The sequence below is a fragment of the Clostridium sp. HBUAS56017 genome (genome assembly GCF_007115085.1).
In the GTDB taxonomy this organism is placed as follows: Bacteria; Bacillota; Clostridia; order Clostridiales; family Clostridiaceae; genus Clostridium; species Clostridium cibarium.
Window position 1 is genome coordinate 79,333 of the sequence record NZ_SULK01000012.1, and the last position, 49,810, is coordinate 129,142.

The 49,810-nt window shown below is 29.5% G+C and carries 52 protein-coding genes and 2 pseudogenes (1 of these 54 cut by a window edge); 5 read left to right on the forward strand and 49 right to left on the reverse strand.

The window, feature by feature from the left end; translation table 11 throughout:
• The 3 genes from FAY47_RS11650 to FAY47_RS11660 form a co-directional block, all read right to left on the reverse strand.
• On the reverse strand, nt 1–157 hold the 5' portion of the coding sequence (locus FAY47_RS11650) for an AbrB/MazE/SpoVT family DNA-binding domain-containing protein (RefSeq protein ID WP_143316885.1). It extends 89 nt beyond the left edge of the window; the window shows 157 of its 246 coding nt (coding positions 1–157); its start codon is at nt 155–157; its stop codon lies beyond the left edge, outside the window.
• A 90-nt stretch (nt 158–247) separates the two neighbouring features.
• Nucleotides 248–529 carry a transcription factor gene (locus FAY47_RS11655; protein WP_143316886.1) on the reverse strand — a complete coding sequence of 94 codons (282 nt, stop codon included), beginning with the start codon at nt 527–529 and terminating at the stop codon, nt 248–250.
• On the reverse strand, nt 523–768 hold the full coding sequence (locus FAY47_RS11660; protein WP_185966813.1) for a helix-turn-helix transcriptional regulator: 246 nt from the start codon (nt 766–768) through the stop codon (nt 523–525). The genes FAY47_RS11655 and FAY47_RS11660 overlap by 7 nt, the downstream gene beginning before the upstream one ends.
• A gap of 224 nt (nt 769–992) precedes the next feature.
• Between FAY47_RS11660 and FAY47_RS11665 the strand changes: the two genes are divergently transcribed.
• Entirely contained in the window at nt 993–1,361 is a 369-nt protein-coding gene (locus FAY47_RS11665) for a helix-turn-helix transcriptional regulator (RefSeq protein WP_143316888.1), read from the forward strand.
• Nucleotides 1,362–1,372: 11 nt separating this feature from the next.
• Complete coding sequence (locus tag FAY47_RS11670; protein WP_143316889.1) at nt 1,373–2,443, forward strand: tyrosine-type recombinase/integrase; 1,071 nt, start codon at nt 1,373–1,375, stop codon at nt 2,441–2,443.
• A 66-nt stretch (nt 2,444–2,509) separates the two neighbouring features.
• On the opposite strand, the gene FAY47_RS11675 is transcribed toward FAY47_RS11670, so the two are convergent.
• From FAY47_RS11675 to FAY47_RS11795, 25 genes and pseudogenes are all read right to left on the reverse strand, one after another.
• Nucleotides 2,510–3,403: a DNA glycosylase gene (locus FAY47_RS11675; protein ID WP_143316890.1), complete on the reverse strand. Its 894-nt coding sequence runs from the start codon at nt 3,401–3,403 to the stop codon at nt 2,510–2,512.
• Nucleotides 3,404–3,531: 128 nt separating this feature from the next.
• On the reverse strand, nt 3,532–4,920 hold the full coding sequence (gltA, locus tag FAY47_RS11680) for an NADPH-dependent glutamate synthase (RefSeq protein WP_143316891.1): 1,389 nt from the start codon (nt 4,918–4,920) through the stop codon (nt 3,532–3,534).
• On the reverse strand, nt 4,921–5,811 hold the full coding sequence (locus tag FAY47_RS11685; RefSeq protein WP_143316892.1) for a sulfide/dihydroorotate dehydrogenase-like FAD/NAD-binding protein: 891 nt from the start codon (nt 5,809–5,811) through the stop codon (nt 4,921–4,923). It lies immediately after the preceding gene.
• 187 nt (nt 5,812–5,998) lie between these two features.
• Nucleotides 5,999–7,165, reverse strand: a complete 1,167-nt coding sequence (locus FAY47_RS11690; RefSeq protein WP_143316893.1) for an NADPH-dependent butanol dehydrogenase — start codon at nt 7,163–7,165, stop codon at nt 5,999–6,001.
• 179 nt (nt 7,166–7,344) lie between these two features.
• Entirely contained in the window at nt 7,345–8,193 is an 849-nt protein-coding gene (locus FAY47_RS11695; RefSeq protein WP_143316894.1) for a 3-hydroxybutyryl-CoA dehydrogenase, read from the reverse strand.
• Nucleotides 8,194–8,348: 155 nt separating this feature from the next.
• The gene (locus FAY47_RS11700; protein WP_143316895.1) at nt 8,349–9,356 is read right to left on the reverse strand and encodes an electron transfer flavoprotein subunit alpha/FixB family protein; all 1,008 of its coding nucleotides are present in this window, start codon (nt 9,354–9,356) and stop codon (nt 8,349–8,351) included.
• Between the two features lie 22 nt (nt 9,357–9,378).
• A complete protein-coding gene (locus FAY47_RS11705; RefSeq protein ID WP_143316896.1) occupies nt 9,379–10,158 on the reverse strand; it encodes an electron transfer flavoprotein subunit beta/FixA family protein in 780 nt (259 codons plus the stop codon).
• Between the two features lie 13 nt (nt 10,159–10,171).
• Nucleotides 10,172–11,311 carry an acyl-CoA dehydrogenase gene (locus FAY47_RS11710; protein ID WP_143316897.1) on the reverse strand — a complete coding sequence of 380 codons (1,140 nt, stop codon included), beginning with the start codon at nt 11,309–11,311 and terminating at the stop codon, nt 10,172–10,174.
• A gap of 34 nt (nt 11,312–11,345) precedes the next feature.
• Nucleotides 11,346–12,128, reverse strand: a complete 783-nt coding sequence (locus tag FAY47_RS11715) for a short-chain-enoyl-CoA hydratase (RefSeq protein WP_143316898.1) — start codon at nt 12,126–12,128, stop codon at nt 11,346–11,348.
• 246 nt (nt 12,129–12,374) lie between these two features.
• Nucleotides 12,375–13,019, reverse strand: coding sequence for a redox-sensing transcriptional repressor Rex (locus FAY47_RS11720; protein WP_143316899.1), 645 nt, complete (start codon nt 13,017–13,019; stop codon nt 12,375–12,377).
• A gap of 154 nt (nt 13,020–13,173) precedes the next feature.
• Entirely contained in the window at nt 13,174–13,746 is a 573-nt protein-coding gene (locus FAY47_RS11725; protein ID WP_143316900.1) for a manganese efflux pump MntP family protein, read from the reverse strand.
• A gap of 502 nt (nt 13,747–14,248) precedes the next feature.
• Nucleotides 14,249–14,821, reverse strand: a complete 573-nt coding sequence (locus FAY47_RS11730; RefSeq protein WP_143316901.1) for a zinc dependent phospholipase C family protein — start codon at nt 14,819–14,821, stop codon at nt 14,249–14,251.
• A gap of 220 nt (nt 14,822–15,041) precedes the next feature.
• Nucleotides 15,042–15,863, reverse strand: a pseudogene (locus FAY47_RS11735) (sugar phosphate nucleotidyltransferase); the annotation flags it as partial.
• Nucleotides 15,864–16,062: 199 nt separating this feature from the next.
• A complete protein-coding gene (locus tag FAY47_RS11740) occupies nt 16,063–16,416 on the reverse strand; it encodes a four helix bundle protein (protein ID WP_143316902.1) in 354 nt (117 codons plus the stop codon).
• A gap of 160 nt (nt 16,417–16,576) precedes the next feature.
• A complete protein-coding gene (locus FAY47_RS11745) occupies nt 16,577–18,127 on the reverse strand; it encodes a recombinase family protein (protein WP_143316903.1) in 1,551 nt (516 codons plus the stop codon).
• Nucleotides 18,124–18,315, reverse strand: a complete 192-nt coding sequence (locus FAY47_RS11750; RefSeq protein ID WP_143316904.1) for a hypothetical protein — start codon at nt 18,313–18,315, stop codon at nt 18,124–18,126. Before FAY47_RS11750 ends, FAY47_RS11745 begins: the two co-directional genes overlap by 4 nt.
• Nucleotides 18,316–19,180: 865 nt before the next feature.
• The gene (locus FAY47_RS11755) at nt 19,181–20,920 is read right to left on the reverse strand and encodes an ATP-dependent helicase (protein WP_143316905.1); all 1,740 of its coding nucleotides are present in this window, start codon (nt 20,918–20,920) and stop codon (nt 19,181–19,183) included.
• Complete coding sequence (locus FAY47_RS11760; protein WP_185966814.1) at nt 20,907–22,760, reverse strand: AAA family ATPase; 1,854 nt, start codon at nt 22,758–22,760, stop codon at nt 20,907–20,909. The genes FAY47_RS11755 and FAY47_RS11760 overlap by 14 nt, the downstream gene beginning before the upstream one ends.
• A gap of 21 nt (nt 22,761–22,781) precedes the next feature.
• On the reverse strand, nt 22,782–23,069 hold the full coding sequence (locus FAY47_RS11765; RefSeq protein ID WP_143316907.1) for a hypothetical protein: 288 nt from the start codon (nt 23,067–23,069) through the stop codon (nt 22,782–22,784).
• Between the two features lie 158 nt (nt 23,070–23,227).
• Nucleotides 23,228–23,962 (reverse strand): hypothetical protein, encoded by a 735-nt coding sequence (locus tag FAY47_RS11770; RefSeq protein WP_143316908.1) that lies wholly within the window; start codon nt 23,960–23,962, stop codon nt 23,228–23,230.
• Nucleotides 23,963–24,365: 403 nt separating this feature from the next.
• Nucleotides 24,366–24,581 (reverse strand): hypothetical protein, encoded by a 216-nt coding sequence (locus tag FAY47_RS20640; RefSeq protein WP_207706240.1) that lies wholly within the window; start codon nt 24,579–24,581, stop codon nt 24,366–24,368.
• A gap of 835 nt (nt 24,582–25,416) precedes the next feature.
• Nucleotides 25,417–25,677: a hypothetical protein gene (locus tag FAY47_RS11780; protein ID WP_143316910.1), complete on the reverse strand. Its 261-nt coding sequence runs from the start codon at nt 25,675–25,677 to the stop codon at nt 25,417–25,419.
• Nucleotides 25,655–26,335 carry a hypothetical protein gene (locus FAY47_RS11785; RefSeq protein ID WP_143316911.1) on the reverse strand — a complete coding sequence of 227 codons (681 nt, stop codon included), beginning with the start codon at nt 26,333–26,335 and terminating at the stop codon, nt 25,655–25,657. The genes FAY47_RS11780 and FAY47_RS11785 overlap by 23 nt, the downstream gene beginning before the upstream one ends.
• Before the next feature lie 271 nt (nt 26,336–26,606).
• Nucleotides 26,607–26,873 carry a sugar phosphate nucleotidyltransferase gene (locus FAY47_RS11790; protein ID WP_143316912.1) on the reverse strand — a complete coding sequence of 89 codons (267 nt, stop codon included), beginning with the start codon at nt 26,871–26,873 and terminating at the stop codon, nt 26,607–26,609.
• A gap of 161 nt (nt 26,874–27,034) precedes the next feature.
• Nucleotides 27,035–27,487: a MerR family transcriptional regulator gene (locus tag FAY47_RS11795; RefSeq protein WP_143316913.1), complete on the reverse strand. Its 453-nt coding sequence runs from the start codon at nt 27,485–27,487 to the stop codon at nt 27,035–27,037.
• A gap of 262 nt (nt 27,488–27,749) precedes the next feature.
• On the opposite strand from FAY47_RS11795, the gene FAY47_RS11800 reads away from it, so the two are divergent.
• Nucleotides 27,750–29,510 carry a 1-deoxy-D-xylulose-5-phosphate synthase gene (locus tag FAY47_RS11800; protein WP_143316914.1) on the forward strand — a complete coding sequence of 587 codons (1,761 nt, stop codon included), beginning with the start codon at nt 27,750–27,752 and terminating at the stop codon, nt 29,508–29,510.
• 131 nt (nt 29,511–29,641) lie between these two features.
• Here the strand turns inward: FAY47_RS11800 and FAY47_RS11805 are convergent, their stop codons facing one another.
• Nucleotides 29,642–30,535, reverse strand: a complete 894-nt coding sequence (locus FAY47_RS11805; protein ID WP_143316915.1) for an EamA family transporter — start codon at nt 30,533–30,535, stop codon at nt 29,642–29,644.
• Nucleotides 30,536–30,731: 196 nt separating this feature from the next.
• On the opposite strand from FAY47_RS11805, the gene FAY47_RS11810 reads away from it, so the two are divergent.
• On the forward strand, nt 30,732–31,706 hold the full coding sequence (locus FAY47_RS11810; protein WP_143316916.1) for an AraC family transcriptional regulator: 975 nt from the start codon (nt 30,732–30,734) through the stop codon (nt 31,704–31,706).
• 51 nt (nt 31,707–31,757) lie between these two features.
• On the opposite strand, the gene FAY47_RS11815 is transcribed toward FAY47_RS11810, so the two are convergent.
• From FAY47_RS11815 to FAY47_RS11825, 3 genes are all read right to left on the reverse strand, one after another.
• Nucleotides 31,758–33,326 carry a methyl-accepting chemotaxis protein gene (locus FAY47_RS11815; RefSeq protein ID WP_143316917.1) on the reverse strand — a complete coding sequence of 523 codons (1,569 nt, stop codon included), beginning with the start codon at nt 33,324–33,326 and terminating at the stop codon, nt 31,758–31,760.
• A gap of 21 nt (nt 33,327–33,347) precedes the next feature.
• Nucleotides 33,348–33,839, reverse strand: coding sequence for a chemotaxis protein CheW (locus FAY47_RS11820; protein ID WP_143316918.1), 492 nt, complete (start codon nt 33,837–33,839; stop codon nt 33,348–33,350).
• Nucleotides 33,840–33,920: 81 nt separating this feature from the next.
• A complete protein-coding gene (locus FAY47_RS11825) occupies nt 33,921–34,292 on the reverse strand; it encodes a response regulator (RefSeq protein ID WP_143316919.1) in 372 nt (123 codons plus the stop codon).
• A 268-nt stretch (nt 34,293–34,560) separates the two neighbouring features.
• Here FAY47_RS11825 and FAY47_RS11830 point away from each other — a divergent pair, with 268 nt between their 5' ends.
• Complete coding sequence (locus FAY47_RS11830) at nt 34,561–35,217, forward strand: response regulator transcription factor (protein WP_143316920.1); 657 nt, start codon at nt 34,561–34,563, stop codon at nt 35,215–35,217.
• A gap of 27 nt (nt 35,218–35,244) precedes the next feature.
• On the opposite strand, the gene FAY47_RS11835 is transcribed toward FAY47_RS11830, so the two are convergent.
• The 17 genes and pseudogenes from FAY47_RS11835 to FAY47_RS11905 form a co-directional block, all read right to left on the reverse strand.
• A complete protein-coding gene (locus tag FAY47_RS11835; RefSeq protein ID WP_143316921.1) occupies nt 35,245–36,267 on the reverse strand; it encodes a chemotaxis response regulator protein-glutamate methylesterase in 1,023 nt (340 codons plus the stop codon).
• A gap of 4 nt (nt 36,268–36,271) precedes the next feature.
• On the reverse strand, nt 36,272–37,087 hold the full coding sequence (locus FAY47_RS11840; RefSeq protein WP_143316922.1) for a protein-glutamate O-methyltransferase CheR: 816 nt from the start codon (nt 37,085–37,087) through the stop codon (nt 36,272–36,274).
• Nucleotides 37,088–37,101: 14 nt separating this feature from the next.
• On the reverse strand, nt 37,102–38,796 hold the full coding sequence (locus FAY47_RS11845; RefSeq protein ID WP_143316923.1) for a methyl-accepting chemotaxis protein: 1,695 nt from the start codon (nt 38,794–38,796) through the stop codon (nt 37,102–37,104).
• A 24-nt stretch (nt 38,797–38,820) separates the two neighbouring features.
• The gene (locus tag FAY47_RS11850) at nt 38,821–40,851 is read right to left on the reverse strand and encodes a chemotaxis protein CheA (RefSeq protein WP_143316924.1); all 2,031 of its coding nucleotides are present in this window, start codon (nt 40,849–40,851) and stop codon (nt 38,821–38,823) included.
• A 226-nt stretch (nt 40,852–41,077) separates the two neighbouring features.
• Complete coding sequence (locus FAY47_RS11855) at nt 41,078–41,764, reverse strand: hypothetical protein (RefSeq protein WP_143316925.1); 687 nt, start codon at nt 41,762–41,764, stop codon at nt 41,078–41,080.
• A gap of 184 nt (nt 41,765–41,948) precedes the next feature.
• On the reverse strand, nt 41,949–42,884 hold the full coding sequence (locus tag FAY47_RS11860; protein WP_143316926.1) for a DUF4097 family beta strand repeat-containing protein: 936 nt from the start codon (nt 42,882–42,884) through the stop codon (nt 41,949–41,951).
• A 4-nt stretch (nt 42,885–42,888) separates the two neighbouring features.
• On the reverse strand, nt 42,889–43,545 hold the full coding sequence (locus FAY47_RS11865; protein WP_143316927.1) for a permease prefix domain 1-containing protein: 657 nt from the start codon (nt 43,543–43,545) through the stop codon (nt 42,889–42,891).
• Nucleotides 43,546–43,547: 2 nt separating this feature from the next.
• Entirely contained in the window at nt 43,548–43,880 is a 333-nt protein-coding gene (locus FAY47_RS11870) for a PadR family transcriptional regulator (RefSeq protein ID WP_143316928.1), read from the reverse strand.
• A 189-nt stretch (nt 43,881–44,069) separates the two neighbouring features.
• Nucleotides 44,070–45,038: an aromatic acid exporter family protein gene (locus FAY47_RS11875; protein WP_143316929.1), complete on the reverse strand. Its 969-nt coding sequence runs from the start codon at nt 45,036–45,038 to the stop codon at nt 44,070–44,072.
• Nucleotides 45,039–45,139: 101 nt separating this feature from the next.
• Entirely contained in the window at nt 45,140–45,976 is an 837-nt protein-coding gene (locus FAY47_RS11880) for an alpha/beta hydrolase (RefSeq protein ID WP_143316930.1), read from the reverse strand.
• A 73-nt stretch (nt 45,977–46,049) separates the two neighbouring features.
• Complete coding sequence (locus tag FAY47_RS11885) at nt 46,050–46,529, reverse strand: hypothetical protein (protein WP_143316931.1); 480 nt, start codon at nt 46,527–46,529, stop codon at nt 46,050–46,052.
• Nucleotides 46,530–46,538: 9 nt separating this feature from the next.
• On the reverse strand, nt 46,539–47,330 hold the full coding sequence (locus tag FAY47_RS11890) for an RHS repeat-associated core domain-containing protein (RefSeq protein ID WP_143316932.1): 792 nt from the start codon (nt 47,328–47,330) through the stop codon (nt 46,539–46,541).
• A gap of 131 nt (nt 47,331–47,461) precedes the next feature.
• Entirely contained in the window at nt 47,462–47,638 is a 177-nt protein-coding gene (locus tag FAY47_RS20320) for a hypothetical protein (protein ID WP_185966815.1), read from the reverse strand.
• Nucleotides 47,639–47,770: 132 nt separating this feature from the next.
• Nucleotides 47,771–47,959, reverse strand: a complete 189-nt coding sequence (locus FAY47_RS11895) for an Imm53 family immunity protein (protein WP_143316933.1) — start codon at nt 47,957–47,959, stop codon at nt 47,771–47,773.
• 46 nt (nt 47,960–48,005) lie between these two features.
• Nucleotides 48,006–48,149 (reverse strand): hypothetical protein, encoded by a 144-nt coding sequence (locus tag FAY47_RS20325; protein ID WP_185966816.1) that lies wholly within the window; start codon nt 48,147–48,149, stop codon nt 48,006–48,008.
• A 320-nt stretch (nt 48,150–48,469) separates the two neighbouring features.
• A complete protein-coding gene (locus tag FAY47_RS11900; protein WP_143316934.1) occupies nt 48,470–49,210 on the reverse strand; it encodes a hypothetical protein in 741 nt (246 codons plus the stop codon).
• Nucleotides 49,211–49,223: 13 nt separating this feature from the next.
• Nucleotides 49,224–49,810, reverse strand: a pseudogene (locus tag FAY47_RS11905) (hypothetical protein); the annotation flags it as partial.

A 49,810-nucleotide genomic window follows, 5' to 3' on the forward strand; every position in this document is an offset into this window, starting at 1 on the left:
CACACGCTGGCTCATATTTCTTTAATATTATTGTTTCTCCTTCTGTATAAATTTCTAATGAATCTCCTTCCTTTAATTCAAAGTTTCTTCTTAGTTCTATTGGTAGAACTATCCTTCCTAATTGGTCTAAATTTCTTACTACTCCTGTACTTTTCATTTCCTTTTCCTCCTCAAATTTATTTAAACTAAAAATTACTAGTTATAATTGCTCTTAAGTTAAAAAATTATTGTCCGATTATTTGTTATGTTAAGATAACATAGTTTTTAACACATCAAATTTTTCTTTATAAAAACTTAATTCCTTTTCTAACTCTTCAATTTTTTTATCTTTTCGTATCCTTTCCATTGGTGATAAAGGATTAGTCCCATGGAGTGATTCTATTTTGATTATTTCTTCCATGTAATACATAGGACTTTCAAAATTCGGATTTCTTGTCAATGTTCCATTAGATTCATAATTGCAAATAGTGTTATAGCTTAATCCCCATCGTTCCATCAATTCTTTTCTTGTTACCAAAGTTCTTAACATACATGCCCTCCCTTTTTACTCTCTAGGAGTAATTTTCTCATAAAAATTTTATCTAGCGATAACCCTAATATATTGGCTATGTCAACAGCTGTTTGCAAACTAGGATTTTTCCTTTTTGATTCTATATCACAAATAAGGCTTGGACTCTTTGAGATCATTCTAGCTAAATCACTTTTACTTAGATTGTTCTTTTTTCTGGCTTTTATCATTTCTTCCCTGAACTTATCCATTAATTCCATGTATCTCACCTCCCATTTACTCTCCATGAGTAAATTTTATTACTCTTGTCGAGTAAATACAATTCTCATTTTTTACGCTTTAAGACAAAAAAGAAAGAATACAAGAGAATAACTCTATTATCCTTCCATATTTTCCATTTTGCTTTAAATTACGCTTATTGTGACACTTTACACCTTCGGCGTAATATTTTATACTATTATCATTAAATAAAGGAGATACATCAATGAGTATTGGAGAAAAAATTAAATCACTTAGGAAATTAAATAAATTAACATTAAGAGAACTTAATTCAAAAACAGGTCTTTCTATATCCTTTATATCCGATATAGAAAACAAACGTAGGAATCCAAGCATTGACAACTTAAAATTATTAGCAAGTGCACTAAATGTATCAGTAAGTCAATTGTTAGATGATTCAAATGACTTAAGTTTAAAAGATATGCAAACTAAAAAAGAATCTATAGATCATAAACTTAATTTGCTAGAAGGTGATATGAAAGTATTATTTCAAAAAGTTAGTAAACTTTCAGAAGAAGATCGTCAAAAAGTTATTAAAATGCTTGATATATTTATTGACGAAAATAATAAATAGGAGGAGTGAAAATGGAGTACAATATCACTTATAGAAAAAAGAATAAAGGATGGCAATACATTATTTCTAGAAAAGAAAACGGAAAATGGAAACAAGTAAAGTCAAAGCAAGGTTTTAGAACAAAAAGCGAATCAAAGCCATTTGCCGAAAAAGCTTTAAAAGAATTGAAGGATTCTGAAAATTTAAATCAAGAATTAAATGGATTAACATTTGAGAAATTTAAAGACATGTATTTAGCCCATATTAAACTTCATATGCAAGATAACACTGTAAAACTGTACAATATGGCACTAAATCATTTTAAACCTTTATATAATATGGAAATGAGCGAAATAACTACTATTCATATTCAAAATTGTATTGATAGTATGACAAAAAAAGATTTGTCCTATGGAACTATTAAAACCTATAAAAATAGAATTACAGCAATATTCAACAGTGCTCAAATCAAATACAACATTCTTTCTAAATCTCCTGCGGTCAATCTTGAAATAAAGTCTAAAAAGGAACCTAGTAAGAAAAAGGCATTAACGGAATTTGAACTTAAGGACTTAATATCTAAAACAAAAAATTTAAAATATAAAGTTATTTTCTCTTTAGCAGGTATGTGCGGGTTAAGAATCGGTGAAATTTTAGGATTGAAATGGAATAAAATAGATTTTATAAATAATACTATAACAATTGATATCCAATGGAAAAATATAGATTATAAAACTGTAGGCTTTGGTCCTCTTAAAACTCAAAATTCATATAGGACCATACCGCTACCACCTTATGTAAGAAGCTTGCTTTCAGAATGGCAAAAAAGCAATCCAATAGATATAAGTCAAAGAATTATAGTTTATAAATGCATATCCGGTTTAACCGTAATGTTAAGAAATTATACAAAAAAAATAGGATATGATTTATCTATTCATGAATTTAGGCATACTTATGCAACAAGTCTAATCGCTAGAAATATAGATTTTAAAACAGTAGCTAAATTAATGGGGCATGATGTTGAGCAAACTATGAAAACATACTCCCATGTTACTGATGAAATGTTGAATAATGCTACAAATATAATAAATAATATTTTTTAAAATTTATTTTTGACGTTTCTTTTGACGAATTGCATTTTACAACTCTAAACTCTTGATATTTCAAGCCTAATCTACCTTTATTTTGTTTTCTCTAGCATAATAAAAAAGATATTGTTGCGCAAAACCTGATACCTCACCAAATTTATTTCTTGCAAATATTCTAATTTTATTAAGAGAACCTTCTTCCGCATTGTAAAAATGCATCATAGCTCTTTTTACCCATACATCTACAGGGAAAGATGAATATTTTTTCATAGAAAATAACATAATACAGTCTGCCACCTTTGCCCCAACACCTTTGAATTTTTGCAATTCTTCATGACATTCATCTGCAGGCAAACTTGCTATGTAGTCTAAATCATAGTCTCCTAATCTTTTAGCACTATTTACATTATTTATTGTATCTAATATGTACTTACTTCTAAAAGATGCTCCTGTCTCTTGTATTTCTTCCAATGTAGCATCTTTCAATTCACCTGGAGTAGGAAATGTATAATATGTATTTCCTTTATATTCTATAGGCTTACCCCATTTTTCAGCTATCTTTTTTATTGTTTTCATTATTGATGGAATACTGTTTCTGGCAGAAATTATAAAGCTTATAAGAATTTCAAATGGTTCTTGCTTTAAAATTCTAATCCCATATCCATATTCAACACTTTTACTTAATATTTCATCATTAGCTAAAGATTCTTTTACCTTACTATAATCTCTTTCCAAATCAAAATAATCAAACCATATGTTTTTAAAATCCTCTTCGTTACTATTTAGTATTGTTACATTATCATCGCTTTGAATAACCTCTATAACTCTGCCATGAGCAACTCCTATATAATTTAACTCCTTAACTTTTTCCCATCTAAAACACTGGCCACATTCAACTACTTGCTTTATATTAAAGTTTTTAACACCTTCAAGTACTATTTTATCTTTTTCATAAATTACGTTAGTATAATCCATTTAATCACCTTTTTCTAAATTTATATGTATAATTATATCATACATTAAATATTATTTAACAATAAATATTAATTATACCATATAAAAAAAGTGGCCAAGCCACTTTTTCTATTATCAACCCAAACAAACTAAGCTCCTTTTGATAAGTAATCATGAATTCCTTTTGCTGCTTTCTTTCCTGCTCCCATAGCTAAAATTACTGTTGCAGCACCTGTTACTGCATCTCCTCCTGCAAATACTCCTTCTCTAGAAGTAATTCCAGTATCCTCGGACGCAATAATACATTGTCTCTTATTTATATCTAACCCCTTAGTAGTTGAAGATATTAACGGATTTGGAGATGTACCAAGTGACATTATTACAGTATCTACATCTAGTACAAATTCAGATCCATCAACTGCTACAGGTCTTCTTCTTCCTGATTCATCTGGTTCTCCAAGCTCCATCTTGACGCACTTCATTCCAGTAACCCATCCTTTTTCATCTTGAAGGATTTCCGTTGGATTTGTAAGAAGGTCGAATATTACCCCTTCCTCCTTAGCATGATGTACTTCCTCAATCCTTGCAGGGAGCTCTGATTCACTTCTTCTGTAAACTATATGAACCTCAGCACCTAATCTTAATGCTGTTCTTGCAGCATCCATAGCCACATTTCCTCCTCCGACTACAGCAACTTTTTTACCAACTCTAATTGGAGTTTTATATTCATCTTTAAATGCCTTCATTAAATTATTTCGAGTTAAAAATTCATTGGCCGAACAAACACCATTTGCATTCTCTCCTGGTATTCCCATAAACCTTGGAAGACCTGCTCCTGATCCTATAAACACAGCTTGAAAACCTTCATTTTCAAATAACTCGTCTATAGTTACAGTTCTACCAACTATAACGTTTGTCTCTATTTTTACTCCAAGTTTTTTAACATTTTCAACTGCACCTTTTACTACTGTTTCTTTAGGTAGTCTAAATTCCGGAATGCCATAAACTAAAACTCCTCCAACTTCGTGCAAAGCCTCAAATATCGTTACCTCATATCCTAACTTTGCTAGATCGCCAGCACAAGTAAGTCCAGCTGGTCCACTTCCTATAACTGCAACTTTTTTACCATTCTTAGGCAAAGTTTCTGATAAATCTATGTTATTTTCTCTAGCCCAATCTGCAACAAACCTTTCCAACTTCCCTATTGAAACGGCTTCGCCTTTTATTCCAAGCACACAATTTCCTTCACATTGCGATTCTTGAGGACATACTCTACCACATACAGATGGTAAAGCCGAAGATTTAGCTATAATTTTCGCTGCATCTTCAAAACTGCCTTCTTTAACCTTTGCAATAAACTTAGGAATTTCTATATTAACAGGACATTTTTTCACACAATTTGGATTTTTACAATTTAAACACCTATTAGCTTCCTCCACTGCCTCCTCTTTATTATATCCTAAGCAAACCTCTTTAAAATTTGCTGCTCTAACTTTAGGATCTTGTTCATGAACTAGAATTCTTTTCATTCTATCCATTTATCTATCACCTCCACAAACTCCACAACCACCATGATGAGTATCTCCTTCTTTTTCTTTTAAGATTGCTCGTCCTTCTTCTGTTTTATACATAGCTTGTCTTCTCATAGCTTCATCAAAATTTACTAAATGCCCATCAAATTCCGGTCCATCTACACAAGCAAATCTGATTTTTCCTCCCACAGATACTCTACAAGCTCCGCACATACCTGTTCCATCTACCATAATTGGATTTAAGCTAACTACAGTAGGTATATTTAATTCTTTAGTTAATAAAGTAACAAACTTCATCATTATCATAGGCCCAATTGCTATTACTAAGTCATATCTTTTTCCGTCTTTATTTACTAAATCTTTCAACTTGTCTGTAACTAATCCTTTGTATCCTGATGATCCATCATCAGTTGCTAAATAATAATTTCCTGCAACCTCTTTCATCTCTTTTTCTAAAATTACAATATCTTTGTTTCTTGCACCAACTATAACATCTGCCTTTATCCCTTTTGAAAATAACCATTTAACTTGAGGATAAACAGGGGCTGTACCTACTCCCCCTGCCACAAATATTATTTTTTTATTTTTAAGTTCTTCTAATTCTTTATCCATTAGTTCAGAAGGTTTTCCTAAAGGTCCAACAAAATCTTGAAAATATTCTCCAACCTCATATTCAGCCATCTCTTTAGTTGATTCTCCTATAACTTGAAATACAATAGTTACTATACCTTTCTCCTTATCATAATCGCATATAGTTAATGGAATACGTTCTCCTTCTTCATCCATCTTTACAATTATGAATTGCCCAGGTTTAGCCGATCTTGCAACCCTTGGAGCTTCAACATCCATCAAATAAGTATTTTCATTAAGCTTTTCTTTTTTAACTATCTTATACATATTTTCGCCTCCACGAATACATATTTAGTTCTTTATAGCTATTATACATTAATTTCCAACAATTATTCAACTATTTTTAACTAATTTGGTTGTTTATATATATTATGGTTTTTATTTGAATTCAATTTTTCGAAAGATAAAAGTCATAATCGCTTACACAATTATGACTTTATTCATCATTTATAATCTAAAAATCTACTTTTGTTCCATCATAGGCACATCGGAATATTTTTTTCATCTCATCTTTGTTTATTTTTCTTGGATTTGAACCAGTACATGCATCTGCTATAGCTCTCTCTGCAATCAAATCAATACTTGAATCAAATTTTTCCTTATCTATACCGTATTCTTTTAATGTTTGTGGTATTCCCATCTTCTTATTAAATTCATCTATCATATTTATTAATGAATCTACTAATTCTTCTTCAGTATTTCCAGCTAGTCCAATCTTTTTAGCTATTTCTGCATACCTACTTAAAGATTCTTTCTTGTTAAATTCAATTACATATGGCAAATAAATAGCATTTGCACATCCATGAGGAATATGGAATACCGCACCTGTCTTATGAGCCATACTATGACAAATTCCGAGTAGTGCATTAGAAAATGCCATTCCTGCCATACATTGAGCATAATGCATTTGTTCTCTGCCTACATTATCACCATCATAAGATTTAGCTAAATATTCTTTAACCATCTCAATAGCTTTTAGAGCTAATGGATCAGTAAATGGTGAATGTAATGTTGCAACATATGCTTCTATAGCATGAGTTAAAGCATCCATTCCTGTATGTGCTGTTAATCTTGGTGGCATTGTCTCAGCTAGTTCTGAGTCAACTATAGCCATATCAGGAGTTATATTAAAATCAGCTAATGGATATTTAATCTCTGTCTTATAATCTGTTATTACTGAAAATGCTGTTACTTCTGTAGCTGTTCCACTAGTTGATGGTATAGCTAAAAACTTAGCCTTACTTCTAAGTTCTGGTATTGTAAAAGGATCCTTTATATCATCAAAGGATAGTTTCGGATGTTCATAAAATACCCACATAGCCTTTGCTGCATCAATTGGAGATCCACCACCCATTGCTATAATCCAATCTGGATTAAAGTCTCTCATAACTTCAGCACCTCTTAGCACTGTTTCTACGGATGGATCTGGCTCAACACCTTCAATAAGTTTTACTTCAATTCCTGCTGCTTTTAAATAATCCAGAGCTTTATCAACGAATCCAAACTTTCTCATTGATCCTCCTCCAAGAACAAGGACAGCTCTTTCTCCTTTTATAGATTTTAATTGTTCCATGGAACCTTTTCCATAATAAATGTCTCTTGGTAATGTAAATCTCATCATTCTTCTAAAACCTCCATAACTTAATACTTATATTTTACCATTTTGTAGTATATTTGTAAATGTACGGTCAATATCCATTTTCTAATTTTATTGCATAATAAAACAAATTTAAATGGATTAATTTAGCTCAATTTATTGCAAAAAAAGAGCTATCTCTTTTGAGATAACTCTTAAAATTACTATCTAGAATAATCGTAGAATCCTTTTCCAGTCTTTCTACCTAACCATCCTGCTCTTACATACTTTCTAAGTAAGCTATGAGCTCTATACTTAGAATCTCCTGTTTCATTGTATAAAACGTCCATAATAGCTAGAACGATATCTAATCCAACTAAATCTCCTAATGCTAAAGGTCCCATTGGGTGGTTAGCACCATATTTCATAGCTGTATCTATATCTTCAACTGAAGCAATACCTTCAGCATAAATTCCTATAGCTTCGTTTATCATAGGAATAAGAATTCTGTTAACTACAAATCCTGGAGCTTCTGCAACTTCTACAGGTTCTTTTCCAATTGCTAATGATAATTCCTTAACTGCATCAAAAGTTTCTTGTGATGTAGCTATTCCTTTTATGATTTCAACTAACTTCATTACTGGAGCTGGGTTAAAGAAGTGCATTCCTATAACCTTGTCTGGTCTCTTAGTAGCTGAAGCAACTTCTGTTATTGATAAAGAAGAAGTATTTGAAGCTAATATAGTTGATTCTTGACAGATTTCATCTAATTCAGCAAATATTTCTTTCTTAATCTTCATGTTTTCAACAGCAGCTTCTACAACTAAATCACAGTCAGCAGCTAACTTCATGTCAGTTGTTCCTGAAATTCTAGAAAGCACTGCTTCTCTATCTTCTTCAGTCATCTTTCCTTTAGCTACTTGCTTTTCTAATCCCTTAGCTATTCCAGCTATCCCTCTTTGTACGAATTCATCTTTAATATCTCTTACGATTACTTCACAACCCTTTTGTGCGAATGCTTGAACTATTCCAGCACCCATTGTTCCTGCACCAAGTACGAAAACCTTTTTCATAGATTATTCCTCCTAATCAATTCACAACTTACAATGCACAATTAATAAAATTATTACTCAATGTGCATTGTCTATTGTGTATATTATTTAAATTTTAACCTTATTATTTTTCACTAAATCAAACTACCTAATTCAAAAGTTATAATAACTGCAAATTATTCTGCACTCTTAACCTCTTTAAATTGAGCTATTAATTCTGGTACTACCTTTACAAGATCTCCAACTATTGCATAATCTGCAACCTTCATTATTGGAGCTGATTCATCCTTATTAACTGCTATAATAAGTTCTGAATCTTGCATACCAGCAACGTGTTGTATAGCTCCTGAAATACCACAAGCTATATATATTTTAGGTTTTACAGTCTTACCAGTTTGACCAACTTGATAAGCTCCATCAATCCATCCATTTTCAACAGCAGCTCTTGATCCTGCTACAGTTCCTTCTAGAACTTTTGCTAATTCTTCAAGTAGTGCGAAGTTTTCTTTATTTTGAACCCCTCTACCACCTGCTACTATAAATTCAGCTTCAGCTATATCAATGATATCTTTTTTAGACTTAATAGTTTCTAAAACTTTAGTTCTAAGATCACTATCAGTTAACTTAACTTCAACTTTTTCTATCTTACAGTTTGATGCGTCAGTCTTAACTGTTGCAAAAACACCTGGTCTTACTGTAGCCATTTGTGGTCTATGTTCTGGACAAGCAATTGTTGCCATTAAGTTACCACCAAATGCTGGTCTTGTAGCTAAAAGATCACCATTTTCAACTTCAACATCGATTGATGTACAGTCAGCTGTTAATCCTGTAGATAATCTAGCAGCTATTCTTGGACCTAAATCTCTTCCGATGAAAGTAGCTCCTACAAATAATATTCCTGGCTTTCTTTCTGTAGCTAAGTCACAAATTACCTTTGTGTAAGCATCTGTTGTATAGTGTTCTAAATCTTTATGATCTGCAACTAAAACTTCATCAGCTCCGTGTTCTGCTAAAGTCTTAGATAATCCTTCTATGTTATTTCCAAGTAATAAAGCTGTTAACTTTACTCCTAATTTATCAGCAACTCTTCTACCTTCACCAAGTAGTTCTAAAGATACTTTTTGTAATTCGCCTTCTCTTTGTTCAGCAAAGACCCAAACGCCTTTGTAATCTGCTATATTCATAATAAATTACCCTCCTATTATCCTAGATGTAGTGTTTTTCTTTTAATTTTCCTACAACATAATATGCTGCGTTTTTAGGTGATTCTTTAACTAATTCTCCTGATCCCTTAACTTCCTTAGTCATTGACTTCTTAACCTTTGTAGGTGAACCCTTAAGTCCTAGTTCAGCCTTATCTACATCTATGTCATCTGCTGACATAACCTTAATTTGGTCATCATTAGTTGCAAATATATTAGCAACATGCATGTATCTTGGTGCATTTAATTCTTCTATTGCAGTTAATAGACATGGAGTCTTAACTTCAACTACTTGGTATCCATCTTCTAAAGCTCTGTTTACTATTAAGCTATCGCCTTCAACCTTAACATCTTGAACATAAGTTACTTGAGGAATTCCTAAGTGTTCAGCTATTTCTGGTCCAACTTGTGCAGTATCTCCATCAATTGCTTGTCTTCCAGCAAGTACTACATCATAATCTAATTTTGCTATAACTCCTGCTAAAGACTTAGATGTTGCTAATGTATCAGCTCCACCAAGACATCTATCAGTTAATAATATAGCTTCATCAGCTCCCATACATAAAGCTTCTCTTAAAGTTGCTTTAGCCATTGGAAGACCCATGCTTACAACTGTTACTGTTCCGCCATGAATTTCTTTTAATTGAAGTGCAGCTTCTAAAGCGTGTTTATCTTCTGGATTCATTATTGATGGAACACCATCTCTAATTAATGTTCCTTTTACAGGATCTATTTTTACTGCTGTAGTATCTGGAACTTGTTTTACACAAACTACTATTTTCATTCTAAAAGTCCTCCTATCTTAATATGCTTCCTGCAATAACCATCTTTTGAACTTCTGAAGTTCCTTCATAGATTTCAGTTATCTTAGCATCTCTCATCATTCTTTCAACTGGATATTCTTTAGTGTAACCATATCCACCAAAGATTTGAACAGCCTTAGTTGTAACTTCCATTGCAACATCTGCAGCTAATAATTTAGCTCTTGCAGCATCTACTGAATATGGTTCTCCAGCTTGCTTCTTGCATGCTGCTTTGTATACTAAATGCTTAGCAGCTTCTATCTTAACGTCCATTTCAGCTATATACCATTGTAATCCTTGGAATGCTGATAATGGTCTACCAAATTGTTTTCTTTCTTTCATGTAATTAACAGCTTCTTCAAAAGCTCCTTCTGCAATACCTAAAGCTTGAGCAGCTATACCAATTCTTCCTCCATCAAGAGTCTTCATTGCTATACCAAATCCCTTACCTTCTTTACCTATTAGGTTTTCCTTTGGTACTACACAGTTCTCCATAACTAACTCAGTAGTTGAAGATGCTCTAATTCCCATCTTGTTTTCAAGCTTTCCTACTGAGAATCCTGGGAATGATTTTTCTACTATAAATGCAGATATTCCTCTAGTTCCTTGGCTCTTATCTGTCATAGCAAATATTATGAAAGTTTCAGCAACTCCACCATTTGTTATGAATATCTTTGAACCATTTAATATATAGTTATCTCCATCAAGTACTGCAGTTGTTTGTTGTCCTGCTGCATCTGTACCTGCTCCTGGTTCAGTTAATCCAAAAGCACCAACTTTCTTACCAGTGCAAAGATCAGCTAAATATTTTTCTTTTTGTGCTGGTGTACCATTTTCATTGATTACTGAAGCACATAAAGATGTATGAGCTGATAAAATAACTCCTGTAGTAGCGCAAACTTTTGATAATTCTTCTACAGCTATAATGTAAGAAAGAACATCTCCACCTGCTCCACCAAATTCTTTAGCAAATGGAATACCCATCATTCCAAGCTTGCCCATCTTTTCCACGTTTTCCATTGGGAATCTTTCAGTTTCATCGATTTCAGCAGCAATTGGTTTAACTTCATTTACTGCAAATTCTCTAACCATTTGTTGTACTAATTCTTGTTCTCTAGTTAATTGGAAATTCATTTAAATTACCCTCCTTAATATATCAAAAACAATTTTATTTGTTTTGGAAGTTTTTATCTCTTCTCTCTATAAATGCAGCCATTCCTTCTTTTTGATCTTCTGTGCTAAAACACTTTCCAAAATCTTCTGCTTCTATTTGAACTGCTTTGTCTATAGATACTTGCATTCCTCTATTTATTGCATCTTTGCATAACTTAACTGCTATTGGAGCATTAGCAATAATCTTTGCTGCCATAGTTCTTGCTTCTTCCATTAAGTTTTCTAAAGCAACTACTTTATTAACTAATCCTATTCTTAAAGCTTCATCAGCCTTAATCATATCGCAAGTATAAATTAATTCTTTAGCTTTACCCATTCCAACTATTCTTGCAAGTCTTTGAGTTCCACCAAAACCTGGAGTTATACCAAGTCCAGCTTCCGGTTGTGCAAATTTAGCCTTTTCTGAAGCTATTCTAATATCACATGACATAGCAAGTTCACAACCGCCACCTAATGCAAATCCTGAGATAGCAGCTATAACTGGCTTATCTAAATTTTCTAATCTTAAGAATACATTATTTCCTAATGTACCAAATTCTTTTCCTTGTTGTTCATTTAAATCTTTCATCTCTGCAATATCAGCACCAGCTACAAAAGATTTTTCTCCTGCACCTGTTAAAATAACTGCATAGATGTTGTTATCTTTTTCTAAATCATCAATTACAGTGTCAAGGTCCTTTAAAGTTTCTGAATTTAAAGCGTTTAATGCCTTTGGTCTATTGATAGTTACAATAGCTAAATGGTTTTCTTTTTCAAGAATTACATTCTTTAATTCCATGCCTTTTTGCCTCCTTAAATACTTTAATAATTAATTTCAAATATCTTATTACACCTTAAAGTACCAAGATACTTGCTTTTATTACTTACTTTTCTTGCTTATTTGTTAATATTATAACAATCTATAGCAAAAAAATAATCGAAGTTTTTCAACTTCAATTATAATTATAATACTTTGTTAAATTTTTTGCAATATATAAAATGTGATTTTGTGCTAATTTTAATAAGGTTTTACATGGTCCTTTTTCTACTGTTCCATTTCTTCTTTACTGTGTAATAAATATATTAACGTCAACATGCTTTCACTTAAATGAACATTTTCAACAGTAACACCTTCTGGTACATTCAAATCCACTGGAGCGAAGTTCCAAACACCCTTTACGCCGCCTTCAACTAGTACATCACATACCCTTTGAGCATTAATTCTAGGTACACATATTATTCCTATATCTATACTGTTCTCTTTCAAATGTTCCTTCAATGTATCTATTTCTCTAATTTCAATATCTTGAATTTTCATACCAACAAGCTTAGGATTTGCATCAAATATTCCTGTTAATTGAAATCCTAATTTATGAAAACCAGTATAATTTGCTATAGCTTGCCCTATATTTCCTGCACCGATTATAATAGTTTTATACTCTTTATCTAATCCAAGAATACTTCTAATTTGGTTAAATAATTCTCTAACATTATATCCATAGCCTTGTTGGCCAAAATCTCCAAAACAATTCAAATCTTGCCTTATCTGTGATGCTGTAAACCCTATTTTTTCACCTAATTCCTTTGATGATATTCTATCTACATCATTATCCATTAATTCTTTTAAATATCTATGATACTTAGGTAATCTCTTAATCACAGCCATAGAAATATTTTTTTTCTTTTCCATACTGTTTCTCCTCTTTTTTCTAATTATATTTTAACAATCTTTAAACATTTTATATAAACACTAAAACAACTTTTTCCTCATACTATATTAACATAAAATCAGCTTACTTATCTATTATTTTCTTTATATATATATATAAGTTATTATATATCAGTTATTTAAATAAATGCTCTAATAATATTTTTACTCCGATAAGTATTAGTATAATGCCTCCAAGCACTTCTGCTCTAGTCCTAAATATATCTCCTATTATCTTTCCTAAATAAACTGCAACTATACATAACACAAATGTTATAGCAGCAATAATAATTATGGCTGATAATATATTAACATTTAAAAATGCAAAACTAATACCAACTGCTAAAGCATCTATACTAGTTGCAATAGCCAAAATTAAAAATCTTTTATTGGTATAATCTCTACTATCCCCAGTATTCTCCTCTTCATCTCCGCCCCTTAAGGCTTCTATAAGCATTTTCCCACCAATAACTGATAGTAATATAAACGCTATCCAATGATCTACCTTTTCAATATATTCAGAAAACTTTATTCCCATTGCCCATCCTAATAAAGGCATTAATCCTTGAAAGATTCCAAAAAAAAGTCCTGACTTTAATGCTATTTTCCTTTTTTCATTATTACTAGTATTAATTCCAGCTGTTATTGATACTGCAAAAGCATCCATTGACAAGCCTATTCCAATCAATATTATAGATATTAAGCTCATTTTAGCTACCTCCAATAATTATAAAAATAATTTTATTTAAACTCTAAATAAAAAAGAGGCTTATGTATAACGCAACCCTAACCGTTATACATAAGTCTCACAATTCAGTACAAAGCCATTTAACTATTCACAAGTATCTTGGCTTTAGGGCAGAAAAAAATCATTCTGCCTGCTACTCCCTCATGCCTGAAAGTACAATTAACTACATTATTATACTTTTCTCGTCAAGATAAGTCAATGATTTCGCCTCAATTAAAATGCATTTTTCCAACATATTTTTTATAAGATTTTTAAATTCAATATATTATTAAAAATTGTTTGAAAATATAACGCAAAAAATATTTTTTTCTTACTATTATACCAATAAACTCCTCAAATTTCTATTGGTTTCTAATAGCCCTCATATGATTAGATACTAAGAGCCTTCTACACCATAAAAGACACATTCACACATGCTACACCTAGAAGCACTTAATTCCATATATAATTTTAAAAAGAAGAGTTATCCAACTCTTCTTTCTGCCTCTTCATTCTCTATTACCTGGTTAAGCACTGAATTAACTATACTGTTACATATAAATGCTGAATATAGCAAATCTTTTTCATATCCTTCTACTTCACTATACTCCTCCATATTATATTTAATAAACATCTCTATATCTTCTATCAATAAGTTCTCATCAATTAATTCAACAAAATTAAAATCCTTAGCTATTTTACTTAATTTCTGTTCATATGAAACATGTTTCTTTAAATCACTTTTTAATCTCCATCTTTCACTATGTGCATAGCAAAAGAAATCGCAAAGAAAGTGACATACAACTCCAAGTTCGGCACTAAACTTTTTAATTCCATAACTATAAAAAATTTCCTTTGATGTTAAACTGGACAAAAAATGAACTTTTTCTAAAATCATATTTATACTTTCATCATAAAAGTGTTTTTTTAATTTATATTTAGAAACATAATCTGGTTTCACATTTCCCCATATGAATTTCTTCTTATCTATTAAATTAAGTTTGTCTATGCTAGTTTGTCTTAAAATATTATTAGCTAATATCTTATGGGTATTCATTAGCAATGTTAACACATCCTCTTAATAATTAATAACTAATTTATATTATACACCAAATTCAAATTAATAATACTAGTAACTTTTTGTATATATATGCCTAACTTCCTAAACTACCTGCGGAATTATAGCTTTTCCATTGTACTTCATTAGATATTCATTAGGAAACAATGATATCATTCTAAACATAATAAAGTCACCATATTGCTATGATGACTTTAAACTATAAATATTTTTCATATTTTTCATCCTTACACAAGTCATTTAATAAATGTTTTATTTCTTGATCCTTATTTTTATCCATTACTAGTATTACATCTCCTGCATCAACAACCACCAAATCTTTTATTCCAAGTCCAATGATTAAATTTTTGGCCCCAAATATAGAACAGTTCTCACATTTCTCTAAATATACATTTTTAGATACACTATTACTACTATAACTTTCCAAAAATCTACTCAATGCAGTAAAGCTTCCTATATCGTCCCAAGAAAAATCACATTTGATTACATATGCCTTTCTAGTCTTTTGCATAACTCCGAAATCTATAGAAATACCATCAATTAATTTATATTGTTCTTCAATTATATCTTCTTCATCTTCTTCCCCAATATGCTTGTATATTTCCATTAAACATTTATGCATACTAGGAAGATATTTTTCTATTTCTCTAAGAATAACATCAGCTCTAAAAACAAACATTCCTGAATTCCATAGATAAGTTCCCTTCACCAAAAAATCCCTAGCTACTTCTACATTTGGCTTCTCTGTAAATCTAGTCACTTTATGAGTTGGGATATCTCCTGCAATTCTCTGTCCCATTTCAATATACCCATATCCTGTTTCAGCTCTTGTTGGATCTATCCCTAATGTAATTATCCCTCTTCTTTTATTTGCAAGATCAACTGCTTGCTCTATAGTCTGCAAATAATTATTCGATCCTTCTATATAATGATCTGATGGAAGTACCACCATCACTGCATCTCCATCTTTTTTTAATAGTTTAACTGCCGAAAGACCTATACACGTTGCAGTCCCCTCATTGATATTATTGTACTTTTTAATGATTTTACAATTAAAAGTTCATGTTTGTCTTACGAAGAGGCTTATTTAATTAATTTAAAATTTAAAATTCCAAATGTAAAATGAAGGTTGAAATTCCTGCGTAATTTCTTAATTTATTTTTTCTAAACTGGGCTCTGCCTAGTTTATTCCTTAATTTTAAATTCTAAATTCTCAATTATTAATTAGACTGATTGCATTTTTTTATTATGCTACTTAATATTCTACATATCTCATTGCATTCTTTAAGAATATCATTTGTCTCTTTTTCATTTAAAATATTGGTTGCTATCATAAGTTTTAACCAGTATTCTGTCTCCTTTGCTTCTTTGAGCGCTATTCCTAATTTATTTTTAAAATCTGCTCTACTAACTCCATTCACACCTTCTCTAGTGTTTGCACCTATACTTGTTCCAGACCTTAATAATTGTTTTGATAATATATATTCCCTTTTCTCATCAACTAATTTTTTATATAAATTAACTATTTTTATAGCAAAAGAAAATGATTTATCTAATATAATATTACTTCCCATAGCAACCTCCTTAAGTGGTTATACTATGAGTATTGACTTTTAATTTAAAATTTAAAATGCTAAATTAAAAATCAAAGTTGAAATTCCTACAGAATTTCTTAAATTATATTTTTTCTAAATTCGGTGCTTCCTAGTTTATTCCTCCATTTTCAATTTTATATTAGTTCTTGAATTTAAAATAAACCTCAACACTCTTCTCTTTATTTCCCCTATCTTCATTTACAATTATTTTATTCACTAGGGCCTCCACAAAATTTCTATCTAGTTCTTCCAATGATAATAATTTATCTATCTCATCTTTATATATCTTAGTTATATCTATATCATTATCATTATTTTGTATCATATCTTCTAATTCTTCTTTTCTCTTTATTAGACTTTCTTGCTTTGTTTGTATTATTACACTTAAATTCGAAAAATTTCTTTCTGATACTTTTTCATTTAACTTATCCTCATATAATTTTTGAAACTTGTTATCTAATGTGGATAACTCTTCATTAACTTTGGATAACTCTTTTTCAAATTCATTTTCTATAACAATTCCATCTACATTTTTATAATACTTATTTTTATTTACTTTTTTATTAATTGCCTCTTGTACATAAGTCTTTATTTTATTAATTAAATCTATTTCTTTAATTGAATGTGGTGTGCATCTACCTCCACCAATTTGAGAATTTGTACATTTATATCCCTGATATTTTTTTCTGTAAGACATACTACCATTACATTCACCACATTTTAATACAGTGGTAAATGGATATAATCTATCTTGTTTATATCTATATCCATTTTTCCTTTGCTCAATTAATTTCTGTACTCTTTTAAAAGTATCCTTATCAATTATTCCTTCAAATTCTCCCCCCCATATCCATTCTTCTTTTGACGTTACTTTTACTTGCTTTATTTTATAACTTACTTTTTTCCACCTTTGCTGAACCATGTATCCACCATATTTAGGATTTGTGAGGATACTTTGAATTGTATTATTAGTCCAAATACCAAACTTCTTTCTTTTAAAATTATTAAGTCGCGCAGATGGTGGTAATATTCCTTTTTTGTTTAAATGAGTTGCTATTCTTCCATATCCCCATCCGAGCCTATATAAAGTAAATATTTCTTTAACTACCTCTGTAGTCTCTCCCCCTTCTGGAACTAACACAATAGTTTTCTGATTTCCTTCATAAAACTCTTCAAATTTATATCCATATGGAGGTTTGGATGCAATGGAAGATCCTCGTTGCATTCTATCGTTCAATGCACTTTTTACCTTTTTACTACAGTCCTTTACATACATTTCATTTAATATATTTTTAAAAGGAATAATATCATTAAACTCATTTTCTGTATCTACGTTATCTAATACAGATATGAATCTTATATTATTAACCTTAAAATACTCCTCTAAATAGTAACCTGCAGTAATATAATCTCTGGAAAACCTAGATAAATCTCTTGCTAATACCATGTTTATTTTTTTATCTTCTATATCCTGCTTCATCTTTATAAATGAATCTCTGTCAAAATTTGTTCCAGACATTCCTTGGTCTTCATATACATTAACTAGATTATATACCCCCTCCTTATCATCCCTAGACTTTTCTAATAGCCATTTTTTTAAATTTCCTACTTGTGCTGAAATTGATTCTGCTTGAGATTCCTTATCTGTACTTACTCTAGCATATATTGCTACATTCCATATTTTTTTCACTTGTTCCCCACCTCTTGATTCTTCTTGCAATCAGTGGATAGATTTTTGTTTAATTTATCATTATACCGTGCTATTTCTCCCCTTTTAATATCTTGAGTGATTTGAATAATTCTTTCATTAATCATTTTATCTACAATATTTTCAATATTCTCTTGTCCATAATAAATATTATATTTTACCTTTCCCATTGCACTCTTTCCATTATATCGCTATAGTACAATCTATTCTAAAATTTACTTTTATATGTAAAAAAGGATTAGGCACAGCATTTTTAAGCCACACTTATCCCACCTATCAACTATTTAATTCATTAACTTGTCTTCATTTCAGTTTTATACATTAATAATATTAAAAGCTCCACATAGCCTCTATTTTATTTTTTTCATATATTCCAAAACTCTAATTTTATCCATAAATAATGTTAATAATGAATTTTTACATGTTATATATTTATCAAAATCTCGTATGATATCCCCCCTTTCTTTAATAATAATTTTTACTTATAATCCTAGTTTTGTTTTCTCCCTATTGTGAAATAAATTTTTAATTATCACAAACAATTCATATCATTGGGTTAAATGTGTAATAGATCTTATACTAACTCATAAATTTCTTCATCAATAAGACTTTCAACCTTCACACTTAATTTTTCTAATTTCATATCTAATTCCTCCTATGCTGTTTTTATTATATTTTTTCATCAGTATTCTCTTTAATAACATTTATTATAAATTTCTCTATTAAATCATCTATATTAAACTTGCCTCTTTGATTTCACAATTTTCTATTTTTATTATAGCCATGATTTTTTTCTCCTCTGTCGCTCACCTTTTTTACATCCAGTAAAATCTTGCGTACAAAGGCTTTATCACCTTTGCATTTATACTTAACGCAGGTAAAATAGAATTCTCCAAAACTTAGAAAACTTTTTTTAGATATTTTTTACACAAAAAGAGACCAAATAATTATCTAGTCTCTTACTCCTTTTTATTCATATTTAGTGTAATTATATTAGCATCTTAAGCGATAATTAAATATTGATATCAACTCTTATTAAACAGTTGATTTCCAATCAAAAACTACTATTTCTTCTTTAACCCTACTCAATGCTACGTATAATAAATTCTCTTCATTCTTAATAGATTCACTATCAATTAAAAATACAACATCAAATTCTCTTCCTTTGGATTGATGTATATTTAAAATATATTCACCTTTCAAGTCTTTAAATGAGTTATTGTATTGATATTGTAGTAATAATAATGTTGCTTTTTCCAAGTCTATATCTTTAGTTTTAATAACTTTTATTGCTAAGTTTAACATTTTATTATTTATTGCTATATCTTGTGCTCTAACAAACTTTAAATACTCAACTAGCGATAATTTCATACTTTCTAAATCATTAATACTTTCAACATATCCCTTTATTTTCTTAACTACTTCATTTCTAACATTCTTTATATTGTCAAATATTATTCCTCTGATATCATTCTTTTTCACCTTACCAAATGACTTTTCATACGTTACCTCAAAAGTTAACCATAATAAAAATCTAGTTAACTTATGAACATCACCATATTCATCTGTAGTAATAAATTCACATATAGTTACTATAAAATTATGTTCTTCTTCATTATTACTAAGTTCATTTAAATTTATTTTGAAATCAACTATAAACTTTTCTTTTAAATACTCTAAAATATCATTCCTTCTAGATAAAATTCCTACAGTCTTACCTTTATATTTTTTCAACTCTTTTAACACTTCGTATTTCATCTTTGAATAGCATTTATTTTTTATCATTGGTGAATACAAGTTTATATTCTTTTCATCTATTAATACATCTATTATCTTTATTGCCTGTTGATTACGAAGATTATCTTTAACAAATATACCTTCTCTAGCATTTTGTATTAGATCTAATAAACTGCTGCTATTCTTATATCTAAACACTTCTTTTAGCATCAAACTTTTAATCTCATCACCATAATACTCCTTTAACTCTGAAAGTCTTGTTCCTTTTGCTCCTCTCCATTCATAAATCATCTGTTTCGAATCCGCAAAAAATACTGCTTTATTATTTGTTCCAACTAACTTCTTTACAACAAAATCCTGTATATCAGATGAATCTTGATACTCGTCTAAAACTATTAATTTATATTTATTCTGCAATATATTTAAAAAAGACTTTGATTTCTCAATTAACATTTTCATATAAAACCCAAAGTCAGAAAATGCTATATACCCCTCCTTATTTAAAGTTATAATATAGTTGATTATATCTTCTTTTAAATCAACTATTTTTTCCACTTCTTTTAATTTTTTTTTATTTTGTGTTTTGAAATCTCCTTCTAATAAGTCTGTAGCCCAATTTATCTGTGTTTCAGTAGGATTAGTAACTCCATTTTCTATTAGAAATTTTATTATTAAAGATTTCCTTTTACTTTGAGATATAATACTAATACTATATGGTAACCCTAAATAGTTGCTATATGCCCAGATATATTTTTGATAAAAGGAATGATAGTTTGATATCTCAATAAACTTGTCATACTTTAAACAACCATCATCTAAAACTTCTAGTTGTTTTATAATCTGCGCTCTTGCATTTTTTGAAAATGTAAGTATTAATACCTTTTTGTTTAAATTATTATTAATAAACTCCTTTAAATAATTAATAGATAAACTTACTGCTGTAAAAGTCTTTCCAGTCCCTGGTGGTGCTTCAACTAATGTTATTCTATTTTCTTGTACACTTTTAAGAACTTCCTTCTGCTCTCTATTCTGTTCCATTAATATTCCCCTTTATTTCATAACACTGTTCATAGCCTTCTCTTATATCTGCGCATAATCTACATCCATTCTCCTCCGATAGTAAACATTCCTTTTCATACGTATCATATTTAATGTAGCAATCTATAATTTTAAATATATTTTCATACTCAATAGGAACTGCACTTTGACCAGATTCTTTACTAATTATATATAAGTTCTCCATTAAATACTCTGCATTGCTTATACTAGCCATATGCTTATGCAAAAAATCTTGCAAATATTGTTTTAATTCTTCTTCATTTAATACTTCTTCTATTTGTCCAATATTTCTTATATTATTAACTTCACTTTTCTTAAGACTATAAATTTCTTTTAATTCTTGACTTGCCCTACTTTCAATAAATAAATTATTTATATATTTATTTACTTCAAATTCAATTCTATTATTTAGAATACCTTTCCAGTTATCAAAAAATAATTTTAAATCGACAATACATCCTTCATAATCCTTAGGTACTATTAATGCTAATGTATTTAATTTCACCTCTGTATATTTCTGCAAACTATTATCTATATCTGAGTCATTATCATAAATTGCTATATTTTTAATTCCTAACTCATTAAAAAATTTTGCAAACCTTATAATATTATCCTTTCCTTGGCATCTTATTAATGTTATATATCTATCCTCTAAAAAATCATCATATGCTTTTGAAATAATAGGCACTCCCCCTAATTCTGCATCTCCTTCAACTAATAATACTGCTTTTGAAAATAAGCTTGATAGAACTTGATATTCAGCAGCACTTCTAAAATATTTATCAATACCACTATCTATTTTAGGTAAAACTTTTATTATATTTTCATTCATATATAGTATTTGATCTAATTTGAACATTTTTAGAATTTCTGTAGAATGTGTTGTTATGAAGGTTTGCTTATTATTATTGCTTATAAACTTCTTTACTACTTTTCGTTGAGTTGCCGGCTCCAAATTCTGTTCAATTTCTTCTAAAAACAAAATTCCACTATCATTTATTTTTTCATACAATGCAAGCAATAGCATTAAGTTTTTTATCCCATCTGATTGATAATTTAGCGGAATAGATTGTGTTATATTTTTATTTTTACACATCAAACTGAACGATTGTACTGCTTTCTTATCACTTAATCCTATAGCCTCAAGCGACATTGCTGTTTCTTCATCAACTATACCAAACTCTTTTGCTCCTTTTGATAGTATTGGAAAAAGACTTTCTTCTTCCATACTAAACAATTCTTTGGATTTAACATTAAAGCTATCAAGAAGTTCTTTCATCTTATCATCTAACATCTCTTTATTTAATATAGATGATAATAACGAATTGGTATTTAACGACAAATCTTTCAAAGGTTCTCTATTCGTTGAAATATATATATAATTAATAAATCCTTTTTGTGTTGTTTTAAATGGATATTCTTTATTATTTGTAAGAATTACATGATGTGCTACTCTATCTTTATTAACATAAAATTTAACTCTTAAAATTAATTCTGCATCTTCTTCTGTAGTTATATTATCTTCACTATCTACATGTTCTAGGTATGTTTCCCAGTCATCCTCAATAAAATTTTCAACTGCCTTAAACCATACTTCAACTTCTATTTTATTCTCTAAATCTCTATCATAGAAATCAAATTCAGAAACGTCTCTTTTATACCACTGTATATATGGATTTAATAGGTAATCCAGTGCTATAGCAATATTAGATTTTCCAACTCCATTTCCTCCCACTAATACATTAATCCCTTTATTGGGCTTCCATGATAAATTTTTAATATTTCTAAAATTCTTTATATCTATTTTATATATATACATATACTCCCCACCCTCCATGAATCACTTTAATTCAATTGTATCAATACTAATACTTGAAATCTCCCTAATAAAATTATTATATATTGATTCTTCTACTATTACTTTTTCTATTTCATCAAGTTCTACAGAGGTTACTTTATTTTCCAATGTGCTAACCGACACTAATTCTGCTCTATACTCTTCATCATCTTCATATATTTCAAAACATATTGACTTTATTTTATCTAAATTACTCTCCAATATTTTCTTGAATTCTATTGGTGTTTTAGCATTAATAGTTATTATTCTTTGATTTGAGACTATCCCCATAAATTTCCACCCTTTATCATAAACAATTTTTGAACGTTTCATTATATTAGATAGTTCTATCTCACCTTAAATATCTAAATATTTCACTAATGTATAGTGCAAATCTCTTTCTAGTGTCATATAATTCTCCCCCTTCATAGTTTAGATATATAATTGATTTAAACATAAAATTTTAAATATATATCTGTCAGTATCTGCCTTAAAGTATTTATTCGGTTCTTATAACTATTAGTTATTGGATCTAGAACTTGTTGTATTGAATATAAAACTCCTATAATCATTATAAAAATAGAAAATACTGAAATCATTCCAATAGAAAATGTTTGCCAAGATATATTTGCACTATCTGATTTCAATACATAACCTAGCCCTAGTGTAATTATTGGGAAAATATAATTTTTCCAAGAATCTAAAAATTTCTGTACAAAATTATTATTATGTTCAAGTTGTCTGCTGGTCTCATCGCATTCTTTTATCATATACTCAATCTTCTCTTTTGAATCTAACTTAAACTCATACTTTATTACTCTTTGAAATCCATCCAACTTTTTATAATATTTTCTTCTTCTATAATTATATTTTTTTATATCATCTTTTTCTGATAAATATATTAAAAGGAACATACTTATCGCGTATCCTAATACAGAAATTATTGTTCCTATTGCCTTTTTTAAAAAAAGTACAGATATTATGTATACTACAGTGCTAATTACTAATATTAATAGCACAAAAAATAGAAATTTATTTTCTTTAAAGTAATCACTTACTTTACTGCCACTATTCAAATTTGTGCTGTTTGGAGAAGAAGTTCTCCTATTTAATCCACTTCTCTTTCTTACTTTGTTATCATATTCTTTATATGCATTTGCTAAAAGTACAATTGTATTACTCATCGATCCTCCTTAATACCTTTCTACACCTCTCTTAATTTATTTTCCAAATGTGTCCATAAAACTTTACTAGCATTACTATGTAAATTTTAATATGTAAGGTCTTATTTCTCAAACCAAATCCACAAAAATTTATTATGCTCATTTAAAAGCGATTAAATGGATTCTAAAAACGAAATTCCTTAATTAATACAACTATACTTACACATTACTTTTCATATTATATAGAAACTTAACCTTTATTTATTATTTAATATATTGTTCATGCCAATTAAATTCATTATCACTTTTGAGTTTTGAATAAATGTCTCTTATAAATTGATCATTTGGTCTTTCTTTAAATTCTTTATATACATATTGGTTACTAAATCCGTATTCTTTTCGTTAAATGCCATATTAGCAACCTCTAACAAAAAACAAATTCTTTATTAAATCTATTATCATCATAATACTTATACAATTTATTTAACTCACTAAGATTCCAAGCCATTTCCTCTCTAAAAATTAAATATATCATTGCATTTTCAATATATGGTTCCCCTATACTCACCCCATATTTTTCATTAAACTGATTTAGGCTTTTACATCTAAAACTCTTCTTTAACAAAAAATTGTATAACAAATAAAAATCAACTGAAAACATCCTTTTATTGCTGTTATTTTCCCCTTTTATTAACTGATCAGTTCTTTGACAGACATTTGCTAAATTAATGAAACCTTTTTCTTTAAACTCCCCTTTAGATATATACTCTAATAAACTTTGATAATATTCAAATGCAGTTTCTATTGAATAGTTTTTTCATTGTAAATCTAATATTCTGATACTAATCTCGCCTGTATCACTCCTGGTAATCTATTCGTATAATCTATATCTTCTCTTTCGATTTTTTCTTCTGTATAAACAAATTACTTTACAACAAACTCTATAATTCTAGTTATTCCGTTAAATTCAAAAAACATATTTCCTTTAGTATCAGTATGCACCTCTCAATCACTACCATATTTAATTAAATCCGGCATACCTTCTAAAGCATGTACATAATATGATCTTATTTGATAAGAATTCGTAATTGCTCTTTTCAATAAAAGCCCCTTACATTTTGCTATTGTATCCTATACAATTTCTTCATAATACTTATCTGCTATATATTTCGATATGAACATTCTATATTTCCTTGCATTTTTCGCAACAAACAATCTTCCCATTTTGTTTTATACGAATCAAAATCCCATTAAAATAAAAGGAAAGGCATGCTAATAAGTCGTCTACAATTTCTTCTTTTCCTACAGAAACTAATTGAAAATTAAAGTCTTTTTGATATTCCAATACATTCACAAAGGTTAATATATATAATAGTTTTTTCTAATTTGCTGTAATAATTATTACTTCTAAAAAACTTTTTTGATATTACTTGTAGCTTCATAAAATAACTCCTCCTATCCTCTTTTCAACTAATTTAATTAATATATTCTTGTATAAGAAATATAATTTGTGATGCAACTAAATTTATTTCTAACCGTGCTTGAGCTTTACTAGCAATAATATTATTAGTCCCCTTACCATGAGGTCCTAATTTATTTCTTATTGTTAACGTTGGACTTATAATCCCTTCATACCAATTTGGTGATTGACTTTTTTCTATAATATTTTTTATTAATGGTAACCCTGTTGCATTATCACTATACTTCCACTTATTAATTGAACTTATTATTTTCATTACGCTTTCCAATGCACAACAGCAACTTGCAATAGATTCTTGATATTTTATGTTTATAATGCTCCAATCCTTCTAAAAATTCATTATTTGCATTTTTAAATCTATCATCCATCAATAATTCTATAGCAGGACTTATTACTTCTGAATTAATAAAAATATCTTCTTTACATATTATTTGGGGGTAAGTTGTTGCCTCTAATACTTCTGCTCTTCCTTCCTCTTTCCAATATTCCTTATATTTTGTTAATTCAAATTTAATGTCTTCAAGTGAAAATATATAATTAATGTTATCTACAAACTCATTCTTCTTATCAATCCAAACCTTTCTGAATTCATTAGTTTTAAAGGAATATTCTATGAAGTCTAGAAACATTTCACCTTTGTAATTTAGCAAAAAAGTCCCAACACCATTCGCAACACCTTCTCTTCTATCAATTAAATCAAATTTACCTAATCTCATCATAAACACTTTTAATATTTCCTCAAAAAAAACTTCTATATTAAATTTATTTCCACTCCAACCATATCCGCCATTATCATTTGATAAATTTAGTAATAACATAATTACCCTATTCCTAACATCTATACTTATCTTTATTGGCTTTTCTATCTTATTTCTTTTAGAAAAAACCTTAAATATTTCTTTTATCTTTAACACTAATATATCTCTCCCATCATATTAATCTTAAAATATGCCTTAAATATTATTATATAGAAAAAACTACCTGTTAACTAGGTAGTTCTTATGTAATGTTATCATTTAATTTTGTAAACTAATCTATCCACTTATTTAATTTAGAATTTAAAATTCTAAATGTAAAATTAATGATGAAATTCTTTGAATATAATTTTTCAAAACTCCCTTGGAGTTTTATCCTTCATTTCCAATTTTAAATTTCTAATTTTACATTGCAGATGACCAATGTCGTCTAGTACGGGGTTTCTTTATTACTAGGTTCAGCAAAAATATTATCCCCTTTAAAATCCTTAAGTTCTTCTCTTATCTTCTCTTCATAATCTTTATTAGTTACAACATAAAGATTCTCTTTTTTTATCAATGGAGTCACTCTATCTACTGTATTAACTAAAAAACTTTTCTCATTAATTATTTTTAAAAATTGTTTTGGTTCATTTGTTCTAGAGAGTGGATATAATCTGCTACCTTTCCCACCTGCTAGAATTAAGCCGTATATCACTAAGTAACAACTCCATGTTAATGTTATTACTTTATTATATGAGATGGTGTATTCTTTGTGCTTTTTCTTATTTTATTTCTAATAATTTATTAAATGCTTCAATTTTTTCAGAATACATTCCATTTTAGTTCTTTAAAAACAGAATACAAAGCAACAAAGTGTTATTCACTATCTCCTACAGCATCTTGATAAAGTCGTTGCTTTTCAATCTTCTTTTTACAATTCTGATTCAATTCAGGAATATTTGTAGTACCAGCTTCTTTAGCCATATGATAATATTCACATTTGTAATTAATTAGATCAAGTGATTTCTGAAGAATAGCTATTTGCTGTTCAGTTTCTCTCTTTCGTTCCAAAAACATTTCATAACGCTGGTCGATAGTAGAATCACCTTTTTCGCACCACTCAAAAAATGTTTTAATTTCTTTTAATTCCATTCCAGTGTTTTTCAAACATTCTATCATATTTAACCAACGAACATCCATGTCATTGAATACACGAATGTTACCACTTGTACGCTCAATTAAAGGGAGAAGTCCTTTTTTATCGTAATATCTTAAAGTTGAAATAGGAATTTCAAGCATTTCCGAAACTTCACCAATTGAATATGTCATATCCTTTCACCTCACAAAAATCGTTTTACTTAAAAGTATTAAGTTATTATACAATTCAAACCTAACCTGAAGTCAATATTTATTTTTTATTAATTTGTAAATACTAACACAAAAAAGATTAATAGTCTTTAAAACAAAAAATATATAAAGTACTTGACCTAAAGTTAGGTTTAGGTATTAAGATATGAACTATAGAATTTCGTTTTGAGCAATTGTATTAGTATAGAATGTTCAACGCAAATGAATTTTAGGAGGATGAAATATGTATTTACAAAAAATAAATTCACCAGAAGATGTTAAAAAATTATCAGTAAATGAAATGAAAGATTTAAGTGCAGAAATACGTGAAGTACTACTTAAGAAGTTAAGTGAACATGGAGGACATATTGGTCCTAATCTTGGAATTGTAGAACTTACTGTTGCACTACATTATGTATTTAACTCACCAAAAGATAAGATTGTTTATGATGTTTCTCATCAAAGCTATATTCATAAAATGCTTACTGGAAGAAAGGAAGCATTTATAAATTCTGAAAAATATGATGATGTATCTGGTTATTCTAACCCAGAAGAAAGCAAGCATGACTTTTTTAACATTGGTCATACATCAACATCTATAAGTCTTGCCTGCGGTCTTGCTAAAGCAAGAGATTTAAAAAATGAGAAAGATAATATTATTGCTATTATTGGAGATGGTTCACTAAGCGGTGGTGAAGCCTATGAAGGACTTAATAATGCTGCTGAAGCAGGAACAAACATGATTATTATTGTAAATGATAATGATATGTCTATTGCAGAAAACCATGGTGGTTTATATAAAAATCTTAAAGAACTTAGAGACACAGAAGGAAGAGCTGAATGTAACTTCTTTAAGGCAATGGGACTTGATTACTATTATGTAAAAGACGGACATGATTTTGACGAGTTAATCAGCGTACTTAACAAAGTTAAGGATATACATCGCCCAGTAGTTGTTCATGTTCATACAATTAAAGGAAAAGGTTTCGAATTTGCTGAAAAAAATAAGGAACAATGGCACTGGGGAATGCCTTTTGTATTGGAAACAGGGGAATCAAAATTCTCTATGGGTAATGTTGAGAGTTATGGAGATCTTACAGGAAAATACCTGTTAAATGCAATGAAAAAGGACCCAAAAGTGGTTGCTATTACATCAGCAACTCCAACTGTACTTGGTTTTGGCCTAGAAAGAAGGAAAGAAGCTGGCAGACAATTTGTTGATGTTGGTATTGCAGAAGAACATGCAGTTGCTTTGGCTTCAGGAATTGCAGCAAATGGTGGAAATCCAGTTTACGGAGTATACAGTACATTTCTTCAAAGGACATATGATCAGCTTTCACAAGATCTATGCATAAATAATAATCCAGCAGTAATACTAGTAAATTATGCTTCTGTTTATGGAATGAATGATGTAACACATCTTGGATTATACGATATTGGTATGATGAGTAACATTCCAAATATGGTATACCTTGCCCCAACATGTAAAGAAGAATATTTTTCAATGCTTAAATGGGGAATGAATCAACAAGATCATCCAGTAGCTATACGTGTTCCAGCAATGGGAGTAATCAAAAGCGGAGTTGAAGATAATACAGATTATTCAAAATTGAATAAATATCAAGTAACAAAAGCAGGAAAAGATGTTGCAGTTATTGCACTTGGAGATTTCTATCAGCTTGGTCAGGCAGTTGTTACAAAGCTTTTAAACGAAAACAACATTGACGCTACTCTAATTAATCCAAAGTATATAACAGGCATTGATGAAGAATTACTTGAAAACTTGAAAAAAGAACATAAACTTGTAATTACCCTTGAAGATGGTATCTTAGATGGAGGCTTTGGTGAAAAGATTGCAAGATTCTATGGTCCTTCTGACATGAAAGTAATAAATTATGGTATAAAGAAAGAATTACTAGATCGTTATGTTCCAGAAGAACTTATGAAGAGAAATAGACTAACAGATGTTCAGATGGTAGAAGATATCATGAATATCATAAAATAAACAATTTAAACAATAGCATAATATCAGATTTCACGTGATGATAAACTAAAAAAACATAATACATTTTATGAAAACAAGCAGTCCAATAGCATTAATATGTAGTGCTTCTGGACTGCTTTTTAATTCATCTATTACTTTTTTACTCTAGACAGCATTATAATTGTAATTATAATACACACTGTTCCTAACCACTGCATTATTCCAAGCTGTTCATGTAACCATAAAACAGATAATAAAGCTGCAGATAGAGGTTCAGCTGATGATAAGACGCTTGACTCTGTTGGTTTTATATATTTTAAACTTTCTAAAAAACAAGTAAAAGCAATTAAGGTTCCAAATAACACCACAAATATAACAGCCAATATTGATGTAATTGACCATTCACCAGTACAATTCCATGGTTGCTGAATAAAACTGAAAGCTATGCCACCTATTAACATACCCCATCCAACTACTAGTACCGCCCCCCATTTTTTAAGTAATGAACGAGGTTGTAATGTGTAAAAAGCTGCTGCAAATGCTGAGGCAATACCCCAAAATAGAGCTAACTTTGAAATGGATATACTATGAATATTACCTTTAGTAATGATAAAAAATGTACCTAACATAGCTAATCCAATAGCAATAATTTCTTTTAAACTTGGAACTTTTTTAGTGCGAATAGCTAAATAGCAAGTAATTATTATTGGTGATGAATATTGAAGTATCGTTGCTGTTGCTGCATTTCCATATTTAATAGCAGCAAAATATGTATACTGAACACCTAACATGCCTAAAACACTAAAAAATATAAGATTCAAACTATCATGTTTAGTTCTCCACACTTCCCATATATTTTGCTTACCCTTAATAAAAACATATAATAATAGTATTACCCCTGATACTAATAAGCGGATTACAACAAGCCATTCCGGACTAACCCCTTTTTCTTCAAATAAGTATTGAGCAACAGTTCCTGATATCCCCCATAGCATGGCCCCTATTATCACAAGTATTATTCCTTTTATCCTTGACTGAAAATTCACTATCTTTTCACTCCTTTTTGCAATTACCCTACGGCACAATAAATTTCCCTATAACAATTTACTAGTATCATAATTATAGATAATTGCAATTATATTGCTTTATTTAAATAAATATGTAATAATTTTATTACTATTTTCAACTTACAACAATTAATATATTGCTCAAAAATAAAACTATATTAGCGAGATGATAGAAATGCAAGTAACAAAAATAGAAGTAGATAACAATTTGCAAGAAACAACAAAACATGGTTCTTATGATTTCCCAATGGCAATTTATACTGATAATTTCAACTTATTTGAAGATGGGCATATAAGACTACATTGGCATAAAGAAATACAGTTTTCATATTCCCTTTATGAAAAAGTATACTTTTTTGTTGAAGGCGAGAAAATAATATTAGAACCAGGCGAAGGAATCATGATTAATTCCAATGTTCTGCATCAAGTTAAACCCTTTAACAGCAATAGTATTATGTTTTCTATTGTATTTGATCCAATTTTAATAGGAGGCATAAATCAGTCACTTATAGAACAAAAATATATAAAACCAATCTCGGAAAGTAGTAATTTAAAATTTATCTCTTTAAAGTCAACTGTTAAATGGCAGCAAAATATATTGAATTATTTAAAAGAGATCTTTTTATTATCTAATGAAAAAACATATGGTTACGAACTAGAAATGAGAAATTATTTATGTAGTGCTTGGCTAAATTTATTGCGGGAAATCAAAGAAGATATAAAAGACTGTGTCAATGTGGTTTCACATGATGAAGAACGTGTAAAATCAGCTTTATATTATATACACAAATGTTATTCAGAGGATATTTCCCTAGATAATATCGCTGCTGCTGCAAGTATTAGCAAAAGCGAATGTTGTCGTAGCTTTAAAAGAATTTTAAAAGTTACACCTTTTGAATACTTAATGGAATATAGAGTTTCAAAAGCAAAGGAACTACTTTTGAAAAACAAAGAACCTATTTCTAATATTGCCTTTGATGTAGGCTTTAATGGAACAAGTTATTTTGGAAAAATATTTAAAAAATATATAGGTTGTACTCCTTCTGAATATAGAAATAGCTCTATAAAAATTCTATATACCCTTAATAAAAATAATAAATTGATACTTCAAACCATTAAAAAAGCTCCTATTATCTCATCTATTTATTGATGAAATAATAGGAGTAATAAATTTTCCAGAACATTTTTCCTTTATAAATATCTATGTAAACATACCAACACTTTTCTTTAACTTGAATTGATTAACTTGTCCTTTTAGCAATTCTGCTTGAGATGCTAATTCTTCACTTGCAGCTGCACTTTCTTCTGATGTAGCAGAATTAGTTTGGACTACATTTGATACTTGCATAATGCCTTCATTAACCTGTTCTATAGCTTCTGCTTGCTCATTTGAAGCTCTAGTTATTTGGTCAATAAATTCTGCCACCTTAATTGTATCCCCGACTATTCTATTTAATACTCCAGCAGTTTCATTTACTATCTTAGTTCCTGCTTCTGCTTTTTCAATAGAACCTTCAATCATATTAGCTGTCTCCTTAGCTGCTTTCGCTGATCTTGCTGCCAAGTTTCTAACTTCTTCTGCAACTACCCCAAAACCTTTCCCATGCTGTCCAGCTCTTGCAGCCTCTACAGCTGCATTTAAAGCTAAAATATTAGTTTGGAAAGCAATTTCATCAATTACTTTAATAATTTTATATATGTTACTTGAAGAATTATTTATTTCTTCTACAGCTCTTTTCATCTCTTCCATTTGTCCATGGCCTTCTTCTGCATTTAGCTTAGCATCTTCAGCAATACTATTAACCTTTTCAGCAATTTCTGCATTCATTTTTGTTTGTGCTGATATTTCTTCAACTGATGTAGTTAATTCTTCAATAGAACTAGCTTGTTCCATAGCTCCTTGGGAAAGAGCAGTACTAGAATCTGCTACTTGTTTTGATCCAGCTGATACTTGTTCTGCTACTGTATTTATATGGCTCATAGCTTTATTTAACTTTTCTGTCATCCTTTTAAAAGCTAATGACAATAAACCTAATTCGTCTTTACCTTTTATCTCAATATCAACATCAAAATCTCCGTCAGCTATCTTACTAGCTATTTCTATTATTCTATGTATCGGTCTACTTATAGATAAGGAAATTATTATACCTATACCTATGGCTGTTACTATCCCTAACACTTGAATTATTACCGACATCGTTGTTGTTTTAGCTGCAGTTATATCATTATTTTCTGATGTCTCCTTTGCTAGCCTTGTTTTTAAATGACTAAAGCCCTCAATGTTAGCCTTCAACTCTTCTAACGCTGGCTTTCCTTCTGTATAAAGAAGATTCGTTGCTTCTTGCCTTTTATTTTCATTTCTTAATTTTATTATCCTATTTACAACATCCAAATATTTCAACTTTGAATTCTTCAATTCTTTAATAGCTTCGTCCTCTTCTTTAGTAGATGTTGTTTTCGCTACTATGTCAAGGCTTAAGTCAAATTCACTACTTGCTTCTTTAATTTTATTCGTATATTCTTGTATCTCTGCTGAGTTTTCTTTTAATAGTATATCTCTAATATATCCTCTCATATTATTAAAAGATTCAGTGATATCAATTACTTCTCCTAGTGGTTCTGTCATCTTCTCATATAGCTTAGTATCAAGCTTATTGATATTATTCATATTTATGATTCCTTGCACTCCAATTATCCCTGTGATAACAGATACTATTAAAAATCCTAGAAGTATTTTTACTTTTACCTTCATATTATAAAACAATTTCATTATAATATTCCCCTTACAATATTAAGCATTATTAAACATTTCCTTTTCATCATCCGCTATAAGCTTATTACAATCTAAAATCAATTTCACTTCATTATCTACTTTTCCTATTCCCCTTATATATTTACTACTAACCTTATCTAAGCTTGGTGGCACTACAACATCTTTATCTGGTATTACTAGCACCTCTGAAACGCTATCCACTATAAGTCCAATAGATAATTCGTTTATATAAACAACAATTATGCAAGTTCTATCGTTGTATTCTATAAACTTTTTCTTAAATCTTAGTCTTACATCCATTACAGGAATTATCTTCCCTCTTAGATTAATAATTCCCCTTATATACTCAGGAAGTTCTGGAACTGAGGTTATTGGCTGTATACCTATTATCTCTATTACATTATCTATCCCTATTCCATATGATTCATTATCAAGTACAAATGTAAGATATTTTTCCTTTTGAGTATCTTCTTCTAAATCTTCAATATCATTAATTATATTTCCATCCATTTAAACACCACTCCAGCTTTTTAAATTAAACTTAAATCTTTAATAAATAGAACAAGTTAAATTCATATTTATAGAAATATACTAGTCAACTATACTTTTTTCAATTTCCTTTAGCTGTCTAATTACAGTTTCCTCATCAAAAGGTTTTAATATAAAAGATATAGCACCTGCCATTATAGCCTCCTTAACTGATGTTTCATGCCCCATGGATGAAATAACGACAATCTTTGCCTCATTATCAATCATCTTTATCATCTTTGTTGCATCTACTCCACCAAGCTCTGGCATGGTCAAATCCATTGTTACAAAATCTGGCTTAAGTTGTCTGTATAATTGAATAGCCTTAACACCATTTTCAGCTTCACCTACAACTTCAAATCCACATCTCTCTAAAATTCCTTTTAGAGAAAGTCTCATAAAAGCTGCATCATCTACTACAAGTACTCTCTTCATAATTATTCTCCCCTTTATTTATCTTATTTAAATTCTTATCTATTTACTCCAACATTTATATTTTAAGGGTTTTATTAAACTCTTTGTAGTACCTCTAGTCATCGATTAGAATGCAAATTGCACATAATTTATATAAAAATGCAAACTGCATTAGCCGTTTTTTTACATTTTTATACACATTAATGCAATTTTATACATTGTTCTCATATTTAAAAACTGGTATAATTTTTCTTAGTGAATAATAATGATTTGGTATGGGGTGGGAATTATGACAACGGTTATTATAGCTGAAGATCAGAAGCTCTTGAGAGAAAGTTTTAAGAAAGTAATTGAAAGTAATAGTGACATAAAAGTTTTAGCTTGCGCCACTAATGGCTTAGAAGCATATGACTTGTGTAAAAAATATAAACCTAATGTAGTTTTAATGGATTTGATTATGCCTGTTTGTAATGGTTCAAAAGCTACAAAGTTAATAAAAACTGATTTTCCACATATTAAAGTACTAATACTAAGTGCATCTAATGATAAAAAAGATGTCACTGATGCGATACGCAATGGTGCCGATGGTTATATTCTTAAAAGTATAAGCACTGAAGAACTTATACTTTCTATAAAGAGCACTTCATTAGGTCTTGGTGTAATTACTAAAGATATTTTAAATCCAATGGTGCTCAATATACATAACGAAAACAAAAAATCATTAAAAAGAAATGTTAGCGTTGCTGGTATAAATATATCTCTAACAGAAAGAGAACTGCATATTGTTTCTATGATTGTCGATGGAAAAGATAACAAGGAAATTGGAGCATCACTATTCATTGCAGAAGGCACTGTTAAAAACATTATTACCGAAATTATTTCTAAACTTCAATTAAAAGATCGTACCCAACTGGCAGTATACGCTGTAAGAAACGAATTAGTTTAAACAAAAAAGACTTCCTAGAAGTCTTTTTTATTTAATGAAATTTAACAATACATTAGGTATATTTGCTAGTGATGCCTGTTTTTCAACAGCCCCTATCTCAAATGCCACTTTTGGCATACCATATACTACAGAAGTTTCTTCATCTTGCCCAATAGTTCTTGCGCCTGCTTTTCTCATAGACAGAAGTCCCTTTGCACCATCTCGCCCCATACCAGTAAGTATAATACCTATAGAACTTTTAGCTGCTATCTTTGCTACAGATTCAAATAATACATCTACAGAAGGACAATGTCCGCTAACTTTATCTCCTATACTAGTTTCTACAATATATTTACTATCTACTTTTTTAACTTTCATATGTTTATCTCCTGGCGCTATTAGCACAGTTCCTTGTTCAATAACATCTCCAGTTTCTGCTTCTTTAACCTTAAATTCAGTCTGCACATTAAGTCTCTCAGCAAACATCTTTGAAAAAGCTGGAGGTATATGCTGAACTATAACTATGCCAGGCACTGATTTGGGTAAAACTTTTAATATACTATAGATTGCTTCTGTTCCCCCTGTGGAAGCCCCAACTGCAATTATCTTATTGCTAATATCACTTAAGCTATTATTTTTTTCTTCTATCTTAAACTTTTCATGCATATAATTTGTAGATAAATTAATATTTGTTGCACCCTTAATCTTTAAAGTTAATTCCTTAATAAAGTTTTCAAAATTATTTGCAGTCATAGTATCAGGTTTAGTTAAGAAATCTACTGCACCTGCATCCATTGCCTCAAACGCCATATCGCTTAGTGAACTAATAACTATCACTGGAATTTTATATTGCGGAAGTAGTCTTTTTATAAATTCAACACCATTTAACTTAGGCATTAATACATCACAAATCATAACATCAGGGCTTAATTCAAGAATTTTATCTCTAGCATCATATGGATCTTTTGCTTTTCCAACTACCTCTATATTAGCATCTTTAGATATTCCCTTTGAAATTGCCTCTCGAAATAACACACTATCATCAACTACCAACACTCTAATTCTTCCCATAGATTTATTCCTTTCTATATACAGAAGGCATTATATACTTAAATCCTCCTAATCCACCATTTAAGGACTCCGAATGTCCAATAAAAAGATACCCACCGTATTCCATATCATCATAAAACTTACGAATCAATTTATCTTTAGTATCATTATCAAAATAGATCATTACATTTCTGCAAAAAATCACATGAAATTTCTTCTTAAAAGGAAATATGCTATCCATTAAATTAAATTTTCTATATACAATTTCATCTTTTATCTTATCTATAAAAACAAAATTATCTTCATCATATTTTTTTAAATACTCTTTTTTCCACCTATCAGGTAAAGGTGAGACTTGCTCTTTGCTATATATCCCACTTATAGCCATACTTAGGACATTTTCTGATATATCAGTAGCTAATAATTTTTTATCCCAACATAATTTTTCTCTTTGACAGAATTCATCTAATATCATAGCTATTGTATAAGCTTCCTCCCCCGATGCACAACCAGCGCACCATATTCTCAAATCTCTGTCCTTAATTGTATTAGCTAAGCTCGGCAAAACATTTTCTCTCATATAATGAAAATGATTATTTTCACGCATAAAATATGTGTGATTAGTTGTAATTTTATTAATTAATGTAATAGCAGCCTTTCCAGTTCTATCGCCAATTAAATACTGATAATATTGAGAAAAACTTTCAAGATTATGTTCTGCCAATACAGTATGCAATCTTCCGATAAGCAGAATCTTTTTCTCCTCCTTTAAATTAATCCCATAGTTATCCTTAATATATCTAGCTAACTGATTGAACTCTTTTTCTGTAATTGTAATCATAAAATCCCCTTATTTTAATACTTTCCAAATTCACTATCACTAAGTATTATTCTTTTAGGATTTGATTCATTTTTATTTTTAATTAAATCCTCTTCTCTAGAAAAATCATTATTCTCTCTAAAATTAGATTCTACATAAAAATTTGAATTACTATCTTTCTTTAAATAGAACATATTAACTTGATCTTTTAAAACTTCAGCTTGCCCTGCTAGCTCCTCACTTGAAGCTGCACCTTCTTCTGCAGTAGCAGAATTACTTTGTACAACTTGTGATATTTGTACAACTCCTTGAGATATTTGCGCTATTCCAGTAGCTTGTTCATCTGATGCTATTGCTATTTCATTAATTATTCCTGCAACGTCTTCAACATCCATTACTATTTTACCTAGAGCATCTGCCGTTTGATTTGCTATATTAGTTCCATCTTCTATTTTGATAATAGATTCCTCTATTATCTCTGTAGTTTCTTTAGCTGCTTTTGCAGACCTTGCTGCTAAATTACGTACTTCCTCTGCTACAACAGTAAATCCTTTTCCATACTTTCCTGCTCTTGCAGCTTCTACAGCTGCATTTAACGCAAGTATATTAGTTTGGAATGCAATTTCATCAATCACCTTAATAATTTTAGAAATATTATTAGAAGAAACATTAATTTCATCCATTGCATTAAGCATTAATTTCATCTCACTATTTCTTTTTACAGCATTGGTTTTTGTGCTATCTGCTATATCATTAGCCTTTCTCGCATTTTCGGCATTCATTTTTATTTGTGCAGATATTTCTTCAATAGAAGCTGTTAATTCTTCAACAGCACTTGCTTGTTCCGTAGCTCCTTGTGATAGGGCTACAGTTGAATCTGCAATTTGTTTAGATCCTATTGTAACTTGTTCTGCTGCAAAACTGATATTCCCCATAACTTCATTTAACTTGTAAGACATTTTCTTCATAGATTTTGAAAGAACACCTATTTCATCATTAGAGTCATCTGTAATATCTACATTTAAATTACCATTACTTATTTCACCTGTTACCCCTACAAGCTTTGATATAGGTTTACTTATACTTCTAGAAATAAGAATTCCTAGAACTAAGGCTACTACTATTGCAAAGATAATTACAATAACCATAGTTGTGATAGCAGTATGTACTACTGAGGAATATTCAGCAGCTTTATCTGTTCCTTTCGATATATTTAATTCAAACAAACTATCAATTGAGTCATTTATTTCTGATGATATATCCTGTGTTGAAGCTTGAATCAATAATGCATAACTCTCATTTTCCTTCCCAGAAAGAGTCATATTAATAATATTGTCTTGAATAGAATTATATTTATTAATGGATTTTTTAAGATTCGATACCTTCTCCTTCGCGTCTTCTGTCTGAATTGCTTTTTCAAATTTCTCTAAACTTTGTTCCATATCACTGCTATAACTCTTTATTTTAGTTATATATTCATTTCTATTATTACTATCCTTTTCTATTATAATCTTGTACAAATTTATTTTAATTCTTTGATATGCAATAGAGACATTTGCGATATCTGCATTGCTTGCCCCATAATTTACATATAAATCAGTATAATTTTTATCTGTCTCATTTATTTTCACAATCCCAACAAATCCTACAATACCACATATTAATGCTAAAGCTATAAATCCAGCTATTAATTTTGTTCCAATCTTTATATCTTTAAAAAACTTTATCATAATCCTCATAATCCTCCGTATATCTTAATATATTAGATTTATTAATCCTGTAATATCTATAATTAAACTTATATTTCCATCTCCTAAAAGCGTACACCCTGATAAATCTTTTATATTCCTAATATTTTTAATATAACTTGGCAATGCTTTAACTACCACTTGTTGTTGTCCTAATAATTCATCTACCCAAATACAAAAGCCCTTATTATCTTGTTCCACCATTATAAGCACACCTTCTGAGACCTTGCTTATATTTGTCTCCACAGAAAAATGTTCATTTAATCTAACTATTGGATAACATTTCCCTCTTACCATAATCATTTCATTATTATCTGGATCATTAATAATATCACTATCCTTAGGCCTAAAGAATTCCTTTATCGAACTAGTTGGAAGAGTATATCTTGCCTTCCCCACCTTAACATTCATTCCATCTATAATTGCCAAAGTTAATGGTATTTTAATTAAAATACTTGTCCCTACACCTTCAGTACTATCAACCCTAACTGAACCACCAATCTTTTCAATATTTTTTGCCACAACATCCATACCAACGCCCCTGCCACTATATTCAGTTACAGCTTCTTTTGTTGAAAACCCTGGCAAAAATATAAGATTAAATATTTCTTCCCTTGTCATTTCATTTTCATCTTTAATAAGCAATCCATTTTCCCTTGCCTTTTTTAATATTTTCTCCTCACTCATACCCTTACCATCATCTTTTACTATGATAAGTACATCGCTGCCTGAATTTTTAGCTTGAAGCGTTACACTTCCTACTTTGTCTTTCCCTTTACTTACTCTTTCTTCAGTGGTCTCTATTCCGTGGTCAATTGAATTACGAACAATATGCATTAATGGATCAGATATATGTTCAATTATATTTTTATCAACTTCTGTTTCTTCTCCTATAATTGTTAACTTAACTTCCTTATCCATCTTTTTACTCATATCTCTTACAATTCTATTGAGCTTCTGAAATGTTGCAGAAAGAGGTACCATCCTTATGGACATAACAGTATCCTGAACCTCAGCTATAATCTTACGAAGCTGCCTAGCTGACTTTTGAAAATTGCCTAATTCAAGTCCTATTAAATCTGGGTTCTGTGTAACCATAGATTCCGACATAACTAGTTCACCAATTAGATCCATAAGTTTATTTGCCTTATCTAGACTCAAGCTTATAAACCCTTGATGGCTGGCTCCCTTTTCTTTTTTCTTTATTTTATCCGCATTTTTCTCTTCATCTTTGTCTACTTGTTCTTTTGTAGTTATATCTTCTACAAATCTTTCCTCATTTAGTTTCTTAATCTTTAACTTATTTATAAAAAATGTTTCACTTATTATCGCTTTAACTGACTCCATATCTAAGTCTGAAGAAAAGGCAATATTAAAACCATCATTCCTGATTTGTCCATTAACCTTTTCATCATCTTCACTATCAAGTACATCTTTTGGTTTAGTGCTTACTACCTCACCAATTTGCGATACCTTGTGTATAATTTCAAAACATCTTATATTTTCCATTCCACAACCTTCATCAAAGTTAACAGTAGCTTCATATCCTTCACTGAAACATGTTTTTTTAACTTTACTGCTTTCTTCAATTTGAATTTGTTGTTTTTCTACTACCTCATCGCTTTCATGAACTTCTTTTATCTCTTTTAAAAATCCTTCTATATTACTGATCTTACTTGTAACGTCACCATCCGGAGTATTTCCTTCTTGTATTTTTACTATTTCATTTCGGATAAAATCAATAGCTTCCAATACAATATCACCCAATGTGTTACAGTCAATTTCCCCTGGTTTTTCCTCTCTAAGATAATAAAACAAATCTTCTACAGCATGAGATAATTCTGCGATATTATCAAACATCATCATTGCTGATGCCCCTTTAACTGTATGCATAATCCTAAATATTTCATTTATACAATCTGAAAAACCATTCTCCTTTTCCCCACTAATCACCAATTGCTCTAATTCTTCTATAAGTTGGGTAGTCTCAAATATATAAACATCTAACAAAGATTCATTCGAGGTGTTTTCCGACATTTAAAATTCCTCCCTAACAACTACTATAAAGACATAAATTAATCTATATTTTTATATTAAATACTTTTCTAACATCTTATAAGTACCGCTAGTCATTTCTTTAATGCTAAAAGCACCACTAATGTTATCACTGAATGCAAATTGCACGTTATTATAATAATCATAAAAAAACAGTAAAGTATATTTATGATTACATACTTTACTGTTTTACATTTAAAACTATTCTTTATATACGGGTATTTATTACCTTTCTATTCCCTTTTTGACTTATATCCTTTTCCTTTGAAGTTTCTTCTTTCTTAACATCAACTTTAATATCGGTGTCTTCTCTTTCTCCTATGGTATTACTATTTCCTTCGCCACCTTTTTCTTCAGATTTTATTTTACTGTTCTTTGAATATTCTTCTACTGCCTTTTTAGCACTTATAAGGCTCTTTTGAATATTTTTCATTTTTTCCTCTATCATTTGGTCTATTCTTCTTACCCTGGAAGAATTAATTCCATCTTCATGTATTGCTTTCTTTCTATACCCGTTAAGCTTTTGAACATGCTTACCATCGCTAGATGCAGAAATAAGACTATAGTTTACAGCTACATTCCCATCCCTCTCTTTTTCTTCAACAGAATCATCTTTCTCAATTTGTTCTGTCATCTTTTTAAGAATTTCTTTACTACCCTCTTTAACTTTTTCAACGCTTTCTTTATCTATTTCAACATTTACCTTATCAATTTGTTTCTTAACTTCGTCTATCTTCTTCTTTTTCTCAGAATCATTTGAACCTTTATCTTTTTCTATAAGCTGAATTTGCTTTTGCAAACTTTCTTTTTGTTTCATCAGCAAATTTGCTCTATTATCCTTAGTATAACCGGTATTCATCACTATTGGCCTATTTATGCCAATACTTATACTCATACTAACTCCCCCCATGTTCATTTATAAATAAAATACTATATTTGTAATAATTATCGTATTTTACTTATATTCCTTTATATTTAATAAAGATATTTTTTTGTAATAAATATACATAACAGATATAATAATAGGCATTTGAAATGGATCTTTTCTCCTTTTCAAACGCCTACTTAAAACCTCTAATCTATTTTTTAATATCTATATCTCCTGAAGATGTATTTACATCTAAATTTTTATAAGGTCCGTTACCAATTTGTCCAGTTGCTTCATTTTCCTTTTTGTTTTTATAATTCAAATCAAAATCTGATGTTATATCTCCGGAAATACATTTCCCACTAAATTTAAAACTTAATTCACTTGGAATAAATATATTAATATCTCCAGAATGAGCACTAACATTGGAATATTCACTAATATCTTTGTATTGAATTTTTATATCTCCTGACCTAGATTCTATTTCTCCTGACCCTGAAACAGAATTTATATTAATATCTCCCGAAGAACTGCTAATATCATAGGTTTTGCTTGTTATAGATTCTCCATCTACATTACCTGAACTAACTTTTATCTTAACATCATTAGCATTTATACCAGTCTCCATACCTATATCACCAGAATGAGCTGAGAAACTAACTTTGTTTAAGCTTGTTTCTAGGCTTGATTTAACATCTCCAGATGAAGATTCAACATTTAAATCCTTATTATAACTTTTAGGAATATATATTTCTATTTCCTCACTATAGATTCCAAAATGGAAAATACTAGATGCGTTTAATGATTTTTTTCTTATAATGACTTCGTCCCCTGTTTTATCAACAATAAATTTCTCATTATCATCTAGTTTGCTTTTTGCCCTCTGTACCACTTTCATTTTAGGCTCATCAGTAGTTTTCAATACTACATCACTACTAGAAAAGTTTATATTCACTTTGTTTAAATTAGTTAAATCTATGCTTTCTTCCTTTTGGATTGTAGTCTCTGAGTTAAAAGAAAATACAAATGGCTTAATCATATTTTTCATTCCCTTACCACTAACTATTCCATATACAAGAAATCCAGTTAATGAAATAGCTACAATTGCCCATATGGCAATTAGAGTTTTTATCAATTTCTTATTCACATTATCACTTCCTTAACTGAAAAGATAAAATAATAACTTTTTCAATAGCTACTCCGATTATAAATATAACCCAAGAAAATGACCATATTTTAAAAGCATAACTAGATAAAAAATATACTGCAAAAATAACAAGCCACACTATAGATTTTATTGATTTTATCACTTCTTTTTCTTTACTATTTGCTGATTTCCATTCTTTAAATTCTTCCACAATAGTATCATCAGCTTTTAAATATTTAGGTTTAGATACTGAATTATATATTATAAGACAAGTAGCTACTGCATCCATTGTAAGCATTACACAAACCGATACTTCTTCATTAATTCTAAGGACCTCAGTGAACATTATTAAAATAACCACACTCATAATATACAAACCTATTGCAATAGTTAAAACGAGCGCATTCTTCTTGCTACTTTTTTTCATATCTTCATAATTAAGCACATCTTTTTCCTTTAGACCCTTTATAAGTTCATCTATATCCCCTATGCTTGAAATAGCAATATTAAAAGCTTCCTCTTCATTTTTTCCTGAAGATATTAAATCATTATATTTATCCATAAGATTTGCTAGTAATTCTTCTTTAAGCTCTCTTGCTCTATAAGTCTCTGGCGCATTTTCAAATAATTCATCTAACTTTTCACGAAATTTTTCACACATAATTATTCTCCTCCATTAATTAACTTGTCAATTAACTGCTTTGCATTTTCCCAATCCAGTTTATTTTGTTCTAATGCTGCTCTTCCAAGAGGCGTAATAGCATAATATCGTCTTCTGGCTCCTGTAGATTGATCTCCCCAGTAGGAAGTTATTAAATTTCCTTGCTCTAATCTTCTAAATGCAGAATATAAAGTTGCTTCCTTAAGTTCATATTGATTATCTGTCTTTTGTTGTATAGATTTATTTATCTCATAACCGTAACTATCCTTCTCTTCTAAGTGAGATAAAATTATAGTTTCTGTATGTCCTCTTATAATATCTGAAGTTATTGACATAAACCCACTCCTTTTTAAAATTATGACCTACAATTAAATTCATTTCTTCTTTAATATATAGTATATTCAAACATACCTCACCTGTCAATGTATATTGCATATAAAAGTATATTTTTTTACGAATTACCTTATATATAATTATATAAAATAGAAAGACACTGCATTAAGCCGTGTCTAATAAAATTATATTCAATTTGATCTGCTATATTCTATCTTAAAATCCCTTTTTATTGTTAAGAAATCCTCCAGATCATTTAAAAATTGGAACAGTATAGCTCTATTTTCAAATTCATCTCGATTTTTAGGTAATTCCATCATTTGATATTCTTTTCTAAGAATTGTAATTTCATTAATTAAATTAACACAATCATTATCTTCATGAATATTAATAGCTACATTATTTGTAAACTCCGATAATATTCTAGTTTGATCATAAGTCATATAAAATCTTAAAAAATGCCTTTCCATTCTTTTTATAGATTCTAATTGAAGTATTCTCATATCTATGTAGCTTAAATAATAATTATACTTTTTAAATAGGTGATTATTACTTATACTCTGAGCTATAATTCTAGTACTTTTAATTAACTCTTCAACCTCTATCAATATTTTCTTCTGGTGAATTGACACAGCTTGGGTAACTAAACTAACTGCCATATCTGATAATAATAATCTATAATAATCTTCTATTCTTTCTTTATTCTTTTCAAATTTATCTTCTAAAGATGCTGTATATAAATTAAAAAGCATTGCAACACCAATTCCTATTATGGTTAACTTAGCTTCATTTATAATCCATGAGCTATTAATATTTGCACTTGTTAATAGATGCGTTGATAATACAGCCCCAACAACCATGCCTTCCTCTATTTTTAATCCCTTAGTTACAGATATAAAGATTAATAAAAACAACCCAAATACGACAGGATTATTCCCTAGTAATATATATAAGAAAAAAGATAAAAGTATAGCAATTGTAGATGCTAATATCCGTCTTCCACTAACTAGAATAGCTTCTTTTTTAGTGTCTTGAATGCTAAGTATCGCTATTATTCCTGAAGTTACCCCAAACTGTAAGCCTAAATAACTAGATATAGTAATTGCAATTGTAGCCGATAGCGCCATCTTAAATGTTTTTGATTGTAAATATTCTATCATTTTGTAACCCTTCTTCTATTACCATAGTAATATGCTATTTGCTCTATTATAAACTAGATTTTTCTTTAAATGAATATATTTTTCCCACTTAATCTTTAATTCTAACTTTCGCACTTACATTTTGTATTTTCAATAAACTTAATCAATTCCTTATTAAATTTTTCACGTTCATCATAGAACAATCCATGTCCACTCTGCTCAAATTTAACTAATTTAGAATCTTTAATAAATCTTCTTTGCTCTTCTGCTAGAGGGAATAAACATACCTTATCATGAATCCCATGAAGAATTAATGTTGGCACTTTTATTTTTCTCATATCATAAAATAACTGTTCTTCATCAAGCCAGGTTTTTGCAATTTCAGCTGTAGCCCAACCTGCTGCTTGTAAGCCTATTTCAAAGAACCAATCTGAAAATGGTTTGCTTACCTTTTTATAAAAGAATGTATCCCCAAAACTTCTTAACATTTTAGGACGATCAGCATATGTTCCTTTTATTATTTCTTCTACCGCTTCTGATTTTAATCCAAAAGGGAAATATGAACGCTTAATAAGACTAGGAGCTGCTGCTGCAAAAAGTGCTAACTTTGATACTCCATACCCATTATGTCTTGCCATATATCTAATTGCAATTGATCCACCTGTAGAGTGCCCTGCTAAAGTAAAATCTTTTAATTGAAGGGACTCTATAACAGCTCTAACATCATCTGATAATGTATTATAATCATAACCTGTTAATGGCTTATCTGAATTTCCAAATCCTCTTTGATCTAAACCAATACACCTATATCCCTTTTTAGAAAGATAATCAAACTGATACTCAAATAGCTTATGGCTCCCTGGCCATCCATGAAGAAATAAAATTGTATTTTTCCCTTCTTCATTAAGATCTTCTACATAAATTTTCACATTCTGTTCTACTTTTAAATAATAGCCCATAATATATCTCCATAAATAAATACTTATTAGCAGTATATTCATAAAGATAAAAAAAGATATTCCTATTTTAAATCTAGAAAAATGTAGAAGTTATCAATATAGGTTGATCAAATTTCTCTATATCAGAACAACAATGATATCCTTCTCTGACATGATAAAATCTCAAAGTTGCTGAAGGTAAAATACAATTAATTTCACCTACATCAATACTTAATACAACTTCAAATTCTTTATTTGGATACTTTTCCTTTAGAGTTTGGGTCCAAACTTTTGCTGTAATTAACCCAAACTTTGTAGCTTTTAATATAGACTCATCCTCAAAAGCTATATATTTTTCATTAATGTCCCACTCTAACCAAGAAAGTTCCTCATCACTTTTTTTTGTTGTAGAAGCATCATCAATTAAATAGTATTCATCACCATAAGTGTTATACAATTTCATATGTTTTGGAAATAGTATATCTGAAAGTTCAATTAAGTCAATATTCACGTTTAGCTTGCTAATATCATTAATCTCATCTATTAATTTTTTCATTTCTTTATTATAAATCATCGTTTCCTCCTAAAATATTTTTAACTCACCTAGGTATTTTAATCCTTTATTTATGGTAGTCCTAATCTCATTATCCTTCAATAGTTTTTGAATCCTACTTGAAGCTAATTCTTTAGTATCTGGATCTATGAATTTTTTAGTGTCTGTGTCAAATCTCCATTTTTTATTATTAGGCTCATGATAGTGAATATCTCCTGCTCTTTTACCCGGTGCTGGATTTTCAACATCAATTCTTTCAGTTCTACCTTTTTTTAATATTGTCTTACTTGAAAATTGTGATCCATTAGCGCCAAGCATACTATTTGCAATTGTCGTTCCACTTACATAGTTTCCAATGCCATCCAACCTATAATTCTTCAAAGGATTCTTAACAGGCTCAACTATAAAAATCGGCCTAAAAAATCCTAGTATATTTAATCCTGTATCAATCCACCACCATCTATGACCATCAGTGTCCAAATTATTAATTGGATTATTTGCACAATATGAAAATACATTATGAGACAGTAATTCACCTATTTTCCCGCATACATCATCACAATTTACAAACCTACCCCAGTCCGCATTATAATATCTACTCTGTAAATAATATAACCCTGTTTCAGTATCATATCTATATCCCCTATATCTATAAGGATTCTTTATGCCTACTGTTGAAGCTAAAGATCCTGTTGTTGAAATTAATTTACCCCATGAGTCATATACATAATTTACTACAACTTTACCATCTTTATCATATAACCCTATTATGTCTCCTTGAACATTTCTTATATAGTAATACTCTGCTCCATTAAGGTTCATACTTAACAGATTATTGCTGTTATCATAAGTATAATATATATTATCTGTTCCATTTAATCATTATCAACTACTTTACTAAAATAGAGTGACTCAAAATAATTAAAAATCATTTTGAGTCACTCTTTCAATTTCTACTTATTCTTATTTGCAAGCTTAGGAAGAACTATAGCTGGTATACCAGATACAGCAGCAATTAATAATATCCCTAACATAATTAAATCTGCATTATTTCTATATATACCTATTCCTCCAATACAAAGTGGTATAAATAGTGTTCCTATCCAAATTGCTCCTAAATAGGATTTCATACTAACTACTAATACAGTAAATAATTTTTATTTATTAGCTGATTCCCAGTTGAAAAAAATCTCAAAAATTTCTTCCAGTGTATCTTTACTACCTCTACCTCTGAATACATTATCCACTACTTCACACACTATCTAATTTCTTTCATTAATGTATTTTTTAACCTTATTAAATTTCTCATTCTCTAAACTTGTACCAATTAAATCTATATCAACAGTCCATCCTGGATTATCTAATGTTCCTATGTTTACTCCATAACTATGTTCCCAATCTCCATTACAATTTCTATTATACCAGTCTTGTAACAATTTTATCATATTCATATCACAAACTTCCTTTTTTCTTTAATATACTACTAATCTTTTTCAATTATTTAGGGACTTCCCAAGAAAGCGGTGCTCTTATCCTTCCTGGTACTGTTTTATCATGAACATGAGGTACTAACTCTTCCTCCGTTACTGGATTGTAATGTGGCTTTCCAGTTCCATCGTATCTAATTTTAGTATCAAACATATTCGGATTTCTCGGATTATACTTCCAAGTTTCATAAAAGGTTCATACTTAACAAATTATTGCTACTATCATAAGTATAGTATATATTTTCTGTTCCATTACTTTCAAAGGTTACTCTATCTCATAGTAAATGATACTTTATTGTTGCTCCATTTACTGTCTTTTCTTATTCCTTAATTATTATCAAAATCCTACTACCACAGAATCTTATCCACTCATTGCAAATATAACTATTCCTAACTAAAAAAACGCCAACAAGCATTGTTTTTACTCATTGACGTTTAGTTAATTTTTCAAATAAATATACTATTGAATATGAATTATAGAGATATAACAAAAAGTGAACATCCCATTTTATCTTTTAGATGAATTTCTGTATCCGAAGCCCAAACTAACTTGCATAAATACTGACCATACATCCATCTATTTGGCTTTTCTGATACTATTAACTTTTTTTCTACTATTTCACCTTGTTTATTACGAACTACAGCAAAAAAATCAATTTCCTGTATTTTATGCTCGATATACAATTCAGCAGTATACAATTTATTAGGACTCTTTACAGCTTTCCCAAACACCCAAAAATTATTATATCCTAACTCCTCAATTTTATGAAATACATCTTCTAAAACTGCCAATTCCAACTCTTCTTCTTTTTCTATGCTATAAAAACTTTTTTTAATAATTTCTAATACTACTTGTTTTTTTTCATACTCACTTTTTGCAAAAAATTCTTTATAATCAAACTCATAATGAATTACCCCTACCCCCATAACACTTCCCCTATAGCAAGGATACTCTGTATTCGGTGCTTTCTCAACACAGTCAATAACTATTTTAGAACAACTTTTTGTTTTATATTTTCCAAGCAATCTTAAAAACATATCAATCATACATCTACTCTCTAAATCAAATCGACTCCTAACTTTAATGCTCCAATTTTCATCATAATCAATTTGTATAGCTTCTTCATATGTGCAATTATGTACTTTCATTAGTTCATTTATTATTTCCTTTTTTTCTTTATATGGTAAATTTAATTGTATTTCTCTTATATACATACTTTAACCTCGCTTAAATTTCTGGATCCCACCAATTATCGAATGCTGGCCTTTTATGGTATCTCATAGAATGTCCTTGACTATACCTAAATTGTGAATCAGTCCACTCCCAATCAAGTGCACTCTGTCTATCTGGAAAATATTCCATTATTCTTGATTCATATATATCATCATTTTCAAATCTATTAAATGCCCGTACCTGTTTCTCTGCTCTATATGATTTCCCATCTAATCTTACTTTTCCACCACTAATTCCAACCTTGACTACATCACCTGTTTTCTTATTATAAATCTCATATCCGTGTTGAGGCTTTTTGCTTTGTTTGCTATTTCCATGGACTTTTGTCCTAGACTTTGCCTTTTGCATTGATGGACTTGATGAAATAAGCTTTACAGTCTGGTGTATAATAACTACTGCTCCTACAGATATTATTGCTGCTTCTATAAACTCTCCCGCCAAAATTCCTAATGGAATAAACCAAGCACATTGTCCATTATTATCAACCATATTAACAGGATTGTTCTTACAATAAGCAAATAAATTATGTCCTAACAAATCACCTGTTTTTCCTATTATACCATCTGCATTTATCCGATAGC

What these genes read in the sequence shown, in the direction of transcription:
- FAY47_RS11655 (WP_143316886.1), bottom strand. Translation starts at nt 529, where the DNA reads ATGTTAAGAACTTTGGTAACAAGAAAAGAATTGATGGAACGATGGGGA.
- FAY47_RS11660 (WP_185966813.1), bottom strand. Translation starts at nt 768, where the DNA reads ATGGAATTAATGGATAAGTTCAGGGAAGAAATGATAAAAGCCAGAAAA.
- FAY47_RS11665 (WP_143316888.1), top strand. Translation starts at nt 993, where the DNA reads ATGAGTATTGGAGAAAAAATTAAATCACTTAGGAAATTAAATAAATTA.
- FAY47_RS11670 (WP_143316889.1), top strand. Translation starts at nt 1,373, where the DNA reads ATGGAGTACAATATCACTTATAGAAAAAAGAATAAAGGATGGCAATAC.
- FAY47_RS11675 (WP_143316890.1), bottom strand. Translation starts at nt 3,403, where the DNA reads ATGGATTATACTAACGTAATTTATGAAAAAGATAAAATAGTACTTGAA.
- gltA (WP_143316891.1), bottom strand. Translation starts at nt 4,920, where the DNA reads ATGGATAGAATGAAAAGAATTCTAGTTCATGAACAAGATCCTAAAGTT.
- FAY47_RS11685 (WP_143316892.1), bottom strand. Translation starts at nt 5,811, where the DNA reads ATGTATAAGATAGTTAAAAAAGAAAAGCTTAATGAAAATACTTATTTG.
- FAY47_RS11690 (WP_143316893.1), bottom strand. Translation starts at nt 7,165, where the DNA reads ATGATGAGATTTACATTACCAAGAGACATTTATTATGGAAAAGGTTCC.
- FAY47_RS11695 (WP_143316894.1), bottom strand. Translation starts at nt 8,193, where the DNA reads ATGAAAAAGGTTTTCGTACTTGGTGCAGGAACAATGGGTGCTGGAATA.
- FAY47_RS11700 (WP_143316895.1), bottom strand. Translation starts at nt 9,356, where the DNA reads ATGAATATAGCAGATTACAAAGGCGTTTGGGTCTTTGCTGAACAAAGA.
- FAY47_RS11705 (WP_143316896.1), bottom strand. Translation starts at nt 10,158, where the DNA reads ATGAAAATAGTAGTTTGTGTAAAACAAGTTCCAGATACTACAGCAGTA.
- FAY47_RS11710 (WP_143316897.1), bottom strand. Translation starts at nt 11,311, where the DNA reads ATGAATTTCCAATTAACTAGAGAACAAGAATTAGTACAACAAATGGTT.
- FAY47_RS11715 (WP_143316898.1), bottom strand. Translation starts at nt 12,128, where the DNA reads ATGGAATTAAAGAATGTAATTCTTGAAAAAGAAAACCATTTAGCTATT.
- FAY47_RS11720 (WP_143316899.1), bottom strand. Translation starts at nt 13,019, where the DNA reads ATGGAAAAGAAAAAAAATATTTCTATGGCTGTGATTAAGAGATTACCT.
- FAY47_RS11725 (WP_143316900.1), bottom strand. Translation starts at nt 13,746, where the DNA reads ATGAGCTTAATATCTATAATATTGATTGGAATAGGCTTGTCAATGGAT.
- FAY47_RS11730 (WP_143316901.1), bottom strand. Translation starts at nt 14,821, where the DNA reads ATGAATACCCATAAGATATTAGCTAATAATATTTTAAGACAAACTAGC.
- FAY47_RS11740 (WP_143316902.1), bottom strand. Translation starts at nt 16,416, where the DNA reads ATGGGAAGTAATATTATATTAGATAAATCATTTTCTTTTGCTATAAAA.
- FAY47_RS11750 (WP_143316904.1), bottom strand. Translation starts at nt 18,315, where the DNA reads ATGGGAAAGGTAAAATATAATATTTATTATGGACAAGAGAATATTGAA.
- FAY47_RS11755 (WP_143316905.1), bottom strand. Translation starts at nt 20,920, where the DNA reads ATGGAACAGAATAGAGAGCAGAAGGAAGTTCTTAAAAGTGTACAAGAA.
- FAY47_RS11760 (WP_185966814.1), bottom strand. Translation starts at nt 22,760, where the DNA reads ATGTATATATATAAAATAGATATAAAGAATTTTAGAAATATTAAAAAT.
- FAY47_RS11765 (WP_143316907.1), bottom strand. Translation starts at nt 23,069, where the DNA reads ATGGGGATAGTCTCAAATCAAAGAATAATAACTATTAATGCTAAAACA.
- FAY47_RS11770 (WP_143316908.1), bottom strand. Translation starts at nt 23,962, where the DNA reads ATGAGTAATACAATTGTACTTTTAGCAAATGCATATAAAGAATATGAT.
- FAY47_RS11780 (WP_143316910.1), bottom strand. Translation starts at nt 25,677, where the DNA reads ATGAAAATAATAAGTTCAATTAATAAGTGGAAGTATAGTGATAATGCA.
- FAY47_RS11795 (WP_143316913.1), bottom strand. Translation starts at nt 27,487, where the DNA reads ATGACATATTCAATTGGTGAAGTTTCGGAAATGCTTGAAATTCCTATT.
- FAY47_RS11800 (WP_143316914.1), top strand. Translation starts at nt 27,750, where the DNA reads ATGTATTTACAAAAAATAAATTCACCAGAAGATGTTAAAAAATTATCA.
- FAY47_RS11810 (WP_143316916.1), top strand. Translation starts at nt 30,732, where the DNA reads ATGCAAGTAACAAAAATAGAAGTAGATAACAATTTGCAAGAAACAACA.
- FAY47_RS11815 (WP_143316917.1), bottom strand. Translation starts at nt 33,326, where the DNA reads ATGAAATTGTTTTATAATATGAAGGTAAAAGTAAAAATACTTCTAGGA.
- FAY47_RS11820 (WP_143316918.1), bottom strand. Translation starts at nt 33,839, where the DNA reads ATGGATGGAAATATAATTAATGATATTGAAGATTTAGAAGAAGATACT.
- FAY47_RS11825 (WP_143316919.1), bottom strand. Translation starts at nt 34,292, where the DNA reads ATGAAGAGAGTACTTGTAGTAGATGATGCAGCTTTTATGAGACTTTCT.
- FAY47_RS11830 (WP_143316920.1), top strand. Translation starts at nt 34,561, where the DNA reads ATGACAACGGTTATTATAGCTGAAGATCAGAAGCTCTTGAGAGAAAGT.
- FAY47_RS11835 (WP_143316921.1), bottom strand. Translation starts at nt 36,267, where the DNA reads ATGGGAAGAATTAGAGTGTTGGTAGTTGATGATAGTGTGTTATTTCGA.
- FAY47_RS11840 (WP_143316922.1), bottom strand. Translation starts at nt 37,087, where the DNA reads ATGATTACAATTACAGAAAAAGAGTTCAATCAGTTAGCTAGATATATT.
- FAY47_RS11845 (WP_143316923.1), bottom strand. Translation starts at nt 38,796, where the DNA reads ATGATAAAGTTTTTTAAAGATATAAAGATTGGAACAAAATTAATAGCT.
- FAY47_RS11850 (WP_143316924.1), bottom strand. Translation starts at nt 40,851, where the DNA reads ATGTCGGAAAACACCTCGAATGAATCTTTGTTAGATGTTTATATATTT.
- FAY47_RS11855 (WP_143316925.1), bottom strand. Translation starts at nt 41,764, where the DNA reads ATGAGTATAAGTATTGGCATAAATAGGCCAATAGTGATGAATACCGGT.
- FAY47_RS11865 (WP_143316927.1), bottom strand. Translation starts at nt 43,545, where the DNA reads ATGTGTGAAAAATTTCGTGAAAAGTTAGATGAATTATTTGAAAATGCG.
- FAY47_RS11870 (WP_143316928.1), bottom strand. Translation starts at nt 43,880, where the DNA reads ATGTCAATAACTTCAGATATTATAAGAGGACATACAGAAACTATAATT.
- FAY47_RS11875 (WP_143316929.1), bottom strand. Translation starts at nt 45,038, where the DNA reads ATGATAGAATATTTACAATCAAAAACATTTAAGATGGCGCTATCGGCT.
- FAY47_RS11880 (WP_143316930.1), bottom strand. Translation starts at nt 45,976, where the DNA reads ATGGGCTATTATTTAAAAGTAGAACAGAATGTGAAAATTTATGTAGAA.
- FAY47_RS11885 (WP_143316931.1), bottom strand. Translation starts at nt 46,529, where the DNA reads ATGATTTATAATAAAGAAATGAAAAAATTAATAGATGAGATTAATGAT.
- FAY47_RS11890 (WP_143316932.1), bottom strand. Translation starts at nt 47,330, where the DNA reads ATGAACCTTAATGGAGCAGAGTATTACTATATAAGAAATGTTCAAGGA.
- FAY47_RS20320 (WP_185966815.1), bottom strand. Translation starts at nt 47,638, where the DNA reads ATGAAATCCTATTTAGGAGCAATTTGGATAGGAACACTATTTATACCA.
- FAY47_RS11895 (WP_143316933.1), bottom strand. Translation starts at nt 47,959, where the DNA reads ATGAATATGATAAAATTGTTACAAGACTGGTATAATAGAAATTGTAAT.
- FAY47_RS20325 (WP_185966816.1), bottom strand. Translation starts at nt 48,149, where the DNA reads ATGTTTGATACTAAAATTAGATACGATGGAACTGGAAAGCCACATTAC.
- FAY47_RS11900 (WP_143316934.1), bottom strand. Translation starts at nt 49,210, where the DNA reads ATGTATATAAGAGAAATACAATTAAATTTACCATATAAAGAAAAAAAG.